At 46.2% G+C, this 57,671-nt stretch carries 53 protein-coding genes, 1 tRNA gene and 1 riboswitch (2 of these 55 only partly in view); of the genes, 19 read left to right on the top strand and 35 right to left on the bottom strand.

From position 1 onward, the window contains the following. The 4 genes from ppdK to CKW00_RS05350 form a co-directional block, all read left to right on the top strand. Positions 1-1,476 carry the 3' portion of a pyruvate, phosphate dikinase gene (ppdK, locus tag CKW00_RS05365; protein WP_095821718.1) on the top strand. It extends 1,197 nt beyond the left edge of the window, so 1,476 of the gene's 2,673 nt are visible here — the last part of the coding sequence; its start codon lies beyond the left edge, outside the window; it ends in the stop codon at positions 1,474-1,476. 165 nt (positions 1,477-1,641) lie between these two features. After that, positions 1,642-2,376: a sulfite exporter TauE/SafE family protein gene (locus tag CKW00_RS05360; RefSeq protein WP_095821717.1), complete on the top strand. Its 735-nt coding sequence runs from the start codon at positions 1,642-1,644 to the stop codon at positions 2,374-2,376. 72 nt (positions 2,377-2,448) lie between these two features. Continuing rightward, complete coding sequence (gene codA / locus CKW00_RS05355) at positions 2,449-3,702, top strand: cytosine deaminase (RefSeq protein WP_095821716.1); 1,254 nt, start codon at positions 2,449-2,451, stop codon at positions 3,700-3,702. A 358-nt stretch (positions 3,703-4,060) separates the two neighbouring features. Continuing rightward, positions 4,061-4,924, top strand: a complete 864-nt coding sequence (locus CKW00_RS05350) for a C40 family peptidase (protein WP_095821715.1) — start codon at positions 4,061-4,063, stop codon at positions 4,922-4,924. Positions 4,925-5,002: 78 nt separating this feature from the next. Here the strand turns inward: CKW00_RS05350 and CKW00_RS05345 are convergent, their stop codons facing one another. Continuing rightward, entirely contained in the window at positions 5,003-5,881 is an 879-nt protein-coding gene (locus CKW00_RS05345; RefSeq protein ID WP_095821714.1) for a LysR family transcriptional regulator, read from the bottom strand. Positions 5,882-5,997: 116 nt separating this feature from the next. On the opposite strand from CKW00_RS05345, the gene CKW00_RS05340 reads away from it, so the two are divergent. Then, on the top strand, positions 5,998-7,035 hold the full coding sequence (locus tag CKW00_RS05340) for a YeiH family protein (protein ID WP_008589966.1): 1,038 nt from the start codon (positions 5,998-6,000) through the stop codon (positions 7,033-7,035). 152 nt (positions 7,036-7,187) lie between these two features. Beyond that, positions 7,188-8,705, top strand: a complete 1,518-nt coding sequence (gene mqo, locus CKW00_RS05335; RefSeq protein ID WP_095821713.1) for a malate dehydrogenase (quinone) — start codon at positions 7,188-7,190, stop codon at positions 8,703-8,705. Between the two features lie 119 nt (positions 8,706-8,824). On the opposite strand, the gene CKW00_RS05330 is transcribed toward mqo, so the two are convergent. After that, positions 8,825-9,925 carry an NADH:flavin oxidoreductase gene (locus CKW00_RS05330; RefSeq protein ID WP_095821712.1) on the bottom strand — a complete coding sequence of 367 codons (1,101 nt, stop codon included), beginning with the start codon at positions 9,923-9,925 and terminating at the stop codon, positions 8,825-8,827. Positions 9,926-10,035: 110 nt separating this feature from the next. Beyond that, positions 10,036-11,361, bottom strand: a complete 1,326-nt coding sequence (locus tag CKW00_RS05325) for an MATE family efflux transporter (RefSeq protein WP_095821711.1) — start codon at positions 11,359-11,361, stop codon at positions 10,036-10,038. A gap of 361 nt (positions 11,362-11,722) precedes the next feature. Between CKW00_RS05325 and CKW00_RS13765 the strand changes: the two genes are divergently transcribed. After that, positions 11,723-11,869 (top strand): hypothetical protein, encoded by a 147-nt coding sequence (locus tag CKW00_RS13765; RefSeq protein WP_169819462.1) that lies wholly within the window; start codon positions 11,723-11,725, stop codon positions 11,867-11,869. A 456-nt stretch (positions 11,870-12,325) separates the two neighbouring features. Here the strand turns inward: CKW00_RS13765 and CKW00_RS05320 are convergent, their stop codons facing one another. From CKW00_RS05320 to CKW00_RS05290, 7 genes are all read right to left on the bottom strand, one after another. Next, a complete protein-coding gene (locus tag CKW00_RS05320; RefSeq protein ID WP_095821710.1) occupies positions 12,326-13,543 on the bottom strand; it encodes a hypothetical protein in 1,218 nt (405 codons plus the stop codon). A 167-nt stretch (positions 13,544-13,710) separates the two neighbouring features. Then, positions 13,711-14,376, bottom strand: coding sequence for a response regulator transcription factor (locus tag CKW00_RS05315; protein WP_095821709.1), 666 nt, complete (start codon positions 14,374-14,376; stop codon positions 13,711-13,713). Then, positions 14,369-15,751, bottom strand: a complete 1,383-nt coding sequence (locus tag CKW00_RS05310) for a HAMP domain-containing sensor histidine kinase (RefSeq protein ID WP_095821708.1) — start codon at positions 15,749-15,751, stop codon at positions 14,369-14,371. The genes CKW00_RS05315 and CKW00_RS05310 overlap by 8 nt, the downstream gene beginning before the upstream one ends. Positions 15,752-15,829: 78 nt before the next feature. Further along, the gene (locus CKW00_RS05305; protein ID WP_095821707.1) at positions 15,830-16,786 is read right to left on the bottom strand and encodes a F510_1955 family glycosylhydrolase; all 957 of its coding nucleotides are present in this window, start codon (positions 16,784-16,786) and stop codon (positions 15,830-15,832) included. A 130-nt stretch (positions 16,787-16,916) separates the two neighbouring features. Beyond that, a complete protein-coding gene (locus tag CKW00_RS05300; protein WP_233129724.1) occupies positions 16,917-18,932 on the bottom strand; it encodes a heavy metal translocating P-type ATPase in 2,016 nt (671 codons plus the stop codon). Between the two features lie 77 nt (positions 18,933-19,009). Beyond that, positions 19,010-19,252: an SHOCT domain-containing protein gene (locus CKW00_RS05295; protein WP_095821705.1), complete on the bottom strand. Its 243-nt coding sequence runs from the start codon at positions 19,250-19,252 to the stop codon at positions 19,010-19,012. Between the two features lie 158 nt (positions 19,253-19,410). Continuing rightward, a complete protein-coding gene (locus CKW00_RS05290; RefSeq protein WP_095821704.1) occupies positions 19,411-19,737 on the bottom strand; it encodes a four-helix bundle copper-binding protein in 327 nt (108 codons plus the stop codon). A gap of 199 nt (positions 19,738-19,936) precedes the next feature. On the opposite strand from CKW00_RS05290, the gene CKW00_RS05285 reads away from it, so the two are divergent. Both CKW00_RS05285 and CKW00_RS05280 read left to right on the top strand, forming a co-directional pair. After that, entirely contained in the window at positions 19,937-20,119 is a 183-nt protein-coding gene (locus tag CKW00_RS05285) for a YjzC family protein (RefSeq protein ID WP_008589990.1), read from the top strand. Positions 20,120-20,207: 88 nt separating this feature from the next. After that, a complete protein-coding gene (locus tag CKW00_RS05280; RefSeq protein WP_095821703.1) occupies positions 20,208-21,923 on the top strand; it encodes a pyruvate oxidase in 1,716 nt (571 codons plus the stop codon). Positions 21,924-22,103: 180 nt separating this feature from the next. Here CKW00_RS05280 and menA read toward each other — a convergent pair whose 3' ends face one another. From menA to CKW00_RS05245, 7 genes are all read right to left on the bottom strand, one after another. Beyond that, positions 22,104-23,036, bottom strand: a complete 933-nt coding sequence (gene menA / locus CKW00_RS05275; protein WP_095821702.1) for a 1,4-dihydroxy-2-naphthoate octaprenyltransferase — start codon at positions 23,034-23,036, stop codon at positions 22,104-22,106. Between the two features lie 177 nt (positions 23,037-23,213). Then, positions 23,214-24,221: a FecCD family ABC transporter permease gene (locus tag CKW00_RS05270; RefSeq protein ID WP_008589997.1), complete on the bottom strand. Its 1,008-nt coding sequence runs from the start codon at positions 24,219-24,221 to the stop codon at positions 23,214-23,216. Continuing rightward, positions 24,218-25,201, bottom strand: a complete 984-nt coding sequence (locus CKW00_RS05265) for a FecCD family ABC transporter permease (protein ID WP_095821701.1) — start codon at positions 25,199-25,201, stop codon at positions 24,218-24,220. The genes CKW00_RS05270 and CKW00_RS05265 overlap by 4 nt, the downstream gene beginning before the upstream one ends. 118 nt (positions 25,202-25,319) lie before the next feature. Beyond that, positions 25,320-26,264 (bottom strand): iron-hydroxamate ABC transporter substrate-binding protein, encoded by a 945-nt coding sequence (locus CKW00_RS05260; protein WP_095821700.1) that lies wholly within the window; start codon positions 26,262-26,264, stop codon positions 25,320-25,322. Further along, positions 26,215-27,060: an ABC transporter ATP-binding protein gene (locus CKW00_RS05255; protein ID WP_095821699.1), complete on the bottom strand. Its 846-nt coding sequence runs from the start codon at positions 27,058-27,060 to the stop codon at positions 26,215-26,217. The genes CKW00_RS05260 and CKW00_RS05255 overlap by 50 nt, the downstream gene beginning before the upstream one ends. Before the next feature lie 151 nt (positions 27,061-27,211). Continuing rightward, entirely contained in the window at positions 27,212-28,225 is a 1,014-nt protein-coding gene (locus CKW00_RS05250) for an ABC transporter permease (RefSeq protein WP_095821698.1), read from the bottom strand. Further along, positions 28,222-28,929, bottom strand: coding sequence for an ABC transporter ATP-binding protein (locus tag CKW00_RS05245; protein WP_095821697.1), 708 nt, complete (start codon positions 28,927-28,929; stop codon positions 28,222-28,224). The genes CKW00_RS05250 and CKW00_RS05245 overlap by 4 nt, the downstream gene beginning before the upstream one ends. Before the next feature lie 283 nt (positions 28,930-29,212). Here CKW00_RS05245 and CKW00_RS05240 point away from each other — a divergent pair, with 283 nt between their 5' ends. Continuing rightward, positions 29,213-31,267 (top strand): catalase, encoded by a 2,055-nt coding sequence (locus CKW00_RS05240; protein WP_095821696.1) that lies wholly within the window; start codon positions 29,213-29,215, stop codon positions 31,265-31,267. Positions 31,268-31,357: 90 nt separating this feature from the next. Here the strand turns inward: CKW00_RS05240 and CKW00_RS05235 are convergent, their stop codons facing one another. The 3 genes from CKW00_RS05235 to CKW00_RS05225 all read right to left on the bottom strand — a co-directional run bounded on the left by CKW00_RS05235 (position 31,358) and on the right by CKW00_RS05225 (position 35,118). After that, entirely contained in the window at positions 31,358-32,458 is a 1,101-nt protein-coding gene (locus CKW00_RS05235; RefSeq protein ID WP_095821695.1) for an N-acetylmuramoyl-L-alanine amidase, read from the bottom strand. Between the two features lie 302 nt (positions 32,459-32,760). Continuing rightward, positions 32,761-33,654, bottom strand: coding sequence for a 4-hydroxy-tetrahydrodipicolinate synthase (gene dapA, locus CKW00_RS05230; RefSeq protein WP_095821694.1), 894 nt, complete (start codon positions 33,652-33,654; stop codon positions 32,761-32,763). A 109-nt stretch (positions 33,655-33,763) separates the two neighbouring features. Further along, a riboswitch (Lysine riboswitch) is annotated at positions 33,764-33,943 on the bottom strand. Positions 33,944-34,131: 188 nt separating this feature from the next. Beyond that, positions 34,132-35,118 (bottom strand): helix-turn-helix transcriptional regulator, encoded by a 987-nt coding sequence (locus CKW00_RS05225; RefSeq protein WP_095821693.1) that lies wholly within the window; start codon positions 35,116-35,118, stop codon positions 34,132-34,134. 274 nt (positions 35,119-35,392) lie between these two features. On the opposite strand from CKW00_RS05225, the gene CKW00_RS05220 reads away from it, so the two are divergent. Beyond that, the gene (locus tag CKW00_RS05220) at positions 35,393-36,862 is read left to right on the top strand and encodes an MDR family MFS transporter (protein WP_095821692.1); all 1,470 of its coding nucleotides are present in this window, start codon (positions 35,393-35,395) and stop codon (positions 36,860-36,862) included. Between the two features lie 36 nt (positions 36,863-36,898). On the opposite strand, the gene CKW00_RS05215 is transcribed toward CKW00_RS05220, so the two are convergent. From CKW00_RS05215 to CKW00_RS05205, 3 genes are read right to left on the bottom strand one after another with little or no spacing between them, the layout of a single operon-like run. Continuing rightward, positions 36,899-37,324, bottom strand: coding sequence for a GNAT family N-acetyltransferase (locus tag CKW00_RS05215; RefSeq protein ID WP_040609351.1), 426 nt, complete (start codon positions 37,322-37,324; stop codon positions 36,899-36,901). A 5-nt stretch (positions 37,325-37,329) separates the two neighbouring features. Then, positions 37,330-37,845, bottom strand: a complete 516-nt coding sequence (locus CKW00_RS05210; RefSeq protein ID WP_008590023.1) for a YjcG family protein — start codon at positions 37,843-37,845, stop codon at positions 37,330-37,332. 16 nt (positions 37,846-37,861) lie between these two features. Beyond that, positions 37,862-38,590, bottom strand: coding sequence for an alpha/beta hydrolase (locus CKW00_RS05205; RefSeq protein ID WP_008590025.1), 729 nt, complete (start codon positions 38,588-38,590; stop codon positions 37,862-37,864). A 175-nt stretch (positions 38,591-38,765) separates the two neighbouring features. Here CKW00_RS05205 and CKW00_RS05200 point away from each other — a divergent pair. From CKW00_RS05200 to qoxD, 7 genes are all read left to right on the top strand, one after another. Then, positions 38,766-38,837 (top strand) — tRNA-Val (locus tag CKW00_RS05200). Positions 38,838-38,981: 144 nt separating this feature from the next. Continuing rightward, positions 38,982-41,831, top strand: coding sequence for a CheR family methyltransferase (locus CKW00_RS05195; RefSeq protein ID WP_008590026.1), 2,850 nt, complete (start codon positions 38,982-38,984; stop codon positions 41,829-41,831). 4 nt (positions 41,832-41,835) lie between these two features. Beyond that, a complete protein-coding gene (locus tag CKW00_RS05190; RefSeq protein WP_008590028.1) occupies positions 41,836-43,359 on the top strand; it encodes an HD domain-containing phosphohydrolase in 1,524 nt (507 codons plus the stop codon). 293 nt (positions 43,360-43,652) lie between these two features. Next, positions 43,653-44,537: a cytochrome aa3 quinol oxidase subunit II gene (gene qoxA, locus CKW00_RS05185; protein WP_095821691.1), complete on the top strand. Its 885-nt coding sequence runs from the start codon at positions 43,653-43,655 to the stop codon at positions 44,535-44,537. A gap of 18 nt (positions 44,538-44,555) precedes the next feature. After that, the gene (gene qoxB, locus CKW00_RS05180; RefSeq protein ID WP_095821690.1) at positions 44,556-46,505 is read left to right on the top strand and encodes a cytochrome aa3 quinol oxidase subunit I; all 1,950 of its coding nucleotides are present in this window, start codon (positions 44,556-44,558) and stop codon (positions 46,503-46,505) included. After that, positions 46,502-47,098: a cytochrome aa3 quinol oxidase subunit III gene (gene qoxC, locus CKW00_RS05175; protein WP_095821689.1), complete on the top strand. Its 597-nt coding sequence runs from the start codon at positions 46,502-46,504 to the stop codon at positions 47,096-47,098. Before qoxB ends, qoxC begins: the two co-directional genes overlap by 4 nt. Before the next feature lies 1 nt (position 47,099). Then, entirely contained in the window at positions 47,100-47,381 is a 282-nt protein-coding gene (gene qoxD, locus CKW00_RS05170) for a cytochrome aa3 quinol oxidase subunit IV (RefSeq protein ID WP_095821688.1), read from the top strand. Positions 47,382-47,455: 74 nt separating this feature from the next. Here qoxD and CKW00_RS05165 read toward each other — a convergent pair whose 3' ends face one another. The 9 genes from CKW00_RS05165 to mgtE all read right to left on the bottom strand — a co-directional run bounded on the left by CKW00_RS05165 (position 47,456) and on the right by mgtE (position 54,680). Further along, positions 47,456-47,959 (bottom strand): GNAT family N-acetyltransferase, encoded by a 504-nt coding sequence (locus tag CKW00_RS05165; protein ID WP_095821687.1) that lies wholly within the window; start codon positions 47,957-47,959, stop codon positions 47,456-47,458. 81 nt (positions 47,960-48,040) lie between these two features. Continuing rightward, a complete protein-coding gene (locus CKW00_RS05160) occupies positions 48,041-48,271 on the bottom strand; it encodes a hypothetical protein (protein WP_008590042.1) in 231 nt (76 codons plus the stop codon). Positions 48,272-48,397: 126 nt separating this feature from the next. Beyond that, a complete protein-coding gene (locus tag CKW00_RS05155) occupies positions 48,398-49,291 on the bottom strand; it encodes an MBL fold metallo-hydrolase (RefSeq protein WP_095821686.1) in 894 nt (297 codons plus the stop codon). A gap of 25 nt (positions 49,292-49,316) precedes the next feature. Further along, entirely contained in the window at positions 49,317-49,622 is a 306-nt protein-coding gene (locus CKW00_RS05150) for a hypothetical protein (RefSeq protein WP_008590046.1), read from the bottom strand. 94 nt (positions 49,623-49,716) lie between these two features. Then, positions 49,717-50,409, bottom strand: coding sequence for an RluA family pseudouridine synthase (locus tag CKW00_RS05145; protein ID WP_198951621.1), 693 nt, complete (start codon positions 50,407-50,409; stop codon positions 49,717-49,719). Position 50,410: 1 nt separating this feature from the next. Next, on the bottom strand, positions 50,411-51,859 hold the full coding sequence (locus CKW00_RS05140; protein ID WP_158221280.1) for a PH domain-containing protein: 1,449 nt from the start codon (positions 51,857-51,859) through the stop codon (positions 50,411-50,413). Beyond that, positions 51,852-52,331 carry a PH domain-containing protein gene (locus CKW00_RS05135; protein WP_095821683.1) on the bottom strand — a complete coding sequence of 160 codons (480 nt, stop codon included), beginning with the start codon at positions 52,329-52,331 and terminating at the stop codon, positions 51,852-51,854. Before CKW00_RS05135 ends, CKW00_RS05140 begins: the two co-directional genes overlap by 8 nt. 132 nt (positions 52,332-52,463) lie before the next feature. After that, positions 52,464-53,240: an enoyl-ACP reductase FabI gene (fabI, locus tag CKW00_RS05130; RefSeq protein WP_095821682.1), complete on the bottom strand. Its 777-nt coding sequence runs from the start codon at positions 53,238-53,240 to the stop codon at positions 52,464-52,466. Between the two features lie 75 nt (positions 53,241-53,315). Continuing rightward, positions 53,316-54,680 (bottom strand): magnesium transporter, encoded by a 1,365-nt coding sequence (mgtE, locus tag CKW00_RS05125; protein ID WP_095821681.1) that lies wholly within the window; start codon positions 54,678-54,680, stop codon positions 53,316-53,318. A 129-nt stretch (positions 54,681-54,809) separates the two neighbouring features. On the opposite strand from mgtE, the gene prpE reads away from it, so the two are divergent. Next, positions 54,810-55,550, top strand: a complete 741-nt coding sequence (gene prpE, locus CKW00_RS05120; protein ID WP_095821680.1) for a bis(5'-nucleosyl)-tetraphosphatase PrpE — start codon at positions 54,810-54,812, stop codon at positions 55,548-55,550. Here prpE and CKW00_RS05115 read toward each other — a convergent pair. The 3 genes in view from CKW00_RS05115 to CKW00_RS05105 are tightly spaced (at most 27 nt apart) and all read right to left on the bottom strand, a layout consistent with a single transcriptional unit that may run on beyond the window. Next, on the bottom strand, positions 55,520-56,365 hold the full coding sequence (locus tag CKW00_RS05115) for an RluA family pseudouridine synthase (protein ID WP_158221279.1): 846 nt from the start codon (positions 56,363-56,365) through the stop codon (positions 55,520-55,522). The two genes, prpE and CKW00_RS05115, sit on opposite strands and share 31 nt — an antisense overlap. 27 nt (positions 56,366-56,392) lie before the next feature. Further along, positions 56,393-57,205, bottom strand: coding sequence for an NAD kinase (locus CKW00_RS05110; protein WP_008590062.1), 813 nt, complete (start codon positions 57,203-57,205; stop codon positions 56,393-56,395). 16 nt (positions 57,206-57,221) lie between these two features. Further along, on the bottom strand, positions 57,222-57,671 hold the 3' portion of the coding sequence (locus CKW00_RS05105) for a GTP pyrophosphokinase (RefSeq protein WP_095821678.1). Its footprint extends 189 nt past the window's final position; the window shows 450 of its 639 coding nt (coding positions 190-639); its start codon lies beyond the right edge, outside the window; the stop codon is at positions 57,222-57,224.

Below are 57,671 nucleotides of genomic sequence, written 5' to 3'. Positions count from 1 at the left end.
GCCGCTACGGGAGAAGTCGTTTTCGATGCGGACAGAGCTGAACTTCTGAGTAACGAAGGAAGAAACGTCATCCTAGTAAGACCGGAAACGACGCCGGAAGATATCCATGGTATCGTAGCTGCCAAAGCTACCGTGACCAGCCGCGGGGGGATGACCAGTCACGCCGCTGTTGTGGCCCGCGGTATGGGTAAAGCCTGCATATGCGGCTGCGGGTCGATAAATATCGATCTTGAATCCGAGCGATTCACCGTTGCAGATACTATCGTTGAGGAAGGAGACGTCATTACGGTAGACGGGGCTTCCGGAGATATTTATTTAGGCGAAATCGCAACCATCGAGCCGGAGATGTCTGAGGTATTCCGACAGCTTCTCGATTGGGCAGATAACACTTCCACTCTCGGCGTGCGGACGAATGCCGATACGCCCGAGGACGTACGAAAAGCCGTGGAGCTTGGAGCAGAAGGAGTCGGTCTCTGTCGTACAGAACATATGTTCATGGATTCTGGAAGGCTCCCTGCCGTACAAAAAATGATTCTTGCGGAGAGTGAGGAAGAACGGAACAAAGCTCTCAATAAACTGCTCCCTATGCAGCAGCAGGATTTTGAACGTATTTTCGAGACGCTTCGCGGACGCCCGGTCACTATACGTCTGCTAGACCCGCCTCTCCATGAGTTCCTTCCTAATGTCGAGGAACTGCTTGTCGATATCACTCGACTGGAACTTACAGAACCGGAGAGCGTAGAACTTGGAAGAAAACAGAAGCTTCTCCGCTCCGTACGTCTGCTCGAAGAATCCAATCCGATGCTCGGGTTACGGGGGTGCCGCCTCGGTATGGTGCATCCCGAAATATACGAAATGCAGATTACAGCCTTATTCCAGGCTATGACTGGTGTGCTGAATAAAGGTATCGATGTAAATCCGGAAATCATGATTCCCCTTGTCAGTCACGTGGCAGAGCTCCGGGAAATGAGCGACCTTGTGCATAAAGTGGCTAAGGAAATCGGCGAGAGGAACGGAATTTCCCTCAATTATCTCACCGGCACAATGATTGAGACACCAAGAGCTGCATTAACCGCTGATGAAATCGCGTCGGAAGCTGACTTCTTCTCATTTGGAACGAACGATTTAACACAGACGACGTTCGGCTTCAGCAGGGATGATGCAGAAGGGAAATTTCTGCAATACTATATTGAAAATGGCACCCTCCCCGACAACCCGTTCATGAAGCTCGACCAGGAAGGGGTAGGTAAACTGGTGGAGTCAGGAGTGACACTCGGTAAACAGACGAATCCTCAGTTAAAAACCGGGATATGCGGAGAACATGGCGGTGACAAAGATGCGATCCGATTCTGTTTTGACCAAGGTCTCGATTATGTAAGCTGTTCCCCGTTCCGCGTCCCGGCCGCACGCCTTGCCGCTGCCCAGTCTGCTCTTGGCAGCAGACAGGAACGCAAATCGGTACTGCAGCCCGGCTGAGGAGAATAAACAGAAGAAATTTATAAATAGCATGACTACTGCCGGCAGAATATACATTCTGCCGGTTTTTTAGCTCGCAGACATATTTCCTCAGTTTGCGGGCGGAACAAGTTCCGTTGTGATACGGTAAGATCAGCGTTATTTTGTACAAAAGGAGGGAATAGAGTGCCGGTTTCTCTTATTATTCTGATCCTTACTGCACTATTTCTGGGCGCACTTATGCGTGCCACGTTCGGATTCGGCGATGCTATGGTAAGCATGCCTCTCCTGGCTCTGCTGCCCATAGATCTATCTTTGAGTATCTCTCTTGCAGGTTTATCGGGACTTACTGTAGCGGCCATGTCGTTATCCGGGAATTTTCAGAATGTCGATAAACCCGTACTTTTCCGTCTCGGAATTATGACGCTTTCCGGCATCCCTGCGGGGGTTTTCCTTATCCTGTTTCTTCCTGCACAATCGGTTAAGCTCGCTCTTGGAGTTTTGCTCGTTGTATACATACTATCCCTTAAAGTATTGCCGACCTCCCCTTCGCGGTTCGAGCATCCTTCCTGGGCGCTCCCTTTCGGTTTTTTATCAGGAATGCTCGGAAGTGCCTACAACTTCAACGGCCTCCCGGTAGCTGTATATGCCGCACTGAGAAAAATGGATCCACTCCAGTTCAGGAGTACTCTTCAGGCTCAGTTTTTGTTTTCAGGTTTCTTCATTGTAATCGGTCAGGCTCTCGGCGGGTTCTGGTCCCGCCCATTGTTTATGCTTTTCCTGCTGAGTCTTCCTGTACAGGCAGTTGCTGTGTTCACAGGAAACAGACTGTTTGAGCGGATACCGGCTCATCGTTTCAGTTTTATCGTCTATACCCTCATTTTCATACTCGGCGTATTACTGATCCTTGAAGCAGGATGAGGGTTCCGCTTACTCTTTCCCTTAGTATTTGATACCATATACTAGTAACTACAAAGGATAAGGGGGAGAAAGATGTTATTAAAAAATGCCAGACTTTATAAAGGGGATGACTTGAAAGATCTCTCTCTCCGGGACGGTATAATCCGCACCATCGCGCCTGCCGGAAACGTGACCGCCACGAGAGAAGAACAGATAATAGACCTTGAAGGGAAACTTGTGCTTCCGCCTTATGTAGAACCTCACATACATCTCGATTATGTACTGACAGCCGGAACGCCGCGCTGGAACAAATCAGGTTCTGTATTTGAAGGAATCGAAATATGGAGCGAACGCCGCAGTCTGATGAAAGAAACGAAAGAAGACATTAAGATACGCGCCAAGAAGTCGATCGAAATGCAATTACGGCACGGTATTCAGCACGTGCGCACACACGCGGACGTAAGTGACCCTGAACTGACAGGCCTGAAGGCACTGCTGGAACTTAAGGAAGAAGTTAAGAAATGGATGGATGTGCAAATCGTCGCTCTGCCTCAGGAAGGCATGTATACTAAGAACAACGGAGAAGATCTTTTACGTAAAGCACTCGATATGGGCGCAGATGTCGTCGGAGGCATCCCTCATTACGAGCTGACCCGTGAAGACGGTATCCGATCACTCGAAACTTCCATGGCTCTTGCGAAAGAATACGGAAAGCTCGTTGATATTCATTGTGATGAAATCGATGATGAACAGGCCCGTTACCTGGAAACGCTTGCTGCCCTGACGATCAGGAATGACATGCAGGGAAAAGTTACGGCCAGTCATACGGCTTCGATGGCTTCCTACAATGATGCCTATACTTATAAACTGTTTCAGACACTGAAGAAAGCAGATGTCCAATTCATTGCCCTTCCTAAAGCGAACCTTCACCTCCAGGGACGTTTCGACAATCATCCTGTGCGCAGAGGAGTAACAAGGGTGAAAGAGATGTGGAAAGAAGGGATCAACGTATGTTTCGGGTTGGATTCAATCATGGACCCATGGTATCCGCTTGGAAACGGGGATCTCATGTCTGTCGTTGATACCGGTCTTCATGCCTGCCACATGACCGATTATGATCATATTACGAAGGCCCTTGACCTGGTGACCGTGAACGGAGCGCGGACGCTCTCCCTAAGTGATTACGACCTGAAGGAAGGCAGCGACGCGAATCTGATTGTTCTCGACGCCGTCTCTGATTACGAAGCGGTCCGTACACAAGCAGGAGTCTTGTATTCCATAAGGAACGGTGAAGTCATCGTAGAGACGAAACCTGCCGTCACAACCATGAATGTTTCTCTTCATTGAAAGCAGGGGAAAACTCGGTAAAAACCGGCGAAAAAACTGGAAAATAATAAAAAGCTTTCATTTTACAAAACCTGGTTGTCATTCAGCCGGGTTTCTTTCATATTGTAATAAAACTGCCTGTGTTCTGAGCGGTTGCGGCACTAGGTCAGAGAGAGGATATGAGTATTAAAGACCACGACTTTCCATTCACGTAAAATTACAACTCCGTAACTTCCTGTCAAACAATCATAATAGAACCGTAACCTTCTCATAACCTATAAGGGTATGCAGACTGATACAATGTTAATTGGCTTGAAGAAGTTGTACATACGCTACATCTTGCTTCATCTAAAAACACTCAACTATGGAGGAATCAAACATGAACAAACCAGTACATCCGCTCAGGAAGTACGTCGTTTCTACAGCTCTTGTCACATCTTTGGCTTTGACTCCGCTCGTAGGATCCAGCGTTTCGGCTCAATCTAATGCTCCTACAGATAACGGGTCATCCGTTCAAATAGCAGAAAGTAACGTTCTTACTGCAGGGGATCGCGGCCAGGCCGTTTCTTCTCTTCAGTCGAAGCTTGCATCCTATGGCTACTACGGCTATAACGTGGACGGCAAGTACGGACCAATCACGAAAAATGCGGTCATTGCGTTCCAGAAACAGCAAGGTCTGGCAGTAGACGGTATTGCAGGTCCTAATACGCAGGCTAGCCTCGCTTCCGGTTCAGTAGCCCCGGCTCCTGACACTACTTCTGACAACGATACAAAGGCTGCACAGTCCGATTCAGACGATTCGGAAGAAAGAGCGACAGCAGTGAAAGCTGCTTCTACTTCCACTGCTTCCACGGCATCCGCTTCGACCGGATCAGCCAGCAATGCGGACATCGTTAACGCTGCTGAAAGCCTTATCGGTGTACCTTACCAGTACGGCGGGGAAACACGCGCAGCTCTCGGCAGCAGTGGTTTCATCAACCTTGTAATGGAAGAAGCGGGAACTGACGTAAACCGTACTCACGCCGGCATGTGGGCAAGTGATGGTGTTTTTGTTGACTCTCCTAGCGTCGGAGACGTTGTATTCTTCGAAAACACGTACAGCGTTGACAGAGTCGCTACTCACAGTGGTATCTATATCGGCGGAAACAAAATGATTCACGCCGGCAGCGACGGAGTAGAAGTTTCAGACATGGGCATCAATTACTGGGAAAGCAAGTATATCGGTGCAAAATCCATTCAATAGTAGACAGAACCTTCCACCCATCAATTACTGATGGATGGAAGGTTTTTTTATTTTGAACGGGTTCTTCTCACGACCACTTCATTTATCACTTCTCTTCACTTTTTCCACGAATATCTCCAAAGCTTTCGAACGGAACAGGGATCTTGAAATTAAGGAAAATTCTCTTTGTACGGGTAATCCTTCCACCTTCACAATCGCTAAGTCTCCGGCTTTCACTTCTTTTTTGAAAGTCCAGCGAGAAAGAAGAGTAATGCCGAGCCCTGCTTCCACCGCTTCTTTTATAAGTTGTGTGCTTCCGAATTCCAGACGGGAAACCGGTCGGATACCCGCGGAACTGAAAAACTTCTCTGATATTCTCCTCGTTCCCGATCCTTCCTCTCTCACGATCCATGTTTTTCCCTCCAACTCTTCCGGAGAAAAGTTTCCTTCCCTTGAAGTTAATGACTCGGGTGAAGAAACAACGTAGAGTTCATCCGTTTCAAACGGTTCCACCGTAATATTTTCATCGTTCACCTCCCCTTCCACAATTCCGATATCGAGCCGGTAATCCGAAATCAGCTTGCAGATCTCTTTCGTATTACCGATCGTTACGGACGGGGTTATCTCCAGAGCCTCTTCTTTCAGTCGTTTCAGAACTTCCGGTAATACATACTCCCCGTAAGTATAGCTCGCTCCTATGGAAATCGTGCCGCTTGCCTTATTAGTCAAATCATCAATAAGAGCATGCATACTCGTATAAAGACCGATAATTTCTTTCGCATGGTGATACACTATCTTCCCTGCCTGTGTGAGGCGGACATATTTGTTGCTTCGGTCAAAGAGCCGGGCATCCATTGACTTTTCCAGCACTTTAATATACTGACTGACCGCCGGTTGAGTCATATGCAGACGTTCTGCGGCGCGTGAAAAATTTTCCAGTTCGGCTACTGTGACGAATACCTCCAGTTGACTGTCCACTCTACTCTCCTTTCGATAAGTATTAACTTATCATTATAATTAAAAATCATTATTTTTCTTATCATAAAAGAAAAAGTAAGCTTAAGAAAGAACTTTTTTTAGAAGGGGACGTTACGATGGCTCAGGTACAACTACTTCATAATGAAACGAACCACAACAAAAATTTCAAAAAGAGCTGGCTCGCAGGTGTAGGGTTCACATTTCTGATTGCAGCTCTCGGTTATCTTCTTGCGCTCGTACCGGGATTTTCACTCGTAGGACCTTTGGCTTCCGCCATCGTCATTTCTGTTACGTACAGGCACTTTCTCGGTTACCCTGAAAGTATTCAGCCGGGGATCGAATTTTCCTCGAAACGGCTGCTCCGGGCAGCGATTATTCTTTACGGGCTTAAGCTGAATATAGGTACCGTCATTTCAGACGGACTCGGCCTTCTCCTGCTGGACATCGGAGTAGTGATTTTTGCTATTTTATTCACTGTGTGGATGGCGAAGCTTTTGAAAGCCGACAGTTCGATTTCCCTGCTTATCGGAATCGGTACCGGCGTATGCGGTGCCGCCGCTATCGCCGCGACCGCTCCGATTGTTAAAGCGAAAGAAGAAGATACGGCTATAGGAGTAGGAATCATCGCTCTGATGGGAACTTTTTTTGCAATTGTTTATACGATACTGCGTCCCGTCCTCCCTATGTCAGATATCGCTTACGGGAGCTGGGTCGGTGTAAGCATCCATGAAGTGGCCCAGGTGGCACTGGCCGCTGCTCCTGCCGGAGAGGGGCCTCTTGCGATGGCACTGCTCGCGAAACTGGGCCGTGTCTTTCTGCTTATTCCTCTCTGTCTCGTTCTTATATATGTAATGAAACGAAAATATAAAGGAGAAGATACCGGAGAAGCAAAAGTCACTTTTCCCTGGTTCCTGCTCGGTTTCATTATTATGAGTATAGTCGGAACTTACGTAATCGGACCTGTTCTCCCGGTATCCGATGGAATCCTGAACGCAACAGACGTACTCACCACCTTCCTTCTGACAGCTGCCATGGTAGGACTCGGGTTGAAAGTGGACTTGAAACAGCTGCGTAGAAAAGCCTGGAAACCTCTACTGGCTATGACTGCCACTTCCGTAGTTCTGTCGGTCATCACTTTCCTCATTTTCGTGTAAAACAGACTGCCCGCTTTTCACGGAGGAGGAGAGTGGCAGACCCATCCATGAAATAACTCTGCCGAATAAGTTAAAATAACTTTAGGGGAAGCATTTTAACAAAAAGAAGTGTACAATTGAGGAAGACTGGATTTGCAGAAAGGAGAGTTTCCATGAATAATCAACCAACAACTGCCGAAGACGTAAAGAAAAGAGAGGGAACGACTACCGACGTTATCCTCGTGGGGGCAGGGATCGTCAGCGCCACACTGGCTACGATTCTTCACAAACTCGAACCTACGTGGAGGATTACCCTTTTCGAGAAGCTGGAGTCCGCAGGAAATGAAAGTTCCAACGAATGGAACAACGCCGGAACCGGTCACGCAGCGCTCTGTGAACTGAACTATACTCCTGAAGATGAAAACGGGGAGATAAGTATAAGAAGAGCTGTAGAAATAAATGAACAGTTCCACACCTCCACCCAGCTATGGTCATACTTAGTTAAGAACGGTGATATACAAAATCCCGAAACATTTATACGATCCCTCCCCCACATCAGTTTCGTCCACGGGGAACGGAATGTGAACTTTCTGAAGAAGCGTTTCGATGCGCTGACGCAACATCCCCAGTTCACTGATTTGAAATACTCGGAGGATCCCGAACATCTGGCTGAATGGATTCCTTTAATGATGAAGGACCGCAGTGAAGAAGAGCCGGTAGCCGCTACCAAGTCGGACGAGGGGACAGACGTAAACTTCGGAGAACTGACCAGAAAAATGCTGGAAAACCTTTCTGGTAAAGATAACGTAACCGTGCATTATAATTGTGACGTGAAAGATATCAAACAGAGAGAAAATGGAACGTGGGAAGTAAAAGTCCGGAATTTCAAACAGGATACCCTCGAAGAACATGCTTCTTCCTTCGCGTTCATCGGAGCCGGAGGAGGCGCCCTGCCATTGCTTCAAAAAACGGGTATTCCGGAAAGTAAACACATCGGCGGCTTCCCTATCAGCGGAGAGTTCCTCGTCTGTGATAACCCTGAAACAGTACAAAGACACCACGCCAAAGTTTACGGAAAAGAACCGGAAGGAACTCCTCCCATGACGGTTCCTCACCTGGACAGAAGGCATATCGACGGGAAGGACACCTTACTTTACGGGCCATTCGCCGGATTTACACCGAAATTTCTGAAGGCCGGTTCTTATCTGGATCTTCCCGGTTCCGTGAAGCCGGATAACTTAATAAGCATGCTTGCTGCAGCTTCGAAGAATATGTCTATGATCAAATATCTGGGCGGACAGCTCACAATGTCCAAAGAAGAACGGGTGGAGCAGTTACGCGATTTTGTTCCTACGGCAAAAGATGAAGATTGGGAACTCCTCGTGGCCGGACAGCGGGTGCAGCTTATCGAAGATACCGAAGAAGGCGGCAGAGGTGCCCTTCAGTTCGGAACAAAACTGATCCACTCCGAAGACCGGACTCTCGCCGCTCTCCTCGGAGAATCTCCGGGCGCATCCGTATCGGCTTCTATCATGCTGGAGGCTATAGAGAAATGTTTTCCTCACTACCTGGAGCAGTGGGAACCGAAAATCAAAGAAATGATTCCTTCCTACGGCATTGATCTTGAGGATCATCCGGATCTTCTTGCTGAAATCAGTGCTGCAAGTTCCGAGGCTCTTCGTCTGAATTAAGTGCAGTTTACGTACTTACTTCTATCAGGTATATGAATTAAAAACACCACGACACCGAACGGTAAGTTCAGTGTCGTGGTGTTTTTCCATTCTTTTACAATTTCTCTTTCAGGTGGTCATTAATAAAGTTTATGCAATGCATCTTTACTGAAAGCTAACAGGTCGTCCGTTCTTCCTTCCTGTACTTTTTTCACCCATTCCGGGTCCATCAGCAGGGAGCGCCCGATAGCTACAAGGTCGAATTCTTCATTATCGATTTTATCAACCAGACCATCAAGATTCGCTTTTCCTGCACCTGAGAAATCCGTAAAGACTCCGTCGAGCCCTACGGAACCAACGGAAATGACCGGTTTTCCGGATAATTTCTTCGTCCAGCCTGCAAGATTCAGATCAGATCCTTCGAACTCTGGTTCCCAGAACCGGCGGGTCGAACAGTGGAAGATATCCACCCCTGCTTCTGTGAGTCTTTTCAGGAAACGATCGAGTTCATCCGGAGTATCAACCAGTTTTGCCTTATAATCATTCATTTTCCACTGGGAGAATCGGAATATGACAGGGAAATCTTCTCCAACTTCCTGTCTGCACGCCTCCACGATCTCCACGGCAAATTGCATCCGGTCGGTAAAGTCACCTCCATAACGATCGGTGCGTTTATTCGTCTGCTTCCAGAAAAACTGATCAATCAAATAGCCGTGCGCCCCGTGAATTTCGATAGCATCGAAGCCGAGACGTTTCGCTTCTGCTGCCGCTTCCGCGTAAGACCGGACGATTTTTTCCACTTCATCGGTAGACGGTGGTTCATTCACCTGTTCTCCGTCCAGGTTCAGACCACTCGGCCCGACAGGTTCCGCCTCTTCATTCGGCACGTCTCCTTTGCTGCGCGTCATTCCTACGTGCCAAAGCTGCGGAGCGATTTTTCCGCCGGCTTCGTGAACTTCCTTCACTACTTCAGCCCATCCACTCAACGCTTCTTCTCCGTGGAACAAAGGAATCCCCGCACCAGAAACGGAAGATGGATGATTAATGCCTGTACCTTCTGTAATAATCAGCCCTACCTCATTTTCTGCACGTCGGCGATAGTAGGCAGCGACATTTTCATCAGGTACATTACCTGGCGAGAATCCCCTGGTCATAGGTGCCATGACGGTACGGTTAGGAAGATTCAATTTATCACTATTGAATGTTTTAAACAATGGTTTTGCTGTTGACTCGTTCGTCATTTCTTTACCCCCTAAATAAGCGATGCCTATGATTATCGCAGATTAACGGGGAAGAAGAAAGAATTCTGTTTGAGAATCCCGGCCCTCTGTATTTATAAATTCCCGCAGCCTTAACGGACAACGTTCTTCCTTGCCAGAAAGAAAAGAAGAGCTGCTACCAGCATTTCTGCAAGCGGCAGGGAAAGCCATACCGCAGAAGCTCCAAATAATGCAGGGAGCGCCCACAGCAGAATCACTATAAACACAAAACTGCGCAGTAGTATAATGATCATGGCAGAGCGGATATTGCCGATCGACTGATAATAAGTCATATAGACGAAGTTGAAACCGATAAACAGATAGGCGAAAAAGAACAGGCGAATCCCTTCAATCGCCAATTCCCTCACATCATCCGACTCCAGCCCGAAGAGGGATACGAGGGCCGGAGCTGCAACCGCTCCGATGCCAAGCAGAAGTACGCCCAGAAAGACCGACGTTTTCTCCCCTATTTTCACACTCTGTCTTATTCTTTCTTTTTCACCGGCTCCGTGATAGTAACTGATCATCGGCTGCAGCGCCGTTTCAATTCCGAAGAAAGATAGGAACATAAATCCGTGCAGGTAATTCACCACGGAAAAGGCAGCCACTCCTTCCGTGCCCAGAAGCTGGACAAGCGAAAGGTTATAACCCGCTACGAATACGAGCATCCCTGCTTCTGCCGTAAAACTCGGAAACCCTATGTTGAATATTTTTTTGAAAGATGCAAAGGACCAGCCGAAAACAAATCGACTCAAATTCGAGTTTTTATTCAGAAAGTGTATAAGTAAAACGAAAAGTCCGGCGACACTTCCAAGAACCGTGGCGAGCGCCGCTCCAAACACGCCGAGGCCGAGTATAAAAATCATATAGTAATTGAGGATGATATTGGCGATTGCGGTAACCCCGAGGGATACCATCGACAAAATCGGACTCCCATCGTTACGGACGAAAATACTTAGAGCTTCATGAACCGCTACCACCCATCCGAACAGCATAAGGACTTTCAGATATTCCATCGTGTGAAAGAGAGTATCTTCATTAGCGCCCAGTAATCGTGCGGTCTCCTCGATAAAAAAGTACCCCACGCTTCCTATGAGACCGAGAATGAGAAGGAGAGAAACGACAGATAGAGAAAAAACGCTCCTCGCCTCTTTCTTCTCCTTTCTTCCCATATGTACAGAAAACAATGTACCTCCCCCGATACCTATCCAGAGCGCCATAGAAAATATGAGAGAGAAAACGGGCATCGAGAGGTTCACTCCGGCCAAAGCTTCCTCTCCTACCCCGTTCCCGACAAAAATCCCGTCCGTTAAAATATTTACAGACATGAGCATCATGCCGGCAAGAGAAGGGAAAAAATATTGAAAAAACACGTTCCGAACCGGTTTGTTCATTAGTGCAGGATGGGATTCTGCCATATGTGTACCTCCTTCTACTATTTATGTTTCATTCGATGATATAGACTTCAAGCTTTCACTTTACCATGATTTGTATGTATGTTTATGATGAAACGCTTACCCTCATGAACCCGGCAAGTCTTCGGTGCTATCATTGTACATCAACTTTACTGAAGGGCGGGTTTATAGTCCCGGAAATGTGAATCTTTATCCTCATTCTTCCATTTTATCGGGGTTTTATGTTTTAGCTGAAGGTTCATGAGGAAAACTTTAATTACGAAAGGGAGTAGTCCTGATCGGCATTATGTATCTCCCCCCTAGGATTGTCATGACGCCGACGTTCCCCCTTTCGCCTGGAACTTAATTAAAGGAGGGACAATTTGTGACACTACTGTATGTAAAAGCGCGCGAAGGTTTCGATGAGGATTTCAAAAAATCTCCGGTTCGAAACGAAGAGCAGCTAAAAACAGACGTGAAACAAAAGAAAAGCGGCAAGCTTTTCAGCAAAAAGAAAAACTCTAAAAAATAGAATACAGTAGTTACAAGTACAGGTTCTTTAAAGAATTGCGGGAACAGTCAGTGTCATGGCGAGGAGCCACGATACTGGCTTTTTCTTTTGGAAAAATCTGCAGGAATTTTTTCGATTGAAAAAGCCCCCGAAATAGTACCGGAGGCTGGAACCATGTATTACATATGCGCTTTATACAGGGGTCTTCTATAGATGATCAACCCTTCCAGGAGGACTGTCTGCAAAAATTACAGTATAGATGAGTAACCCTGTTTTCCTGAAAATGAGCAGCGGGATAAATCTTTTGGCATTTCCGGCACTTTCTTTTCTTCACACGTTTAGTGGGCATAAGCCTCCGTTCCCTTCCTTGCTGGCATAGTTAATAAATTCCCCCTGCTTAAAAAAGAAAACGTACGGCTGACAATAAAAAGAAAAATCTTTTATTGAATTCCTCACTAATGTAATAAAGTCTCCCTGTTATCCATTCTTTCTTGCTTCCTTTTTCTCCTGCATTGCTTCCTCTTTCTCTTTTGCAGCTTCTTTTTTCTCCTGTTCCGCTTCATTTATCAATTCGTAACGCTGGCGCTGCCGGTTTCCATATGTACCTGACAACACGACGTCTTCGTCCTCCATCGTTGTTCCGAGAGCACCTACGATTGTCGATATGCTTGTAGCGGTCCAGGCAATATAGAAATAACCGATAGTATTCATCTCCGCGTTCAATTGACTGTTTATAGCTCCAGTCGGCAACAGCAGGAGAACGAGCAGCTGAAAGCAGATCAATAGAAGGGTATAATAGAAACTGACCGCCGTCAGTAGAGTCATAACGGTCGTGCTATTATAAAGCCTACGGATATAGGCGCTTGAATGGTCACTTTTTCGTTCCCACAGCTTGTGTGCAGTCATGATCCAGAATACGAGGAGGACAATGGCAAAAATATTAATCATAATCATCCGCCAAAAAGAGTATTGGATACTTACCTCCCACAAAGTCGAGAATATGATGAATCCGAAAGCCCCGGTCGTAAATGCTACTGCCAGTATTTTTAAAAACTGTTCAAATAACCTCCATGGACGGTTCGCTCTCACCATTCCGGTGATAAGCCGAAGAGCTCCCCGCAGTCTCGAATCCACCGTAAACCTTACTTCCGACACTTTTTCGGATTCCGAATTCTCTCTGACAATAGGAGAAAATCTGTCGATCCCCCGTCTTTTTACGAGTTCCCTTGCATTTATTTTTTTTCTGCCTTTTCTACCGACTCTCAACTGAACTCTATCCCTGTCTTCATAGGAAGAACCGTGATGCATTTCACTCAGAAGCTGCAGAATAGACTCACGGATGCGTTTAATCAGAGGAGCCGCTCCGAGTCCGGGCAGGCTGAGAAGACCGACTCTTTTCGCAGAATTCGCTTCGGCCACTATCAGTTTCTTACCCCGAAAAAGCGGGAGGTCCGTTAAACAGACAGCCATATCCCAGCCTTGCATCTGCTTCTTCTCCAGGAGGGCTTCCAATACTTCCTCCGGTTCTTCCGTATAGCCGGTCAAAGGACTTTCCAGAGACTCCACTTCCCACGTCTCTCCTTCATCAACATACTCTCTCAGCAGTCCGGGCAGGGAATAATACAGTCCTTCCCCGATTCTTTTCGTATAGCCCGGAGCAGTAACAATCCCTATTTTCTTTTTGTCCTGGTTCATATGGCAGCCCTCCTTTCCTTCCGATCACTACCGGCAGCATTTTTCGGCCGGGAAGGTTCTGAAGTTATTTCCCGCTATGGACGTAACGGAAACACACTTTTCCTCTTTTTCCCAAAAGATATTGCCAACGCTTTGCTGTCCGGCTCATTCCTTTAAAAGACAGGCTGTTATTTTATCCATTTATATCCTACTCCCCACACAGTCTTCAGATGGTCGTCGACGGGGAAGCCGGCTTTTCTTATCTTTTCCCTTATATTACGCATGTGAGAATCCACAGTACGGCCTCCTGTATCCGAATCCACACCCCAGACAAGATCCAGAAGATCATTACGATCATAAACGTGGTTAGGCCGTTTTAGCAGAAGACCTATTATTTGAAATTCTTTAGGAGTTAGTACAATCGCTTCTTTTCCATATGATAATTCATAATTTTCTTCCTTCCAGTTCAATCCGTTCATCTCTATGGAAACCGGTGTACTTCTCCGCAGAAGCGTTTCGATACGGGCGACCAGTATATCTTCATCAAATGGTTTTGTCACGTAATCGTCTGCCCCTGTCTTCAGTCCTTTCACTACGTCTTCTTTCTGATCCTTTGCTGTAAGCATAAGTACAGGAAGATCGCTGAAAGTCCGGAGCCTCCGACACGTCTCAAAACCGTCCATCCCTTCCATCATGATATCGAGAAGAACGAGATCAAACGGACTCTCCCGCAACATCCGGAGCGCCTCCCGGCCGCTCGAAACTTTCGTAATCTCGTACCCGTGAGGCCGGAGATACAGTTCCAGCAGATTCAGCATCCGTTCCTGATCATCAACTACTAGAAGTTTAGTCATAGTTTTTTTCCTCCGGTAATTTAATAAGTATTGATAATCCGTTATCGTTGAAAGCGTGGACCGTACCTTCATGTTTCTCTATAATTTCCTTCACGATCGAAAGGCCGAGCCCGCTGCCTCCATACTTCCGGGATCTCGCTTTATCCACACGATACAGTCTTTCAAACAGATAAGGCAAAGTTTCTTCCGGAACTCCGGGCCCATTATCCGATACAAGAATATGTACCTCTCCCCGGATGACAGTGACGTTTATTTCGACTTGAGGGCTTTCGTAACCATAAAAAACAGAATTGTTCAGCAGATTGTAAAAGACCTGTTTTAAGCGCACAGCGTCTCCATAAATGAAGACTTCTTCCGGGGAGGAAATAGAGAGCCCGGCTTGCCGTTCTTCAAAAAGAGGCTGCATCTGGCTTCGGACATCTACGAGAAGCGGGGTGAGTTCTATAACGGAAGGTTCGATAACGAACGAATTTTCTTCCATTTTTGCAAGTTGGAACAATTGCTGCACGAGGGAAGTCAAGTGGTTTATCTCTTCCCTTATAATAGCAAGATACTCTACCCGTTCCTCATCGCTCGTGCCTGTTCTCGAAGCCACTTCGGCATAGCCTTTAACGTAAGTAAGAGGAGTCCTCAATTCGTGAGCTATGGAAGAAAGGAAGTTATTGCGATCTTTTTTCAGACGTTCAAGGTCTTCGGAAAGGCTGTTTATAGACACAGCAAGCGAGCCGAGTTCATCGTTGTGCCTTTCATCAAGTTTACGATCCGCTTTCCCTGCACTCAGTTTTTCGGTCACCTGCTGCATTCGGATAAGCGGGCGGGTAATGATCTGGGATAAAGCAAAGACGACTACGAGGGTAACGGCTCCTATCAGCAGCATTACCAGCAAAAACTGCTCGGAGAGGTGATTAAGTGTATTTCTGATCGTCCCTGAACGAGAGAACATAAATACTTCACCCTTGTGGACGCCATCTACAAATATAGGAGAGACGGTAGCTACATAAGGCAGTTCCGCCCATTTCTCCTCTATAATCCGATCTTCATTGACTTTTACAGGAGCGATATCCCGGACCACGCTACTCTGAAATTCTACGTCTTCATCTGAGGAACGGCCTTTGATGTTCCCATTTTCATCTGTAATGATAACGTCTGTAGAGGCTTCCGATTCCATCAGTACGACGTGCTCAAGTGTAGTGGAATCGTAGTTGTTTTCGAGTACGTCTCTGTGACCGGCCCCGCGGGCGAGGAGCCCTTCCATCACTTCCGATACCCTGTGGTTTGATATCGTAATATAAAGAATGAAGAACAAAGCTATTTCAATAACGAGCATCAGCACAAAAAACAATAAACCCAGTTTTACCGATAATTTTCCCCTCATATAAGTCCTCCACACCCCTGTATATCTTCGAAAACATCTTTATTCATATTCCTGTGGCGGTTCCACGGAACATTCCTTTTAGCGGGTGACCGTCCCTTCTTCAAGAAATTGTTTCCACGTCTCCCCTTCATCTTCCGTACTGTAGCTGCTTCCATTCATTGTATATATTATTATAACATCCTCCCCGGGAGAGAGAGCAGAGTACAGTACTGCATCTTCTCCAAATTCAGGCAAAGGTACCGTTTCCATTTCTTCGGAACCAAGCCCGTATTTTTTAAAAGCGGCACCATTCTGCAATAATCCGAAGTATAAGCTGTTTTCCGTAAAAGTAAGACCGGAAGCCTGACCTTTTTCAGAAATTCTTTTGAACGTCTCCCCCGCATCTTCACTTAAAAACACTCCGGTTTTCGCTGCGGCAGCCACCACTTTTTCCCGGATAGGATGGACTGCCAACTGAAACAGATCTTCCGGAAGATTTTCAGCTCGAAACGGTTCGAATGTCTCTCCTTTGTCAAAACTGCGATAAAACCCTGTTTCAAGTTCCTCATCCGGTCTGTCATTCAACAGATAAACCGCTTCGTTCTCATATCCGACTCCGAGCAGATGAAAGTCACTTTCTCCCCGGAAGCCAAGGTGATCAAGTCCTTCTTCCCCGGCTCTTCCTTTTTGAAGACCGACAGGATTAGGCAGATCCGACGTTTCTCCCGGGTGACCGGAGACGTACATTCCTCCTTTAACGGCATTGAATCCCATATAATCGTTTTTATGATAGGGAGTTTCCCACCATTGTCCTTCCCTGTAGATTTTCAACCCCTCGTGAGATGCAAATGTCACACCGTCTACATCCGTGTAGCCTAAACCATGAACATGTTCCACAGTACCCTCGAATTTTTCAAGTTCACCCTGCTCGGATCGGTCCTTTTCACTTTTATTGTTTTCCGTTTCCGATGTCCCTTTTTTCGTTTCTTCTCCTCCGCAGGCCGAAAGAATGAATGCAGCTCCTAAAGCAACCAGGAATGCAGTGATTTTTTTCATAAACTTCCCCTTCTTCCCATCTTTGATTATAGTTCGAAAACCTACATTATCTTCATACACTACACAGGGAGCCGGGGGATCTCTCCCCAGGCTCCCTTGAATACCTTTTCATACTATATACTGCCTGACTCTATTGTGGTGCTTTCATCATTTTGGCGTTCACAGCTACGACTACCGTACTCAGACTCATAAGGACCGCCCCGATCGCCGGACTGAGCAAAATACCTATAGGGGCAAGCACTCCGGCAGCCAACGGAATAGCAAAAATATTATATCCGGCAGCCCACCACAAGTTCTGCACCATTTTCCGATACGTATTCTTCGAGAGCGAAACTATCGAAACAATATCTTTTGGATCACTCTTCACAAGAACGATATCGGCCGTTTCTACCGCCACATCGGTACCACTTCCGATAGCGATACCCACGTCAGCTGTGGCGAGAGCGGGCGCATCATTAATACCGTCACCGGTCATTGCTACTCTCAATCCTTTTTCCTGGATCTCCTTCACCTTTTCCGCTTTATGATCCGGCATTACTTCTGCATGGACTTCATCTATTCCGATTTGTCCGGCCACCCAGTCGGCCACTTTACGGTTATCCCCGGTAAGCATAACCGAACGTATCCCCTGTTCTTTGAGATCCGCCACAGCATCTTTCGCTGATTCGCGTACCATATCGGCGAGAGCGATCATTCCTTTGTATTCTTCATCTACGAGCACGAATACTACAGTCTTTCCTTCTTCCGACATACGTCCAAAAGCTTCCGTCTCGTATTCAATTCCATGCTCCCTCATGTAGCCCGGGCTCATAACCTGGACTTTCTTTCCTTTCACCTGACCACTGAGACCGCGTCCGGTCACCGATTCGAAATCCTCTGCGTTCTCAAGGGTGATGTCGCGCTTCCCGGCTTCACCAACTATCCCCTGGGCGAGGGGATGCTCGGATTTTTGTTCAATACTTGCCGCCCAGTACAGGACCTCTTCTTCTTCCATACCGTTCGCTATAACTTCCGTAACACCGAATTCCCCTTTTGTCAGCGTACCCGTCTTATCGAAAATAACAGCATCAACGTTTCTGGCATTTTCAAATTGAGTACGGTTTCTTATAAGAAGACCGTGCTTGGCAGAAATGGAAGTGGATACAGCGACTACCAGAGGCGCTGCCAGGCCAAGAGCGTGTGGACAGGTAATAACCATTACAGTAACCATACGTTCTATCGCCATATCTATCGGATTTCCAAGTGCCAGCCAGACTGCAAACGTTGCAATCCCCGCACCGAGCGCCAGATAGAACAGCCACTTGGCCGCACGGTTCGCAAAATCCTGAGCCCGTGATTTTGAATTCTGCGCTTCTTCCACAAGTGTAATTACTTGTGACAGGTAGGAATCTTCTCCCAGTTTTTTCACTTCAATCGTCAGGCTGCCCTCTTTGTTGATGGAACCTCCGATTACTTCTTCCTCCGTTCCTTTTTCGACAGGGACGGATTCGCCGGTGAGCATCGATTCATCTATGGCTGATTTCCCTTCGATTATCGTACCGTCCACCGGCACTTTTTCCCCGGGTTTTACCAGGACATGATCTCCATGTTTAAGCTGGGCCACTTTTATATCTTCCGTCGAACCATCTTCATTTACTTTATGGGCCTTGTCGGGCATCAGTTTCACAAGTTCCTCAAGAGCATTCGAAGCTCCCATCACTGATTTCATCTCGATCCAGTGACCGAGAAGCATGATGTCAATCAGGGTAGCCAGCTCCCAGAAGAAGTTCCGCCCTTCAAAACCGAAAACAACCATGGAACTGTACACGTATGCTACAACGATAGCAAGCCCGATCAGCATCATCATACCAGGACTTTTATTCTTTCCCTCGTCGATAGCTCCTGTTATGAACGGCCATCCCCCGTAGAAGAAAATAAGGGTGGCAAGTCCGAACAGTACGTACTTATCAAAAGGAAACGAAATACTGAAGCCAAGAAAATCCTGAATCATCGGTGATAACAGTAAAATAGGCAGCGTGATAATAAGTGAGATGTAAAACCGTTTTTTGAAGTCTTCCACCATGGCTCCGTGGTCATGGCCGGAGTGATCGTGACCATGCTCTTCCCCACCGTCGTCATGGTCATGATGCTTATGCTCTTCATTCATGGAATCGTGGTTATGTGCAGTCAATCCTCTCTCCCCTTTCCGTGCGAATTTTTGGTAACTATTGTTCTCATGAGGCACTATTCGTCCAGTTTCTTTTTCAACCTGTCATACTCTTCTTCGGAGATTTCACCCCGGGCCAGCCGGGATTTTAATATGTCCTCATGATTGCGTCCGGATGTCTGGTCACCGCCGCTTCTCTTCCCGGAAGGCCTTACCATCCAGACCACAATGAGAATCACAGCTATAATCAAAAGCAGAAAAATCAGGCCGAGTCCAAAAAAACCTCCTCCCATCCCGTACCCGTTCATCATTCCACCCATACTTCACACTCCTTTTCTGTCTTAAAGAGATTTTTCTATGAATTTTATAACTTTACCCATTGATACTTTACCTGCCTTTTGTGCAGAATTTATGAATATTTCCACTTAATCTAAAAAAGATCTGCCCGGGACCGATCTTTTTCTGGTATATATTTTGTTCAGGCAATTTTGCGGCATTCTTCCGCGCACTTACGACAAGCCTCAGCGCATTTCTGACAATGATCGTGATCGTGTTTTGCACATTCTTCTGCACAATCATCACATATTTTCGCACATACGGAAGCAAGTTCGGAAATATAAGGTGAATTTCTTGAGATAGCTGCTTCGAGATATCCACACATGTCTGCACATTCGCGATCCAGACGGATGCACCCCACCATCATCTTCACGTCGTCTTCCTTCAGACAGGAATCGAAACAGTAGTTGCAGGCTTCCATACACTCATGAAGAGCTTTCATTGCGTTTTCGTACTGCTTTTCAGCCATTCGTTATTCCTCCTTAAAATTTAATTCAGAGCACTTATGGAGAGGCTCTATGAATTTTTATAACCTTACTTTGTGCAGAAATTTTGAAGATTGAATATTTTTCATTTCATTTCCATTACATTTTACCTGTTGAAGTTTTAACTTCTCCGGGTAAGGAAACTTAAAAACAAAGGAAACTTTAAGGAGGTAATGGAAAGATATGAGTAAGGAAACACGGTACAAAACCGGAGAAAAGGCACCACTGCCCGGTACTTATAAAATCGACGGGCTGGTAAACGGTTATGTTTGTGAAGACAATGCCATGGTCGAAATGGCCCTCGGGGACACATTTCCCCCGGCGCCTTCCGAACAGGAAGCCGCCTATTGGGTGAAAGCCTCATAAAGGAAAGAGCCCCCAGCGCAGGGGGCTCTTCGTTTATAAACCTTTCTTCAGGGAATGAACAGTTACAGAAGACGAAAGGAGAGATTACATGAGTAAAAGAACAGGAGAAATAATGACCCGCCAGCTTCTGGACTGGGGAGTGAAACATATTTACGGACTTCCTGGGGACTCCATCAATGAGTTGATTGATGATATACGAAAGGAAGAAGAGCTTGGGTTTATACAGGTGAGACATGAAGAAACCGGATCACTCGCCGCTTCAGCAGAAGCGAAACTGACCGGTAATCTGGGCGTCTGCCTTTCTATTACTGGTCCTGGAGCCATTCATTTGCTGAACGGACTTTATGATGCAAGGGGGGACCACGCTCCGGTTCTTGCTATTGTGGGACAGGTGACCAGCACCTCTGTAGGGACAGATGCTTTCCAGGAAATCAATTTGGAACGTATGTTTGAAGACGTAGCCGTATTCAATAAACGTGCCGAGTCCGCCGAACAAATCCCCGACCTGCTGAACCGGGCTATCCGCACTCCTTATACAGAGAAGGGGGTCTCCGTTTTAATTGTTCCCGACGATCTGTTTGCCGAAAAACAGAAAGAAGAAGGACATCTTACCGCTCCAGGTTATTTCCGGCCCAACATGGCCCCGGCTCAGGAAGATATGAATGAGGCGAGGAAACTTATAGAACAGTCAGAAAAGCCCGTTATTCTCGCTGGTAAAGGAGCAAGGGGCGCTCAGGAAGAGCTTCTTTCCTTTGCTGAAAAAGTTTCTTCCCCTATTATACTGAGTTTACACGGCAAAGGGCTTATCCCTGATAATCATCCCTACTGTTTAGGACACCATGGACAAATAGGTACGAAACCCGCCTACCACGCCATGAAAGAAACGGACCTTCTCATTCTCATCGGTACCCAATTCCCTTACCCGGAATTTCTTCCAGAAGGCGTGCCCGGTATTCAGATAGACAATAAACCTGAAAATATCGGAAAGTATTATCCGGTTACCGCAGGACTGGCCGGTGATGCTAAAGACACGCTTCACAACCTGACCTCTTCCCTGAGCGAAACGAAAGATACCGCTTATCTGAAGAAACAACAGGAGAGGATGAATGAGTGGCGTATCGCCCTGCAAAAAGAGAAACGTGAAGAGAAAACTCCTATTCAGGCTCCTCAGGTAATGTACCAGATAGAAAAGAATATGAAACCGGGAGCGGTAGTTTCGACGGATGTAGGTAACGTCACCGTATGGACCTCCCGTTTTCTACCGTTTATCGATCAAAAATTCCTGGTATCCGGTCAGTTGGCAACTATGGGCGCAGGTCTCCCGGGAGCTATTGCTTCACAGATCACACACCCCGATAAGCAGGTACTCGCTATTTGTGGAGACGGAGGTTTCTCCATGGCTATGCAGGATTTCGTTACAGCTGTGAAATATCGGCTGCCAATAAAAGTTATTGTGTTGAACAATGAGAAAATCGGTATGATCAAATACGAGCAGCAGCAAATGGGACACCTTAACGCAGAAACGGACCTCGGTTCCATGAACTTTGCTAAATTTGCAGAAAGCTGCGGGGGAGAAGGATACCGTATTGAAACCTTCGAAGAGATGGAGACGAAAATGCAGCAGGCGTTCATTTCCGACAAGCCTGCAGTCATAGACGTTTGTGTCGAGGATATGGCACCGCTCCCGGGTCATATCGATTACGCTTCGGCCGTGAATTACTCTCAATATATCATCAAGAACTTCTTCGAGACAGGAACGATGGACCTCCCCGATATGAAAAAGGCTGTCAAAAGAATGTTTTAACCCGTGAAAAAACCGGCCGGAATCGTTGTTTAATTTAAAAACGGATCCACTGGAAAAACGAATCTTTTTTGCTCTCTTTTCTTTGAGCTTATTCATTAATTAAAAAATAGACACAAATACCGGATTTCAAATTCCTCGGTGTTTGTGTCTATTTATATTTCCCCTTCGTCTCTTCTCCGCTTAATGTACGACTATCCCTACGAGTAATCCGGTTATAAACAAAAATCCGAAACTCCAGTGGTGAAGGGCCGCCTGCTTCATCACTGCTATTTCTTTCTCCCTCGTTCCGCCGTGCCCGAAGGCCCGGGGCAGCTTAAAAGCCAGAAAAAAGGCCGGGAGAGCGAGCAGAATAAATGGAGTCGCAGCATTCGAAATTGCCATCCACAACAATACAATGTAAGGAAGAACAGCGAGAATCGAAAGCGTTCTCGTCACTCTTTTCTTCCCTAATCTGACTGCAATCGTCCTCCTGTGCTGTTCGTCCTTTTTGATGTCACGCACATTGTTAGTCAGAATCATCATACTGATCAGCAGACCGAAAATTACGGCTGTAGCTGCAGCAGCATAGTTTATGCTTCCTGTCTGAACAGCGTATCCCAGGAGAGTCGTAGCTACTCCGAGGAAAAGAAAAGCGGTGCATTCTCCAAATCCGAGAGACGCAAGAGACCTGCTGCCGGCTGAATAAAAAATCGCTGCAGTGATACCGGCTGTACCTACGATTATCACCCACCAGCCTACGGAAAAGGCGAGCGATAAACCGATCGCTACGGATACCGTCAGCAGTATACTGACCACTATCGGTATCCGGGAGTGTGCAGGACCTTCTTTCCCCTTACCTGTTGCTTCCCTCCAGCGTTCCCTGTCCTGCCCTCCTTTGAAATCAAAATAATCATTCAGCATATTGGCACTTATTTGAATAAGAAGAGTGGCTGTAAGAAGCGCAAGCATAATATCCACTCGAAATGCTCCGTCCCCGGCTGCCAAAATGCTCCCTGCCAGCACCGGCGCTATTGTGCCACTCCACGTCAAGGGTCTGCCCAACTGCAGCCACGTACCTTTGTATATGTAATTGTCCTTTCCCGACAGTGACGCCTGATGCTCGTAGTTACTCATAGTTGCCGCCTCCTTTCTCTTTCATTACCCTAATTGGCATGAAGAGAAAACGGAAAGTTCCAGTTGAGTAAATTTATTACATCATCAGAATGCAAAAACCCGACCGACTTTTCCGACATCGATCGGGTTTTCCTGATTTTTACTTGAGATTTCCCTGTGCTTATTCAAACATCCTTCCTATTTTTTTGTAAGAAGGTATATAAAGTACGGAGCTCCGATCAGAGCCGTCATGACTCCGGCCGGAAGACCGTCCGGTTCAAGAACGTTCCGCCCGATTGTGTCTGCCGCGAGCAGGAGCCAGCCTCCGAGCAGAAGAGTCAGAGGCATATACAGCTGTGTTCTCGGACCAATGAGAGTTTTTGCCAGGTGAGGAGCCATCAGGCCTATAAAAGATATACCTCCGGTAACAGAAACTGCAGAAGCGGCCAGAGCTACTGCTGCCATAAGCATCGAGAATCTTTCTCTCCCGAGCGGAAGGCCCAGTTCGATACTCACAGGTTCCGAGAGGTTCAGTATATTCATTCTGTTCGCTTTATAAAAAGTGAATGGTATTAGAAGCAGGAGCCATGGGAGCAGTGCCAATATAAAGGGCCAGTCCGCCCCCCATATATCTCCGGCAAGCCATTGCGAGATGAAATTGACTTTTTCTCTTTCCGCGGATGATATCAGGATGATCATCAGCCCCGAGAGTGCCATGGAGAAGCCGACACCGACCAGAATCAGGCGGATCGGCTGGAAACCTGCCCGTCTGTCGAACGAAAACAGATAAATGGCTACCGCTGTCGCAAGCGCCCCCAGAAACGCCACTACCGGTAACAGGTAAATGAAGCTGCCCGGTTCGAGCGGAGCAAACAGAAAGAACACGGCCACTGCCGCTCCGGCTCCTGCATTAATACCGATAATACCGGGATCCGCCAGATCATTTCTGGACAGGGACTGTAAAATGGCGCCGGACAGAGCAAGCGCCATACCAGCAAGAACCGTAATGATTATTCGTGGCAGCCGTACTTGAAAGAAAACGAAGTTCTCTTTGAACGTACCTTCGCCGGCTATTACGGAAGGAAGCCTCGCAAACGGTACCGAGGAATAGCCGAGAGCCATCCCGAGCAATGCTGTAATGATGATCAGCGCACTGAAAACTGTAAGGTAAATTTTGAATTTGCGCAGTACGGATGGATGTATCATGTGAAACTCTGCCCCTTTCTTTGTACGATAAATAAGAAAAAGGGCAGGCCTATGAAGGAAACGATTGCCGCGACCGGCGTTTCATAGGGAGCATTCACCGTACGCGCGAGCGTATCGGCGATAAGCATAAAACCGGCTCCGATTATCGCGGAGGCCGGAAGCACGTTCCGGTAATCGTGCCCGATGAGCGGGCGGACGATGTGAGGAATCATAAGACCAAGAAATGCCATATTCCCTACAAGAGCTACTGCTGCTCCTGCAAGAAGTACTATAATGACAAACAATGCCCATTTGACTCTTGTTACTCTTTGACCGAGGCCGATCGCAAGTTCCTCATTCAGACTCATAATCGTTAAATGCTTGGCGAAAAACATAGCGACGAAAATTCCCAGCAGTACAATGGGAGCAAGGATCTGCACCTGTCCCCAGCTCGTTCCGGATAGTCCTCCGGCCGTCCACATGGAGACATCTTTGGATATCTTGAATATCAGGCTTACCCCTTCGGCTATTCCGAACAGAAATGCAGAAATTGCCGCTCCGGCCAGAACAATTCTGAAGGGGGAAAACCCGCCTTTATTCATCGTTCCTACCCCGAAGACGAGAGCCATCCCGACACCTGCCCCAATAAAAGAACCGAAAGTGATTCCTAAATAGTTTGCATCCGGGAAGAAAGCATAGGTAAAAGCAAGAGCCGCGTTCGCTCCTGCAGTTAAACCGAGCAGTCCCGGGTCGGCAAGAGGGTTCCTCGTCAGCCCCTGCATGATAGCCCCCGACACGGAGAGTGCTGCACCGACAAGCATAGCGGCCACTTCCCGGGGCAGACGGATTTCTCTGAGAATCAGCGCCGTACCATCTAAAGAAGACCCTGTTATTGAAAGCCACGCTTCTTTTAAACCGGAGTCAGCAGCGCCAAAGGTCATCGCTATAAAAAAAGATATGAGCATCAAGACGACGCTTGAAATCCACGTCACAATTCGCATATTTGTCCCAACTTTTCTGTATTAGTTCTACCTGTTACCCGGTAATTCAAAGAATAAAGAACAGATGACCCGCCCCGATCACCTGTCCCAAAGTCCGATCTATTGCACAGGAACTCCTTTATTTCTCTCCAAGAAATTTCTCTTTGAAGAAATCAAGTTGATATTCCAGAGATAAAGCGTCATTAAAGTAGAATTTTTTCGCATCCGCCTCATAAACGTTACCGTTCTCAACAGCCGGTATCGACTGATAAGTTTCAGTCTGCTCAAAAGAGGTTTCAGTATCGGAGTTTTTACTGAAAATAATATAGTCACCAGCATATTCAGGCAGCACTTCGGGGGAAATAGCGTAAAATCCCGGCTCCATTGCCATTTCTTTTACTTTTTCAGGCATGTTAAGCCCCATTTCCTGATAGAGAATTTCTGTACCGCGGGCCCAATTATCACCGAATACGTACAATTCTTTTTCAAAATTCTCGATGACGGTCACCGTAGCGTCTTTTCCTATTTTTTCTTTGATATTTTCACCGGTCTCCTTGGCCTCAGCCTTGAATTCATCTACCCATTTTTGAGCTTCCTCTTCTTTACCCAAAAGTTTTCCGATTTCCACGTGCTGCTCCAGATAACCGAGTTTGCCATACGTATATGTAACGGTTGGAGCTATTTCTTTTAGCTGACCTACATTTTCAGTACTTGCAAGACCTATAATCAGATCCGGATCAAGCTCGATGATTTTTTCCAGATTATCGGGGGACACTTCTTCCACGCCTTCAAGCCGGCTTTCAAAGTTCGGATTCATCTTCGACCATGAATCGACTCCGACTACGTTTCCATCAAGTTTCAGCACATTTCCTGCATAAGTGGAAAGTACGACGATACGTTCAGGATTCTCAGGAACTTTCACTTCCTCTCCACTTTCGTTTTCATACGTACGCATGGAGGAATTTTCGGAAGACGATTCCCCTCCCTGCTCTTTCTCTCCGGAACTTTCCTCATTTTCTCCTGAGCTACAGGCACTAAGCGCGACGAGCGCTCCCAACAGAATCATCAGTATTATTTTTTTCAATGGTATTCTCTCCTCTGGATAAATTGTAAGTAAAGCAAATCGGTTTTCCTGTTCTGGGTTCCGGCACGACATCCGCTTCTATGTTAAAAACTTCCCGGAGCGTTTCAGCCTGGATGACAAAATGGGCGTTCCCCGACTTAACGACTTTTCCGTCTTTCAGTGCGATGATATTATCCGCAAAGCGGGCGGCCTGATTTATATCATGCAGGACCATTACGATTGTCCGCCCTTCCTCCCTGTTAAGCCGTTCCAGAAGCTCGAGTACTTCGAGCTGGTGCGCCATATCGAGATACGTCGTCGGTTCATCCAGCAGAATCGTCTCCGTTTCCTGAGCCAGAGCCATCGCTATCCACACTCGCTGACGCTGACCTCCCGACAAATTATCTATGCCGTCATATTTGTAAGCAAGCACACCTGTCATCTCAAGAGCCCAGTCAATAACTTCATGGTCTTTCTTAGAAAGCTTTCCGAATCCCTTCTGATGGGGAAATCTTCCGTAAGAGACCAGTTCTCCTACTGTAAGCCCCGGAGCCCCTTCGGGAGACTGCGGCAAAATGGCCATTCGTTTTGCCAGTTCCCGGGTCGGATACTTACTGATCGTTTTACCATCAAGGGTTATCGCTCCCCCTTTAATTGGAAGAATGCGGGCGATGGTCTTTAGCAGAGTCGATTTCCCGCAGCCGTTTCCTCCTATAATTGTAGTGATCTGCCCACTCGGAATATCTACATTCATATCTTCGATTATATTAGCGTCGCTATAACCTGCGTCCAGGTTATTAATGTGCATATGGCCCACAGCCAGGCACTCCTTTCGATAATGCAATGAGAATGATTATCACCGATAATGGTAATACTTCAGGTCGATAAAGTCAATGCACATGAATTGAATTTTACTTGTTTTATTGCATTTTCGATTTGTATCTCTCCGAAAAAAAGAAAAGACGCCACTAAAGATTCCGGTGGCGCCTTAAGGCTTTGACATTCAGGAGTGTAAAAATAGCGAAGAACATAAGGAGCATAAAGACCTGCCATTGAAGATCACCGAGATTTTCATTTCTGAGCATAATCCCACGCAGAGCTTCCGCACCATAGGTAAGAGGCATCAGCTTGCCGAGCACCTGCACCCAGCTGCTTAATCCTTCTATCGGGAAAAGTCCGGAGAAGAAGAGCTGGGGTACGATAACAAGGGGGATGAACTGGATCATCTGAAATTCATTTTTCGCATATGTGGACAACAGAGTACCGACACTGAGAGCAGTAAGAGCAAGAAGCATCGTAATAAACAATACCCTCCACATCTCACCGACCATGTACATATCCAGCACATATACTGAATAGAGAACAATGAGAACAGATTGCAGAAGCGTAAATAATCCAAAGCCGAGCAAATATCCTCCAACCAGCTCGTACCTTTGTATTGGCGTGGCCAGGACCCTTTCGAGAGTACCCTGGGTCCGTTCCCTGAGAAAAGAAACTCCCCCTACGAGAAATACAAAGAAGAATATAAAGAATCCGATAAGTACAGGACCGGTATAATCAAAGAAATTCATGTCCTCTGAACCATGCCAATACTGAATACTGACTGCTTCTTTTCTGTCTAATCCCATCGCCTCCTGAATAGAGGTGCGAATCATTTGATGGTCTGTCGGGTCCGAACCTTCAAGAATTAACAGAGGTCTATTTTCATCCCACTTAAGTAAAGCATCGATATCCGCATCATTCAGCTGCTTTTGTGCTGTCTTTTCGTCGAGGATCGATACTTCCATTTTTCCGGAAGCCAGCTGTTCGTAGATTTGTTCCGGTGCTTCTACCACAGCCACTTCAGCCGTCCGGCTGTCATTATCGAGTACAAGCCATAAGAGAGATAATATAAGTCCAGGAGCCACTACCATAAGGGCTACACTTCGTTTATCCCGGAAGAACTGACGCAGAATCCTTTTGGCTACGATAAGAATGTTCAAGCTTCCTCACCTCCGAAATGAAGGAATACATCCTCGAGAGTCTGAGTATGATATTCTCTCTTCCATGCATCCGGGCTTCCGGCAGCTATTACTTTGCCGGCACGAAGCATCGCCAGCCGGTCGCATTTATCGGCTTCTTCCATAGAGTGAGTGGTGATAAGAATAGTCGTCCCCTGTTCTTTCAATCGGTGAAATTCCTTCCAGATGCTGCGGCGTACTACGGGGTCAAGTCCCGTGGTCGGCTCATCCAGTATCAGAATTTCCGGATCGTGAACCATAGCTATCGCCAGGGATAATCTTCGTCGCATCCCTCCGGAAAAAGAGCCGACGGAACGGTTTCTGTATTCCAGCAGTCCGGTGATACGAAGGACGTATTTCATTCTTTCTTTTTTTTGTTTTCTGAGATAGAAGGAAGAAAAGAAATCGAGGTTTTCCCAGGCGGTCAGTTCGTAATAAAGAGCATTTTCCTGAGCCATATAACCGAACCGTTTCATAAGGGAACGTTTCGGCATCCGCTGGTTCCTCAGCTTCACTTCCCCCTCCCGAGGGATGAGCAATCCCGTCATGATGCGCACCAGTGTCGTCTTTCCGGATCCTGAGGGGCCCAGTAATCCGAATATTTCCCCGCGATCGATGAATATGTCGACACCCTCCAGCACTTTTTCTTTTCCGAATTTATGTGTTATTCCATTCAGTTCAATCATTTCGATACCCCCCTTCCTTTATTTTAACTTCTTTCCCCGGATAAAACCCTATTTATACAAAACTATTTAATTTTTTCTTCTTTCTCGTTTGAAAGTGGACCTTGGTATTTGTTTAAACCTGAATTTTTTGTAAGAGGCACGTTTTTTAAAAAATTTTGGAAAAAGAAAGTGCAGTAAAATATTTGTAGTTTCAGATAACTTTTTATAATTTCTTTAATCTCACAATTAATGTAAAAAGCGTTTCACCTGAATGGAGCGTGGGTACATTCCTTAAGAAGACATAATGATAAGGAGGATTCATGTGAGCGATAAAAAAAGCAGAAAACAGGAACAACTGGAACGTTTTACATCTGATGATCGCGATAAAGAGATGACCACGAATCATGGGACGAAACTCTCTGAAGACGAATTTTCTCTTAAAGCGGGAGAACGGGGCCCTACGTTAATGGAGGATTTCCATTTCAGAGAAAAGATGACACACTTTGACCATGAACGTATTCCTGAAAGAGCCGTACACGCCAGAGGCTATTCTGCCCACGGCGAATTTGAGCTCTATGAATCTCTGGAACAATACACAACTGCCGACTTTTTGACGGATACAAGCAAAAAGACTCCTACTTTCACCCGCTTCTCCACGGTCGCAGGTTCTAAAGGGTCTGCAGAACTGGCACGTGACGTACGTGGGTTTGCAACGAAGTTTTATACGGAAGAAGGCAACTTTGACCTTGTAGGCAACAACATGCCTGTATTCTTCATTCAGGATGCCATTAAATTTCCGGATCTCGTCCACGCACTGAAACCGGAGCCGCATAACGGCATCCCTCAGGCAGCAAGCGCACACGATACTTTCTGGGATTTCATTGCGAACAACCAGGAATCGGCACACATGATTTTGTGGGCGATGAGCCCCCGGTCCATCCCTAGAAGTTTCCGGATGATGGAAGGTTTCGGTGTAAACACTTTCCGTCTCGTAAATAAGGAGGGGAAAGGTCATCTGGTGAAGTTCCACTGGAAGCCGAAACTCGGAGTCCACTCCCTTGTATGGGACGAGGCACAAAAAGTGAACGGGAAAAACCCGGATTTCCATCGCGCCGATCTTTACGAAGCGATAGAAAATGGAGACTTCGTCGAATTCGAACTGGGACTCCAGATAATCGATGAAGGAGATGAACATTCGTTCGATTTTGATGTTCTGGATCCTACAAAAGTGTGGCCCGAGGAAGAAGTTCCGGTCAAACGGGTAGGTAAACTGACGCTGAACCGAAACGTGGACAACGTTTTTGCCGAAAACGAGCAGGTGGCTTTCCACCCGGGTCACGTAGTACCTGGAATCGACTTTTCCAACGACCCGCTGTTACAGGGACGTCTGTTTTCCTATACAGATACACAACTGTTGCGCCTCGGGGGACCCAACTTTCACGAGATTCCGATCAACCAGCCCGTCTGCCCGTTCCATAACAACCAGCGCGACGGTATGCACCGGATGACTATTAACCGTGGTCAGTCGAGTTATCACAACAACTCCGTAGCGGACAACCACCCGCGCACTGTTCCTCCGGAAGAAGGCGGGTTCGAACATTATCAGGAGAAAGTGGAAGGAGAGAAAGTACGAGCACGAAGCGAAAGTTTCAAAGACCATTTCTCTCAGGCTATCATGTTCTGGAACAGCATGAGTGAACACGAAAAAGGTCATATTAAAGATGCGATCAGCTTCGAGCTTGGTAAATGTCAGCAGACAGCCGTCCGTGAACAGGTGGTGGACATGCTTTCCAATATAAGCGGAGATCTTGCTTCGTACGTAGCAGATAATCTCGGACTGGCAGCGCCACAAAACCAGGCGGAAAATATAACAAAAACTTCCCCGTCCCTAAGTATGGCGAATACGGTACAGTCACCTGAAACCCGTAAAATTGCCGTACTGCTTGCAGATGGCTTCAACGGGGAAGAGGTTCAGGGAGTCCTTGACGGCATCGATAAAGCCGGTGCGGATGCTGAAATATTCAGTACCAAACTCGGTAAAATCAAAGCTGATAACGGTGACACGATAGAGGCGGATCATACATTCCTTACCGGAGATTCCGTACTCTTCGATGCTGTGTACGTTGTAGGGGGCCCCGAACTCAGTGAATCTTACAAAATGAAGGCGAAGTACTTTACGAAAGAAGCTTATATGCACTTCAAGCCTGTCGGAGCGACTCACGACGGTAAAGACTGGCTCGAAGAAGCAGGCATGAGCGGACAGCCGGGAATCATCACTTCGGATGATCTCGAGTCCTTTGGAGAAGACTTCATTAAAGCCGTAGCCGCACACCGTTTCTTTGATCGCGAATTAGTATAAATCAAAAAACCCCGGATTCAGAGAATCCGGGGTTACGTCTGTCTTCAAAATCTGTTATCCCTTGTCTTGTCTGTTATGTAAGTCCTGATGTTATTTTGATAAATAATTGCGCAATCCTTCTGTTACTGCCTGAGCTACCTGGTTCTGGTGGTCCCTCGTCTTTGCAAGATCCAGTTCATAACCGTTGGAAATATAGCCGAGTTCCAGCAATGCAGCAGGAGCCTTATTACCACGAAGCACCTGGAAATTTCCGTGAAGTGTTCCATCATCCTGATAACTTGTGCGTGCTGTGAGACGGTTCTGTATGGATGCTGCAAGAGATGGTGAGCCGTAGTAATAAGAGCTTATCCCTCGTGCACTCTCGTATTTGTGAGAATTGTAGTGAAGACTTACGAAAGCGTCAGCATTGTGACGGGCGGAAGATCCGGTGCGTTCAAAAAGCGAAACGTATCGGTCGGAGGTTCTTGTCATAATGACCTCCGCTCCGGCATACCTGAGTGCCCCTGCCACTGTCTGTGCGGTCTGAAGGGTTAAATTTTTCTCAAGCGTTCCATCTCTGCCTATCGCCCCGGGTTCGTACCCACCGTGGCCGGCATCTATAACGATCGTGGAATTCTTTAAAGAAGAAACATCTTCAGAGGTGGAAGCGGAATGGGAAGCTTTATCAGCAGTTGCCCTTCCGGAACTTGTCAAAAATTCTGCAATCCACGCCTCAGAGCCATTACCGAGCTGAACTTTCACCCATCCATTTCGTTCTTCTAATTTCTGATACGTGTCCCCCTGTCCGGTGAACCCGACAATGGGTGTTCCTGTGCCTGGCCCTTGTCGAAGGTGAACGGTATCACCCTGTACGGTTACGTCTCCTGAAGCTGTCTGTCCGGAGGAAGCGGTATTTCCTGCTGATACAAGATAATGACCTGCTACCCAGCCATTTTGTCCATTATAATCAACATTCGCCCAGCCGTACTTCTCTTCCTGGACGGTCACTTCTGTACCTCGAGAGAGCGTTCCCAGCACTTCGAACCCGCTTCCCGGTGCTTCCCTCAAGTAAAGAGAGGAAGCGTCTACCTGCTTCGTGGAGTGTCCGTCTGCCGATACTGCAAAAGTTCCTGTGAAAATAAATAAAAAAGTAAGTAATAGAGCGGTGACCTGTTTAATAATGACTATCCCTCCTTTTGTTTGCCAGAGCAAGGCCGGCAGTTATCATTATAACACTTTTCCATAAAACGAACACCCAGCGAATGGACCAATTAAGAATCTGGTCTTAAATACAGGTATATAAAGAGTTAATGACAAAAACTATCCCCCCAGGAAGTCGGACGATACTGTCCGGAACCGGGAGGGGTTACGACATATAAATAAAAAAGAACAACACATCGCTTCCCGCGGACACGGCCCGCAGAAGTCTCCGTGTTGTTCTCCAGAAAACCATTACAATGAATTGACCGGTTCCTGCCTTCCCATTATCTGTGCTGTCCCGGTCTCTATACAGCTTAAATGCTTGCTACTTTCTTCTGCTGATAAATATCTACCATATTATGAAGTGCTGAACATTCGGCATCGTCCAGAGGAATCATCGGAAGGCGTACGTTCCCGACAGATACACCCATATAATTCAGAGCTTCCTTCACAGGAGAAGGGCTCGGCTGGGCAAAAATAAGTTTCATCATAGGCAGAATGTACCCGTGCAGAGTGGCCGCCGTCTTCACATCCCCACGCTTGTAACTGTCTATCATGTCTTTCATTTCGTCACCGATAACATGGGAAGAAACGGAAATGACCCCGGCGCCTCCTACGGATAACATCGGCAACGTCAGACTGTCTTCTCCGGTGTAAACGGAAAAGTCCTGTGGTGTCTGGCTGATGATACGCGTGGCGGCATCCAGATCACCGCTCGCTTCTTTTACGGAAACGATATTCTTGATTTCAGCAAGCCTGATAATCGTATCCGGTTCAATGTTTACGACACTACGTCCGGGAATATTGTATAACATGACCGGGAGTGAAGTTGCTGCAGCCACTTGAGAAAAGTGACGATACAGGCCTTCCTGAGAAGGTTTGCTATAGTAAGGAGCTACGAGCATAATACCGTCCACTCCCACTGCTTCTATCCGTTTCGTCAGTTCTACAGAGGCTTTCGTATTGTTGGAACCGGTACCTGCGATGACCGGTACTCTTCCGTCTGCGACTTCCACTACAAAGCGGCAAAGCTCCACTTTCTCCTCAGCCGTCAAAGTCGGGGACTCTCCGGTCGTTCCGGCTACGACAAGTCCCTCCGAGCCGTGGAGGATCAAATGCTCCACGAGGTTTCTCGTCCGGTTATAATCGATGTCCTCCTGGTCGTCAAAAGGCGTCACCATGGCCGTTAATAATTGTCCAAAATTCATTGTTACACACCCTTTTTGAGATTTTTAGATTTAGGTGCGGAGGACCATAATAAAAAGCAACAACGGAGATCAGGGCCGCTGTTGCCGTAGAAACATGTATATCGTTTCTCCGTAAGATAGCCCTCCATATAGTCTCCTATATGACAGTTCTGCATCTTTTAAATACCAGAACCAGCGGTCAGAATCATGAGGTTTCTGCCACTTCGGCAATGTCCCCTTTCGATGCGATTCACCGAAGCCTCCGCTTCTCCCTGCATCTACTAATGGTTATTGCACCTCTACCCTTACTTCAAACATTATTTGAAATAAGATGTGGTATTGAATTACTTCCAACATACCAGAGCAGGGCCCTTTTTACAATCGATTCGTTTCAAAAAAATCTTTTATTTTCGTATTTCTTCAATGCCCATTGTCAGCTTTGTTTCGTTACACTGCAAGGTACTTGACCAGCTATTGAAAAGAGTAGGGTCCAGAACTTCATTCTTCATAAAGACGTCTCATTTTCTCAATCTCCTTCTCCACTTCCTGTTTAAGGGTGCGTGGAGATATAACCCGGGCCTTGTGCCCCCACTGAAGCACCCAGGTGACTAGTCCCGTACTCATCTTTCCTTCTGTGGATAGGAGAAAATACTCTTCGTCCACCTGTTTCACCGATACTTCGAGACCAAATCTGTCGAGCACTACATTCAAAAGGGACTGATGAAATTTTATTTCGACTTTCATATTTTCTCCGGAGAACATATGAAAACTTTGATTAACGTACTCCTGAACATCGAAGTCTCCTTTTTCAAACGTCTCATCGGCGATACGGATGTTTCTTATACGATCCAGACGGTAGTGACGCATCTCTTCTGTTTTACGGAACCAGCCGATCAAATAGTAGAAGTCGTTCTGCCAGATAAGGGCATACGGCTTCACTTCGTATTCGTCTCCATTCCTATGATATTCGAACGTTTTATTCATGTTGTATTTACCATATTTGAAGCAGACGACCCGCTGCTCGGAAATAGCCCGGTGCACATGATCTATATTGATTTTCACCTGATCGTAATCGTTCGCTGTCATCTGTGAAAATATAAGAGGGTCCGGGAGGGTCGCAGCAATATGTCTACTCGTTAATTTGCCCAGCTTTTTAATAAGTTTCTTTTTTTCTTCCTCATTAATGAAACGGGCAGACAAAATGGCATCATTCAACAATCGAAGCTGATACGTTTCGAACAATCTGTCCTGGAAACTGTAATAGACCTTTCCGAATTTACCCCTGTTTTTTATAATTTCATAACCGATCTCTTCCAGTACGTTCATATCACTTTTTAAAGTCCTCGCATCGAACTCTCTATCCACTTCAAAAAAACTCTGTAATTTTCTGCTCAGTTCTGTAATGCTCAGTTCATTATTTTCGTCCGTCTCTTCAAAAAGGATACGTAACAACGTTAACAGCCTGGTATTGTTGTTCAGTTCCAAATACTCACCCCTCGACGACTTCAAAATAGATACGCTTCATATATCTTAAATTCATAGTAAAATTTATTCACACTGTTGTCTATGCTCAATCGTTAAAAATGCCTACTATTCCCGCAGGTGAACATTTTTTTGTATTTCTGGTAATCTTTTATAAAACAGCTGTCTGGCCCCTGTTTTCATTTATTTACTGAGAACGGGTTTGAAATTGTTGTCACCTCCGGAGCGTGAGAGTATAATATTCCATTAGTCTATGCAAACTAAAGGAGGGTTATCAATGGTGGAACAGAACTACAATAGAGTTCTGGTTGCAGCATTGCTCATATCAGGATCTTTCATTACGATCCTTAACCAGACACTTATGATTACGGCCATTCCTCCGATTATGGAAGAAATGAGTGTATCAGCCAACTCCGCCCAGTGGCTGACCACCGTCTTTATGCTCGTGAACGGAATAATGATTCCGATTACCGCATTTTTAATAGAAAAATTCACAACAAGACAGCTGTTCATGACGGCTATGACAATTTTCTTGGTTGGAACATTTCTTGGAGGTATCGCTTTTAACTTCCAGAGCTTAATCGCGGCACGCGTAATTCAATCAGCCGGGGCCGGTATCATGCTTCCGCTGATGCAGACGGTCTTCCTGCTTATATTCCCGGTGGAAAAACGCGGAACGGCCATGGGGTACATAGGACTCGTTATTTCCTTCGCCCCTGCCATCGGCCCTACCCTTTCCGGGTGGGTGACTGAAGAATTTACATGGAGATACCTGTTCTGGTTCATCTTCCCGCTTGTCATTATTATGATTTTGGTAGCTTTCTTCGTACTGAGGAACGTGACGGAACTAAAAAATCCGAAACTCGATATTCCTTCCGTACTTCTTTCCACGTTCGGCTTCGGAGGACTACTTTACGGATTTACAAGTGCCGGAAACAATGGATGGGGAAGCCCTATCACTCTCCTCGGCCTTGCAGCCGGGTCCGTCATTCTCTTCGCTTTTATCAGAAGACAGTTGAGTATGACTCATCCGATGCTTGAGTTCCGGGTATTCAAACTGAAAACATTCAGACTGACCACCATTATCGCCGGCATTACGTTCATGGGGCTTATAGGTTCTGAAACACTGATCCCGCTTTTCATGCAGAACATGCGTGGTTTCACTGCGTTCGAATCCGGTCTCGTACTTCTGCCGGGGGCTCTCATTTCCGGGTTGATGTCTCCTATTACCGGAAGGATTTTTGACCGGATCGGAGGACGTGTGCTCGGAGTGATAGGTCTCTCGATCATGACGACCGGAACAATTCTTTTGGGAGTACTTGATACGGAAACGACTCTCACTTACCTGATGGTCGTCTACGCTATCCGCATGTTCGGTTTCTCGATGGTGATGATGCCCGTCACCACTTCAGGTTTGAACGAACTGCCCAACAAACTAATTCCTCACGGAGCCGCAGTGAGCAACACAATGAGACAAATCGCCGCTTCCGTGGGTACTGCCGTTCTGGTCACTCTGATGACAACATCCAAAGACGTGGCAGCATCTCTCACATCCATGGATAGGCCCGATATTTTTGGAGTTAATTTCGCTTTCTTCCTCATTGCCGCTCTCTCGGCGGTATCAACGGTTCTTGCTTTATTCATTAAGCGCACCTCTCCGCCTAGTGACGAGCAGTGGGACGAGTGGGAAAGACAGGCTCAGGAACAAAAAAACGAAAAACAAAAAGAGAAAGCAGCAGGCGGATAAATCGCCTGTTGCTTTCTCTTTTGCTATATTGTCTTATTAACGGAAGCTTTTTTCCATCGTTACGTGCGGAATATTGGCATCCATAAACTCATCAGAAGTCGTACGATAGCCGAGACTTTCATAAAAAGTTTCCGCCCGGGTCTGAGCATTCAACTTCGCCTTATCCCTTCCTTCTTTCTGGACGCGCTCTTCCATCGTACCTATCATCTGTTTCCCGAATGACAAGCCACGATGTTCCTTGAGCACACAAATACGTTCAAGTTTTCCGTAGTCATCCATTATGCGGAGACGTGCGGCTGCGACGGGCTGATCGTCTTCATAACCAACGAAATGCACAGACACTTCATCAAGACCATCATGCTCTTCTTCTTCTGTAACATTCTGCTCTTCAATAAACACTTTTCTCCGTACGGAGTAGGCATCTTTTCTTTCCTCTTCTGTAGATACTGTCTTTATTTCCATAATTTCTATTCCCCTTTCAGGCGGAACGTTTCATACACACTCCACGATTCGTTATCGAGCTGGTAGAGCAGTTGAAAACGGTCTAACCGGTCGGTAAGATCGAACTTGGACATCCGCAGACTTTCATATATGTCGGAGAATTCATCGTCCGACAGACTCTGTGCAATAGTGATATGCGGTACGAAAGTATGTTCTCTTTCTCCTTCAAGAGCACCTTCATGCATTTCTTCACTCAGTCTGTGGAGATCTTCGTTAGGCTCTATCTTTAAATACAGCACGTTTGCTGCCGGCTTAAAGGAACCTACCTTCTTCACTTCTATATCGATCGGCCTCGTTTTTTTTGCAATCTCATCCAGCGCAGGGATAATGGTTCTCTCGATTTCTTCATCGTCCGATTCAAAAGGATATTTCAAAGTGATGTGAGGCGGTACGAGAGCATAATGAGAGTCGTACCTTTTTCTGTAAGAGTTTGCCTCATCCTGGACTTTTTTAGACGGAAAAATAGCTATACCATATTTCATCTTGCGTCCCTCCTGTTCATTTTCCGATTATAGTAACAAGTCCCCTTTTGAAGTCTTTCTGCCAGGACCCCCATGTGTGGTCCCCTCCTTCAATTTCGTGGAACGTGTAATCGAACGGTTTTCTTTCAAGGTATTTATTCAGTTCGCGGTTCGGATTGAGAAAATCCTTTACTTCGCCTTCTGTGGTAGTTACTTCTGTCTCTTTAGTACCAATCGTATGATAAATCGACAGCGGTGTGAAGTCGCTTGCTTTCTTAGCTTCTTCCAGTACCGTCTCATTCACGAACGGGCTCTGCATTATAATGTTGGAAAAAGTATAAGGATAACGGCATCCGATCATGAAAGCCAGAGAACCTGCGAGGGAATCACCGATCAGTGTACGACAGCTGGCCATACAATGACTCGGATACGTCTGATCCAGGAAAAGAACAACTTCGTTTACAATAAAATCTATATAATTCTGCTGTCTTTTCCCTTCCGGATGGTATTTATCCTGCCTGTCGAATTTATCTTCATAATGGATCCCCACAAAGATAGTCGGAGAAATCTGTTTGGACTCATGAAGTTCATCGCTCAGGGTAGCTGCCCTTCCCATCTGAAAATAATCGTCCCCATCCTGCATGATACAGAACTGATATTTGTACAGTTCGGAAAAATTCTCCGGTAAATATACTTTCAGTTTCATTTCTTCTTTTAAATACTCACTGTTTATCGTATGTTCTTCGAATGTGCCTTTCCTTTTCACATGAACACCCCTGCATCGTTTAATCATCCATAGATTTTACCCTTACGTTGAAGTTTCAAACATTTACTTTTATTTTATCATAGTTAAGCTTTCGAATCTTTATTTAAAAAACGTTTGACATATATAGAGTACACATAGTATATTATTACATGTCTTACTTACATATTCAAAACACGGGCCGTTAGTTCAGCGGGAGAACGCTTGGTCGACAACCAAGAGGTCGCTGGTTCGATCCCAGCACGGCCCACTACTGAAAGTCTTTTTCTTCCTTAGGGAGAGAAAGACTTTTTTTGTTGAGGAAAACCATTACGGAAGTATTTTTTATTATCATATAAAGATTTCTCATGTACAATTATTATTATCTGCATAAGAAATCGATAGAGGTGAAATTATGTCACATACTGAAGAAAAATATTACATCGGCATCGGTGCTTCCGCAGGAGGCCTCGAATCTCTCGAACGCTTTTTCAAAACCATGCCCAACGATACAGGTCTCACTTTCATTATCATCCAGCATCTTTCCCCCGACTTCGAAAGCCACATGGATGACCTTTTGCGCCGCTATACGAGTATGAATATCCATGTAGCCGAAGACATGATGGCGACGGAGCCGAACTCCGTCTACCTTATCCCGCCCCGTAAAAATCTCTCCATTTATCATGGCACTCTCCATTTAAGTGAACAAACCGAACGAAAACACCTGAATCTTCCGATAGACCTGTTTTTTAAATCACTGGCTGAAGACCAGGGTAGAAACAGCATCGGGGTCATACTCTCCGGTACCGGAAGCGATGGTACTCTCGGGGTTCGTGCCCTGAAAGATGCCGACGGAATGGTGATAGCGGAGGACGAGACTACTGCCAAATTTGACGGGATGCCACGAAGTGCGATTTCCACCGGTCTCATCGACTACATTCTCCCTCCGGATGACATGGCTGAAGAGATAATCAATTACGTTACTCATCCGGCAGACCCCGTTAACAGGTCTTTACAAACCTCCGACGGAAAAAGTATGTTGTCGCGGATAAACAGAATTATGAGAAGTCACTCAAAAATAGATTTCGATAACTATAAAGAGACGACGATGATCCGCAGGATTAACAGAAGAGTGAAGCTGAACCGGCTTCAAACACTTGAAGAATACGCGGAACATCTCTCTAATTCGGAAAAGGAAAGAAATATACTCCAACAGGAATTGTTTATAGGCGTCACCGGTTTCTTCCGGGATAAAGAGGCTTTTGACAGTCTTACCGAAAATGTCCTCCCCAAACTCGATTATAACAAGGAGGCTCTCCGGATCTGGTCCGCCGGGTGTTCCACCGGCGAAGAAGTTTATTCGCTTGCTATACTTCTATGTGAATACATGGAAAAAAACAATCTGCAGACCGGTCTGAAAATTTTCGCAACAGACATAGATGACAAAGCACTTGAAACCGCCGGTAACGGTGTCTACCCGGAGAGCCTGATGTCGGATGTCCCTCCTGAACTTGTAGCCAAATATTTTATAAAGGAAGAAGAAGGATACCGCATAGCTAATTCCATAAGAAAAATGGTCGTTTTTGCGAAACATAACCTTGTGAATGATCCTCCTTTTTCCCGGCTTGATCTTCTCGTATGCAGGAATTTGTTCATTTATCTTAAAAGCGAAACACAGCAGTATATTTTGAATAAATTTTATTACTCGTTATTAAAAAATGGATACTTATTCCTCGGTACCAGTGAGACTCTCGGAGATTTAACGAAGGCTTACCGGTCCATAGATAACAAATGGAAATTTTACAAACCTCGGGAGGATTACCGGCCCGACCATCCTTCGGGAATATCTCTGTACAGTGACAAAGGCCCGGAAATTGAGAAAAACACCCAGCCTGCAAAGTCTGTGGCCCAGAATGTAAATCTTGAAAATGTATTACAAAAAGCTGTATCCAGTATCTCTCCCCCTTCCATAATTATCGACGGTAACGATCAGATTATTCACGTTATTAATGATATGTCGGATTATTTGCGACCGCAGCCGGGCAAGTTTTCAAATAATTTCAATACCAACATGTCCCGGGAACTCTCGTTATTTGTAAACAATATCCTTCGCAGACTGAAAGCAGAGCGTACTCACGTCCGGTTGAATAATATCATGAACGGAGCAGGAGAGGAGACTTCTCTCTCCCTGAGCGGCCACATCATCGAAATGAAGTATCAATTTTTCTACTTCATCAGTTTTATTGAAGCTACTGAGGTGAAAGTAAAAAATAGTGAGGAAGTGGATGTGTCGGATCAAATGAAAGAGCGGGTCCGATATCTGGAATCCGAACTCCAGCTTGCCAGAGAGGGTCTGCAGGCAACAGTGGAAGAACTGGAGACATCCAACGAAGAATTACAGACATCCAACGAAGAACTGACCGCTTCCAATGAAGAATTGCAAAGCACGAACGAAGAACTCCAATCCGTGAATGAAGAAATCTATACAGTCAATAACGAGTACCAGGAAAAAATCGAGGAACTGAAAAAAGCCAATAACGACCTGAACAACCTATTGAATAATACAGAGATAGGAGCGCTCTATCTCGATGAAATGCTCTGTATAAGAAGAATCACCCCACTTATGAAGGAGGTTTCAAACGTACGTGATGAGGATATAGGCAGACCAATATCCCATATTTCGGTCATGTCCGAGTACCCCGAAGTTGTGGATGACGTGTACGAAGTACTGGATTCTCTTATAAAGAAAGAAAAAGAGATAGAGGATAATAAAGGCAGGCACTGGTTCGTCCGCATCCGTCCTTACCGGACAGAGTATAACTCCGTTAACGGAATTATCGTCACACTCGTAGAAATCACGAATTTGAAAAAGGAACGGTCAAAAGTGATGGAAACGAAGGAGAAATTTGAGCAGGTCCTTGAAATCAGCAATATGGGATGGTGGGAATTCAATGGCCGTGCCGATCATTTCGACGTCTCCCCTTCCTTTTTACAGAACTGCGGTTATGGAAAGGAAGATTTTCCTACGACGCTCAACGAAGTCAGCCGATATTTTAAGACAAATGATATAAAAGTAGCTTTTGAAAAAATGCTTTCGGGGAAGAAGAAGAGTATCAACCTGTTCGCTTCTTATCAGTGTGAAGATGGAAGTTTCATCCCTGTCCATTTTTTGGGGAGAGTCCTCGAGAAAGATCACGATGAAGACCCGCTCCGTATCGGCGGTACTATCATAGATATTTCCAACTACATGAAGCAAGGAGACTAAACTTATGGAACGTATGGAAGAAATAATCGAACAAATTCTTCAGGGGAACAATATTGAAGACTACAAAAACGAAACAAAAGAGGAAATTCTTTCTACACTGTCGGTCTACCATGAAGAACTCCGTTTTCAGAACGAAGAGTTGAAACGGACAAATCATGAGTTGGTACTGGTAAAAGAAAATTATGAATCTTTGTTTTATGAAGCCCCTATTTCTTACCTGACTGTAGATGGTTCCTTTTCCATTACGGACTGCAACAGGAAAGCTTCCTCTCTCTTTGAAAACGAGGATCTGACAGGTTCAAAACTGTTTGAGTGGATCAGCGAAGATAGCCAGGATGCTTTTTATTTCCATACGAAACAACTCGAACATCAGAAGGATATACAGCCGATAGATATTACTCTGGACATAAACGGAAAAGAAAAACATGTGCATATGGAAAGTAACGTGATTAATAAAGGTGAGTATAGAATCGCCTGTATCGATCAGACAGAAAACGTCAATTACCAGAAACACATTGAACACCTTTCCATCCATGATGAAATGACAGGACTGTACAATCGTCGTTACTTCGAGAAAAAAGTTCAGGAAATGGATACATCCCAAAATTTCCCACTTGGATTTATACTGGGAGATATCAACGGTTTGAAACTTATCAATGATGCCTTCGGTCACCCCGAAGGGGACAACGTTGTAAAAAAAGTTTCCGAAGCGCTTTCGGAAAACACCAGAACGAATGATGAAGTATTCCGCATCGGAGGGGATGAATTCGCTATTATTCTCCCGAACACGTCCGAAAAAGAAGTGAAGGAAATACGTGCCCAGTTAGTGAAATCCTGTGTAATTGAAGGCGATAATAAATTATACATCACTACTTCTTTCGGTTCCTCTGTCAAAAAAATGGCCTTCCAGTCCACCGAGGAAGTTCTTCAATATGCAGAGAACCGGATGTATAGAAATAAACTGTTCCAGCGAAACAGCCATCGGACCAGCTATATCAACAGTATGATGGCCAGTCTTTTCGAAAAAGTCCCGCGTGAAGAAGCCCACTCCCAGCGTGTGAGCAGCCTGGCCGAAAAATTGGGTCAGGCTCTGGATCTTGATGAAACGAGACTATTGAACCTGAAGACGGCAGGAATGCTCCATGATATAGGGAAAATCACCATTGATCACTCTATTCTCAACAAGGATACTCCGCTAACTGCGGAAGAGAATGAACTCGTGCAGCGACATCCGGAAATTGGGCACCGGATATTGAATGCTTCCGAAGAGTTCGCGGATTTATCAATGATCGTACTCACCCACCATGAACATTATGACGGCCGTGGATATCCTCTTAACCTGGAAGGGGAAGACATTAAGTTAGAGGCCCGCATTATCCATATCTGCGAGGCGTATGATGCGATGGTCAGTGACCACCCTTATCACCCTGCTATTTCTAAAGAGGAAGCATTACAGGAGCTTAAAAAGTATTCTGGCAAGGAGTTCGACCCCAAACTTGTGGAACTGTTTATTGAAATCATGTCCTGAAGCTGAAACTTCAGGACATTTTTTCTGAAGAGGAGATCCATCGCTCCGTGTTTTTATGACGATAAAACCGTACATAACAATCCGGTGATGTCAGTGCTGACAAACATTGATTCTGTGTCTTTTCTTCCACCTTTTTGTCACATTATTCACAGGACCGACATTTTTTCGTGACAATTCATTCAACATACATGAACAATTTGTGAACTGTTGTCATATTCGTTGCGAAAGTCTGTATAAAGCCCCTATGATGGAAACACGCATTAACAGCAGTTAATTCAGAAAGGAGTCTGAACATGAAGAAACAGTGGCTATTTTCCGGTTTGCTTTTGTCTTTTTTACTTTTCCTGAGCGGATGCGAACCGTTAACTGTCTTTGATCCCATGGGACCACAGGCAGCACTATTAAAAGATGTCATATGGATATCTATATGGACTATGCTATTCGTTGTTGTCGTGGTCTTCATTATCTTAATATATATCCTGGTTAAATATCGCTCGACAAAAACACCATCGGACTACAGACCACCGATAGTGAAAGGGAACATCTGGGTGGAGATAACCACAATTGGTATTCCGGTATTGATCATCGTATTCCTTTCCTTCGTCTCTGTACAAAGCACATATGAAGCAGAAAGCGTACCGAAACAATTCAAAGATGAGGAGCCTATGGTAATTTATGCTGCTTCCTCCAACTGGAAATGGCATTTCAGTTATCCGGAAGAAGATATTGAGACTGTAAACTATCTTTTCCTTCCTACTGACCGCCCTGTAGAGTTCCGCTTATATTCTTTCGATGCCATTTCGAGTTTCTGGATTCCTCAATTGGCCGGTCAAAAATACGCTATGACAGGAATGATTACAACTCTGAATCTTACCGCTACGGAAGAAGGAGAAATGCAGGGACGTAATGCCAACTTCTCCGGTGAAGGGTTCGCTGAACAGACCTTCAACGTGAGTGCTGTCTCCCAGAAAGAGTTCGATGAATGGGTGAAAGAAGTAAAAAATACTGCGGAACCTTTGGATGAAAAAACATTCAATAAACTGCTCAAACCCGGACATCTGGGCCAGAAAACCTTCAGCAGTACTCATCTTGATTTCAGCCCTCCTCCTGAGGAGCACGGGGAGATGAGCGAGGAAGAAATGAAGAAAGAAATGGAGCAAGAGCAGTCGGACCATTAAAAGAGAGGAGTCTTATGGATGGAGTTTTTTAAACAATTTGCCGTACCTAACCCAACTCCCACCATTTATTTATCTATGGTCGCAATCGGTCTTACACTGATTGCGGTCCTTGCCGGTATCACCTATTTCAAAAAGTGGGGATACTTGTGGAGTGAGTGGTTGACGACGGTTGATCATAAAAGAATAGGAATCATGTATTTGATTTCTGCACTGCTTATGCTTTTCAGGGGCGGAGTCGACGCGCTGATGATGCGTGCCCAAACTTCCATGCCCGGTAACGAACTATTAAGCGCAGCCGAATATAATGAAATATTCACCACCCACGGCGTTGTCATGATTTTCTTCATGGCCATGGCTTTTATTACAGCTTTAATGAACTTCGTCGTTCCTTTGCAAATCGGAGCGCGCGACGTTGCTTTCCCGAGACTGAACGCCCTCAGTTTCTGGTTGTATTTCATGGGAGCGATGCTTTTCAACCTGTCGTTCGTCATCGGGGGATCACCGAGCTCCGGTTGGACATCGTACTTCCCGCTCGCCGGTAACGAACTGTCCCCACACATCGGGACCAACTATTACATGATCGCGTTACAGATTGCCGGACTGGGTACGTTGATTACCGGTATTAACTTCATCGTTACGATTTTCAAAATGCGTGCCCCGGGCATGAAACTGATGAAAATGCCGCTTTTCACCTGGTCGGCGCTTATTACCAACCTGTTAATAACGTTTGCTTTCCCGGTACTGACAGTAGCTTTGGCTATGGGTACCATGGACCGTCTGTTCGGAACCCATTTCTTCACAATGGATAACGGAGGAATGGCGATGCTGTGGGCCAACTTCTTCTGGGTATGGGGTCACCCCGAAGTTTACATTCTGGTGCTCCCGGCTTTCGGTATATACAGTGAAGTTATTTCTACGTTCTCCAAACGGAACCTGTACGGCTATACATCCATGGTCGTCTCTATTGTCGTTATTTCGACCCTTGCTTTCCTCGTTTGGGTACACCACTTCTTTACGATGGGGCAGGGTGCTCTCGTAAACAGTATTTTCTCCATCACTACAATGGCCATCGCTATACCTACGGGTATTAAAATATTCAACTGGCTGTTCACGATGTGGAAAGGGAAAATTCAATTTACGGTGCCTATGTTGTATTCTCTCGGATTTATTCCGATATTTACAATCGGAGGTGTTACCGGGGTCATGCTCGGTATCGCCAGTGCCGACTATCAGTATCACAATACGATGTTCCTTGTAGCACACTTCCACCTCGTTATCATTCCTGGTGTTGTATTTGCCATGCTTGCCGGAATGACATACTGGTGGCCGAAGATGTTCGGTTTCATGCTGAACGAAAGAATCGGAAAATGGGCTTTCTGGAATATTGCAATCGGTACGTGTCTCGCGTTCTTCCCTATGTTCATTTCGGGACTCGATGGTCAGGCCCGCCGTATGTACACGTATTCCGAAGTAGCCGGGTTCGGAATTTGGAACCTTCTGTCGTTCTTCGGTGCTCTTGGACTTGCAATGGGCTTCATCCTGATTGTCTTTAACGTATATTACAGTGCCCGCTATGCCAGCCGTGATATCGGAGACGACCCTTGGGATGCCCGTACCCTTGAGTGGGCTACCCGCACGCCGGTTCCGGAATACAACTTTGCAGTTACTCCGCAAGTCGATTCACGCGAACCTTTATGGGACTCGAAATACGAAGGAAAAACGCTATTCAAAGAAGAGATCAAAGACATCCATATGCCTAACAATAGTGGACAGCCGTTCATTATGACAATTTTCTTCTTTGTCGCAGGGTTTGGCCTCGTATTCAGTATGTGGCCGGTCGTATATGTTGCCGCTGCCGGCATCGCGGTCCTGTTGTTCATACGATCTTTTGAACGGGACGATGGCCGTCACATTCACGCAGAAGAAGTAAGGGAGACGGAAAATAATAAGAGAGGTGATACGCGATGACTACAGAGCACTCTACACCAATGGAATACAGCACGGAAACAAATGCTTTGAACATTATCGGTTTCTGGGTCTTTATAGGTGCTGAGATCGCGTTGTTCGCTACTCTCTTCGCCGCCTACTTCATTATGGAAGGTCGCATCGCAGATGGGCCTTCCGGCGGCCATCTTTTCGTCATCTCTACCTTAATGATTCAGACATTTGTCCTTTTGACCAGCAGTTTTACCATCGGCCTTGGGGTCAACGCTATGCGTCTCGGCAGAAAAGGTGCCGCTCTGACCTTTTTCATAATTACTCTCGTCCTGGGTGCAGGATTCGTCGGAGTAGAGATTTACGAGTTCTACGAGTACGTGCACGAAGGGCTGAACCTTCAGACAAGTGCTTTCTCCGCCGCGCTGTTCACCCTTCTCGGTACCCACGGTGCTCACGTCTCCTTCGGTCTCTTCTGGGGTATCGGGATTATTATACAAATTGTTAAATACGGTTTCACCCCACGTACAGCCAACAAAACATTCATCTTTTCCCTGTACTGGCACTTTCTGGACGTCGTATGGATCTTCATTTTCAGCTTCGTCTATCTGAAAGGAATGATGTAATATGAGAGAATTATTTCCAGCCAATCAGGTTATAGGTTTTGTCGCTTCTCTCGCTTTAACAGTAATTGCTCTGCTCGTCTATTTTCTGGATATGAGCTTTACAGTCGGAATGGTAGTTCTTCTGCTTACTGCTTTTACCCAGGCAGGGCTTCAGCTGGTAGTGTTCATGCATGCCGGAGAGTCACCGGATTCCGACTCCATCTATCTGAACACTTACTACGGTATATTCATCGCCCTCGCCATCGTATTCGGTTCATTACTGGCTATGGTTTGGGGATATTAATTAAAACTTCAAATAGACGAGTGGAAAATCTCGCAGAATAAAGAAACAGGCAGAGGACAGTCTCTGCCTGTTTTTCATTTAAGCAATTTATACATGTAATACTCATTTCTGTATTCTCCATCTATTTTCAGGGAATCCACTTTTTCTCCTTCTATTTTGAAGCCCATCTGCCGGTATAAATGGATAGCAGCAGCGTTATGAGTAAGTACGGTCAGCTCAAGCCGGGTCACTCCCCGCTCTCTGGCCCAGCGAAAACCTCTTCGCAGGAGCTGCTTACCCGTTCCTTTGCTTCTTTGACTTTCCTTTACTCCAAGAGCTATGTATGCACAATGACGGGACCTTTCCAGTGCATTACCCCGAAGCATAATAAAGCCCGTGATCTCTTCATCCTCTTCACTTATAAACAAATCTGTCGAACGGTCTTCATTAACATTCCGGATCCTTTCTTCCTGTTCCTTCACACTTATCTCTCTTTCCCCGGGTGCATACAGCATATACCCCGATTCATCGAGTTCTTTACTTAATTCAAGAAATTCCCGGGCGTCCTCTGTCTCCAGTAATCTGCATTCCGTATCCATAGTTCTGCTCCCCCATTTATCTGTTCCAATCCCACAACAAAGCCCTAATTCTCATGAAATTAGGGCTTTCTTCTTTTCATTTTATTGATTGAATCGCCTGTTTTCTTTTTTGTAACGGACCGTCAATTCTTCGGATAGTGACAGGAACAACCCCATCATAAAAATGAAGACTGAACCCATTACGAGACCAACTCCGATCATTGTCAATGTGCGGTCTCCAAGTCCCATTATACTTAACAGAAATGTCACAGTACCCATAATGAGAAGGGTTGCTCCGACGTATTGGACAGTGTTTAAAGTTTTAGAATTCATTTCCATCACCTCTTACTAACATTATTACCCTTGTTCACAAATTTGTCAAACATTTTGTTAGCGTTTTCATATATATTTCCCGGGTAATATCGGATTAATATGGTCATGGAATTCGTCTCTTGCCTTTTATTTCAAAGAAAAAAACAGCCGGGACTCTTTTAAAAAGGAAGTAACTTCCCTGTTTCTCATAAGTCCGTTTGCAAAAGCCGTAACCGCCGTCCGGTATAACAGCCAGGCTGAAACATGCTGCGTTTCTACTCCGTAAGCCCGGCACATACCGGCTACCAGTTCTTCATGCGACACTTCTCCGTGCTTCCGTATCCATTCCTTCATATACTCAGTTAATTTTTCGTAATAATCCAGGTTGGTCCGCACTGTCTTTTTAAAATCCTGTTCAAATACGCCATGGCCCGGTACGGCTCCAAGCACTTTAAGATCCAATAATTTGTGAAGAGAGGCTTCGTGGAACGAGCTGTCAGTAATGTAAGGTATTTTATGTTTATGAATGTACTCAGGACCGAAATAGCTGTCAGCGGCGAATAATATGTTATCTATTACCAGCCCGCCCTGGTTGTAACTGTGGCCGGGAAATGTAATCATTCGTGCTTCCACTTCCCCGATTTGCACTGTTCCTTCTTCAACTACCCGGTCAATTTTCACCGGAGGTCCTTCCAGAAATTTATTCCGCGTCTCAGGGAGAGGGTCATTACCGGAGGATAGATATAAAGGTTCAATTGTCGGATTCTCCATAATTGCTGCTTCAAATTTCGGAGCGATAGTGATCACCCCGTACTTCTTCCGTAAAAATGCCGCTCCCCCGTAATGGTCCGCGTGTGCATGAGTAAGAAAAAGGTGGGTAAGCGGGAACTCATTCTCTCTCAGGTATCGAACTGCTTTTTTTACAGTCGAGTCATCGATTCCCGCATCAATCAAAAGACCCGTATCGCCGCTTTGTACGTAGCCGATATTTACAACACCATCAAAATAATTGACATGTTCCGTCAGTTTCCTGAATTCCATATATCTTCTCCCCTTTCCAGCTATACTATACGGATTCGCTGAAAAAGGAACCTTTTCCTGTTACCCGTGAGTAAATTTTTTCCTGAGTATGAAGAGGTAAAGATGAGTTTCTGCTATGAGTTTTATGAACCGTCGAAGGCGCGTATAGCAACCCGCTGATCTGTTGGTATTCCAGCCTGTCCTCTTCTCTCGTCTGCCTGCGTTCCTTCACTTTCTGATCAAGGACAATTTTCCAGGCTTTTTCTATTCCCCGCGGAGCTTGCTGCCGTTCCGTGATGCGCTGATGGTAATCCTGATACTGATAATGGTTAACAGGTAAAATATATCCCATCATTCTCCCTCCTCTTTCTTATCTCTATACCCCCTTTTCCCTTATAATACGCAAAAAACGAACCGGTACTGCGTACAGTAGCGATTCGTTTATGTTACATATCCCGATTCGTATATTCCGGCCAGACATTCCAGGGGTACTGATCCGGTGGCATAGACTCGAATGTCATATCCTCTTTTTTCACAGGGTGAGAAAGTACGAGCTTGTGTGACCAGAGAGCAATCTGCTGACCCGGGTGATTGACTTTTCCTCCGTACTTCTGATCTCCATAGATCGGTGCTCCCTGGTGGGCGAGCTGAACTCTTATCTGATGGGGACGACCGGTATAAAGATCTATTTCCAGAAGACTCATCCCCGATTCTTCCTGCTTCACTTCATATTCAAGTTCCGCTTCTTTCCCGCGCCTGTGATCTTTCCCCACGACATAGACCTCATTCTTCTTCCGGTCCTTGACGAGGTAGTCTTTCAGCCGGGCCTTCGGAGAATCCATACTTCCTCTGATAACCGCCAAATAATATTTCTCCATGGCATTTCTTCTGATCTGATCCGAGAGACGGGAGGCAGCTTTGGAAGTTTTTGCAAAGACCATCACTCCGCCTACCGGACGATCCAGGCGATGTACGAGCCCCAGATAAACGTTCCCGGTTTTATTGTACCGTTCTTTGATATCATTTTTCAGAATGCTCAACAGATCTTCATCCCCGCTCGCATCTTCCTGCACCGGCACATTCACCGGTTTCTCCACGACAAGCAAGTGATTGTCTTCATACAGAATAGGAATGTTGATACTATCCTCCCCTTTCTTCACTCAATTTTTTATGGATGCCGGGAACTTTCGAAAAAGTTTCCGAAGCTTTCGCAACGTCCTCCTCCCATAAGGCCGGCACCACGAAGTGTCTGCCCTGGGCGTTATTCAGAATAGCTGCATCGATCGTCGCCAGTCCCTGTTTTCTGTAAAGCCACGTATCTTTTTTTCCGAACGCCTGGAGACGTGCACGTCTTAACGTCACAGTTTCTCTGCTGACTTTCCGATACTGAAGGTTTAAATAAGTTTCATCAAATGAGATACCTGAAGTTCGCCAGCGGAACACTCCCCACCCCGGGAATATTACAGTGGCCGCGACGGGGATAAGGACCCATGCAGGTACTGTCAATGAGACGACGATAACTGCCGTTACCGACACGAGTAAACTTCCCCATATATAATAGGGGAGACTCCTTAGCGGTGGTCTTTTCATCCCCGGGTTGTCCCGGCAGTACTCCGGGAGATATTCATTAAGGAAACCGGGCACGTCGTTCTTCTTTAATAAAGGAAGCAGGTAAACCGTACTTCCCTCCATTTTCCCCCCATTCACACCTCCGGCTACCTCTACATACACATAGCAAAGACCGAGCAGTTGTCTGATGAGATTCTCCTTTACGATAACTGCCTGAATCCTGTTCACAGGGATCGTGCGCTGCCGCTTCTCGATAAGTCCATATCTCATGTACAGTTCCGTTTCATATCTTGTAATCGTGAAATTCGCATACTTGACCATCGTCCAGATAATGCCGGCTCCCCATACGACGAGAACCGATAAGAGAACGAGGGAAATGAGAAACTGTACAGCTAAAGAAAACAGCCACCTGGTGGCATCTTCATACATCTGGTCCGGTATAATCTGATTGGCCTGGGAGAACAGCAGCCAAAGCAGACCAAAAATTATTATCGCATTATCGGAAGTTGCTCCGGTAAGTGCCAGTCTGGAGTAGCTCATCACCTCTTCCGGGTATGCTTTTTCATGATCTTCTTCTGTTCTTTCCCCTTTATGTTTCAGGTTTTCCGAAACCCGCTCCCCTTCTTCAAACGTGACAGCGGCAAGGGAAGCATCCACGTTCTCGTCACTTCCGGCGGTTTCGATCTGTACTTTCATCAAACCGAAAATCCGGTGCAGAAGGGTCTGAGTCAGATCTATCGACTGTATTCTATGTTTGGAAATACGGCGTTCCCTGCGTACAAAAATTCCCTGCTTGATCTGTAATTCTTCTTCTGTAACTACATAAGAGAACCTGAACCATTTCACAATGGAAAAGATGAAGAGAATAATGAGCAATAATCCGAGCCCTGAAAATTCATACCATGAAGCACCGTTGTTGAAAATGACAAAGAGGACAGGAAGAAAACCGAAGGCTGCATCTTTCAGGGAACGGACGAACTGAAAAACGATGGAAGCCGGATGAAGGCGTTTTTCATACATCATTTTCTTCCACCCTCGCAAGTTCCGAAATTCTGTCCCGCAACCCGGAAGCTTCTTCCTCGGTCAACGCAGGTATTTCATGAGTCGTCGCCGCCGTCGATATCGTCACCGTAGCAAGAGAAAATTTCTTCAGAATCGGCCCCTGTTTCGTATCTACGTGCTGAACGCGAAGCATAGGAACAAGCGTCCTTCTTCTGATAATGATGCCGTGCTGAATATAAACCTCCTGCTCAAAAACTTCATATCTCCAGCGCCGCCATCTTAACTTCGGAATAAGAAATACAGAAAAAATTATGTCAATTAACAGCAGGGAGACTGCGATAGCGATGACCCACCAGGGCCATGATATGTATACAAAAGCTGCTATCGAACCGGCGAGAAGAACAACGGGAATGATAAGATACAACACAGCCGTTAACCTCCAGGCACTGATAGCCGTTTCTTCAATGAGATTTGCGGGAGTCTGACGCATGCCCTCCCTCCTTTCCCCTTTATTATAACGAAACCATTGCTCAATTGCGAAGCCTTCCTTACAGCTTCCCTCTATCCGGAAACTAAAAAAGATGCCCCTCCGATTTTGAGAGAGGCATCGCTATCTGTACACTTAAAAACCGATAATATTGAACCCTGAATCAACGTGGATAATTTCTCCCGTTACGCCGCGGGAAAGGTCACTAAGAAGATAATAAGCAGTATCTCCTACCTCTTCCTGCGTAACCGGACGACGAAGCGGTGCTCTTTCTTCTATTTCGGCGAGAATCGAGTTGAAGTCTCCCACACCTTTTGCACTGAGAGTACGGAGCGGTCCGGCTGAAATAGCATTTACACGGATATTGTCTTTACCAAGGTTGCTGGCAAGGTACCGCATATTAGCATCCAGACTCGCTTTTGCTACCCCCATCACGTTATAGTTCTGAACGACTTTCTCTCCACCGAGATAAGTCATAGTCAAAATGCTGCCGCCGTCTTTCATAAGTGGCTTGGCTGCACGGGCAACTGCCGTCAGTGAATAGGAACTTATATTCTGAGCTGTAAGGAAACCGTCCCGGCTCGTGTTCAGGAATTCTCCCTTAAGTTCTTCACGGTTCGCAAAAGCGATGCAGTGCGCCAGACCGTGTATGGTTCCCACGTCGTTCTGAATCGATTCGAAAGTCTGAATGATCGATTCGTCATCCGTCACGTCACACTCATAGAATAAAGGCTCCTGTCCTTCAAGTGTCTCGGCGAGTTCACGGACCGACTTGCCGAAACGTTCTCCCACGTAGGTAAAAATAAGTCTTGCTCCCGCTTCGTGCAGAGAACGGGCGATGCCCCACGCGATACTTCTCTTATTGGCCACACCCATTACAACATATGTACGACCTTCCAATGAAAAATTCATCAAAACCCCTCCTTGAGGTTAGTATTTGTTGTTAGTACCTGCTCCTATTTTATTATACCTTTATCAAAAATACAATTATACCAGCAAATTCATGAATGCAGAAGCCATACCGAAATAAATCAGTATAGAAATCAAATCGTTTATCGTCGTTATGAAAGGACCGGAAGCTACTGCCGGATCAACATTAAGTCGATCCATAATCAGCGGCACGAATGCCCCTGCAATGGTCGCTACGATCAAAGCGGACATGATCGATATACCTACGAGCAGACCGAGGAAAAAGTTTCCCTGCCATACATATACTACTAAAGTAATGATAACACCACAGACGACTCCTGTTATGAGACCGGTGGAAGCTTCTCTTAACATCATCCGCATTTTCCCCTGCTTCCTGATCTCTCCCGTCGCTATTCCGCGTATGGCGACCGCCAGCGCCTGAGTGCCCGTGTTCCCGGCCATACCGGCAATAAGAGGTATGAAAATAGCCAGAATAGCCACCTGATTCAGCTGAGCTTCGAACTGACTGATCAGACTTGCCGTCAGACTGCCGAGAAACAGCAGAATAATAAGCCACGGCAGTCTCTTTTTCGCAGAAGTGAACGCGTTATCGTTAGGTCCATCCACATCGGATATACCGGCCAGCTTGGAGTAATCATCACTTGCTTCTTCATCCATTACGTCCATAATGTCATCGACCGTGATGATTCCGAGCAGATGATCCTGGAAATCGACGACCGGGAGAGCAAGGAAATCATAGTCTCTCATCATCTGAGCAATCTCTTCCTGATCTTTAGCCACCGAGACACTTACGACCCGGTCGCTCATTGCCTCTTCGATGGTCCAGTCCGGTTCAGAAATGATCAGATCCCGGAGAGAAATCACGCCGGCCAGTTTTTTGCCGTCGTCCACCACGTACGTATAGTAAATCGTCTCGGCGTCCGGTGCTTCCGTACGTAAATGTTCCATTGCCTCTCTCACTTTCATGGAGGCTTTCAGGGAGACATACTCTGTCGTCATAATAGAACCGGCTGTCTTCTCTTCGTAATGAAGCAGATCCTTGATTTCCTGTGCGTCTTCTTTGTTCATTATCGTCAGAAAACTGGCGACCTTGTCTTTTTCCAGCTGATTCAAAATGTCCACGGCGTCGTCCGAGGACATCTCGGCAAAAACTTCGGAGGCGAACCTTGGATCCATTTCAGAAAAGTATGGTTCCGACTCCTCGTGTTCTACGTGCTCCATTACATCCGCCATTTCTTTCGGTGAAACGTATGTATAAATAACCTGACGGAGCTCTTCTTCCAGTTCTTCGAAAACTTTCGCCTGATCATAAGGGTGCAGTTCCAGAAATTCGGCCCGAAACTGGTCGATTTTCCCTTCGCTCAGTGAATCTTCCACCTCGTTCCAGGCATATTGGCGTTCCTCTTCATCCAAATGTTCCATTTTATCCCGCCTCCTTTGTTATAATATAGTAAGTGTAAGCGACAGCTGCCATTCAGAAGGCTTACTGGAACGCTCACAATTTTTTACATAAAAGGCATGTTCGATTTTCAATGACAAGGAGTATGTTCTATGGCTTACGATATCATCGGGGACGTACACGGCTGCCTCGAAGAATTAAAACAATTGTTCACAGAGCTCGGGTACAGTTATGAAAACGGGGTGCCCGTCCATCCCGAAGGAAGAATCCCCTTATTTATCGGAGATATTACAGACCGGGGTCCACACTCCCTTAAAACGATAGCATTCGTATGGGATATTGTGATCGAAGCCCGAAAAGGACTGTATATCCCCGGCAATCACTGTGATAAACTGTATCGTTTCTTTCTGGGAAACGATGTTCAGGTAAAACACGGTCTCGAAACAACCGTGGAAGAATACCGGTATTTGTCGAATCGGCAGCAGAAAACGGTCCGGGCTCAATTTATGCAGCTGTTCGAAGAAGCGCCGGTTTATTTGGAGCTGCCGGAAATAAATACTGTAGCAGCTCATGCCGGCATCCGGGCTCAGGATATCGGTGATTTAAATAAACGGATACGCGCTTTCGTTCTTTACGGTCCCGTCACCGGTAATAAACTCCGGGACGGGAGGCCGGAACGAGTGGACTGGGCGCTGAATTACAGCGGTTCGAGACGCGTCGTTTATGGACACACGCCTGTCCTGGAACCCCGTTTCATCAACAATACCGTCAATATAGACACCGGATGTGTCTTCGGTAATAGACTGACTGCTTTGCGCCTCCCGGAAGAAGAAATTGTCCAGGTCCCTTCTATGCTCACTTTTCAGCCCGATAACTTCCGTGCTTTCGGGTAAAAAGAAGGCACAGATCGGAAACTCATCTTTTCTTTTGTCCAGGGGTGGGTGAATTGTAAAAAACTTGCGTGCAAAGCCTGCCCTTCGGACCATGCCGACGGGCCTGTCCCGTAGAGCGTATCACCGGTCAAAGGGTGACCGATACTTGCCATGTGCACCCTTATCTGATGCGTTCTTCCGGTTTCAAGACCCAAGCTAACCAGGGTTTTGCCTTCCATTTCTTCCAGCACTTCGTAACGGGTGACAGCTGATTTACCTTCAGCGGAAATTTCTCTTTTTATAATCGAATCCTGCGCCCGGGCGATCGGCGAGGTGATCCTGCCGTGTTTCCTTTCCATCGTTCCTTCAACAAGAGCGATGTACCCTTTTCTCAGCCCCGCCTCTTCTTTATAAAATAGAGAGTGACTGTAGGGATGCTTCGCAATCAGCAGCAGTCCTCCTGTATCTCTGTCGAGCCTCGTAACCGGGTGGACGGTCTGTCTCCAGTTCTGCAAGGCGTAATGATGAAGCACAGCCTGGACGACCGTACCGTGAGGATGCTGGCAGGAAGGCGTGGTCACCATACCTACCGGCTTGTCGATAAGCAGTATATCCTCATCCTCGTAAACTACAGTCAGCGGAGCGGCTTCCGGTTCGGCGGGTAAAGTATCCACCGCAGGAAATTCCACCGTCAGCACATCCCCGGGTGAGAGTGTATCGTAATGACTGACTACAGCTCCATTCCGGAAGAACCCTCCGCTTTTCTTAAGACCTTTGACCATTCGGCGTGACATCCCCGCTTCGTCACGAAGGAAATCCTGCACTTTCTTTTCCACAGCAACTGAGAAAGCCTTTTTCATCCGTTACTCCCCATCATTGTACTGATCGGAAATGAAGGAGTCGTGCACTCTGCGCCAGAAAGGGAAAGGACGGAATCTTGCAAATCTCACTTTCTCTTTAGCCACTCTGCACTGAATAGACTCGACGTTACTGTACGTTCTTGTTAAATGATCGATAGTAAAAAGAAAACTTTTTTCATTCAGAGGACGGAAGACACAAGTGTGGTGAGCAGGCAACACAAGTGGGGATCCTACCGTACGGAACACCCTGTTGTTGATCGATGCCATTTCGGTCACCTGGATCGCTTCCAGAGACGGATGCAGAATCGCGCCCCCGAGTGCTTTGTTGTAGGCGGTACTGCCTGACGGTGTAGAAATGCACAACCCGTCTCCCCGGAACGTTTCGAAATGATCCCCTTTAATATCAATATCAACCACGACAGAACCCTCAGACGTTTTAATCGCACATTCGTTGAGAGCAAGATGACGTTCTTCTTCCTCGTGCTCCTTCTGTTTAATCATCACTTCCAGCAGCGGATACTCGACTACCTGGAAAGGAGTGCGGGCGATTTCAATAATCAGTTTCTCGACTTCTTCAGGCATCCAGTCGGCGTAAAAGCCGAGGTGGCCGGTGTGAATACCGATGAAGGCCGTATCATCCAGCCTGTGTAAATACGTATGGAACGCCTCAAGCAGCGTTCCGTCCCCGCCTACCGAAATAACAAGTTCCGGGGTGTCCTCATCGTATTCCAGCTTGAATTCGGCAAGATAATTTTTAATCTTCGTCCGGAGCTCATTCGATTTGCGGTCCCCTTTGGATAAAATAGCGAATTTCATCACATTCCCACCTTTCTTATTCCCGGGAGTTTTTCTTTTTGTACTCCTCCTTCTTACGAAATTCTTTCCGCGCCTCATACACTTCGTCTTTGATCTTGGACATCTCTTCGTCGAGACGGAAAGCAGCTTCCCCGGCACTTCTTAAACGTGCCTTTATTTCCGGAGGGATCTGCCCCGAATATTTATAATTCAGCGTATGTTCATTCGTTGCCCAAAAGTTCATAGCAAGCGTACGGATCTGAATTTCTGCAAGTACCTTCTTCTGGCCATGTATCGTCTCTACCGGGTATAAAATAACGACATGATAGGAGCGATAGCCACTGTCTTTCTGACTGGTGACGTAGTCTTTTTCTTCCACAATAGTAAGATCGCTGCGCTGACGCAGCATCTCGGCTATGACATAAATGTCACTTACAAACTGACAGACTACGCGGACACCGGCTATGTCCTGCATTTCCTCTTCTAT

It is taken from the genome of Salimicrobium humidisoli (genome assembly GCF_002295105.1).
GTDB classification, from domain to species: Bacteria; Bacillota; Bacilli; order Bacillales; family Halobacillaceae; genus Salimicrobium; species Salimicrobium humidisoli.
The sequence above is the reverse complement of the archived record's forward strand: the minus strand, read 5'-3'. Positions and strand labels throughout refer to the sequence as shown.

Excerpts from the sequence above, each read along its gene's own strand:
- qoxC (WP_095821689.1), top strand. The coding sequence starts at position 46,502 with ATGACTACAGAGCACTCTACACCAATGGAATACAGCACGGAAACAAAT.
- CKW00_RS05340 (WP_008589966.1), top strand. The coding sequence starts at position 5,998 with ATGGCTCAGGTACAACTACTTCATAATGAAACGAACCACAACAAAAAT.
- CKW00_RS05160 (WP_008590042.1), bottom strand. The coding sequence starts at position 48,271 with ATGAATTCTAAAACTTTAAACACTGTCCAATACGTCGGAGCAACCCTT.
- mqo (WP_095821713.1), top strand. The coding sequence starts at position 7,188 with ATGAATAATCAACCAACAACTGCCGAAGACGTAAAGAAAAGAGAGGGA.
- CKW00_RS05195 (WP_008590026.1), top strand. The coding sequence starts at position 38,982 with ATGTCACATACTGAAGAAAAATATTACATCGGCATCGGTGCTTCCGCA.
- CKW00_RS05300 (WP_233129724.1), bottom strand. The coding sequence starts at position 18,932 with ATGAATGAAGAGCATAAGCATCATGACCATGACGACGGTGGGGAAGAG.
- CKW00_RS05280 (WP_095821703.1), top strand. The coding sequence starts at position 20,208 with ATGAGTAAAAGAACAGGAGAAATAATGACCCGCCAGCTTCTGGACTGG.
- CKW00_RS05155 (WP_095821686.1), bottom strand. The coding sequence starts at position 49,291 with ATGGAATTCAGGAAACTGACGGAACATGTCAATTATTTTGATGGTGTT.
- CKW00_RS05270 (WP_008589997.1), bottom strand. The coding sequence starts at position 24,221 with ATGATACATCCATCCGTACTGCGCAAATTCAAAATTTACCTTACAGTT.
- CKW00_RS05295 (WP_095821705.1), bottom strand. The coding sequence starts at position 19,252 with ATGGGTGGAATGATGAACGGGTACGGGATGGGAGGAGGTTTTTTTGGA.
- CKW00_RS05325 (WP_095821711.1), bottom strand. The coding sequence starts at position 11,361 with ATGGCAGAATCCCATCCTGCACTAATGAACAAACCGGTTCGGAACGTG.
- CKW00_RS05220 (WP_095821692.1), top strand. The coding sequence starts at position 35,393 with ATGGTGGAACAGAACTACAATAGAGTTCTGGTTGCAGCATTGCTCATA.
- CKW00_RS05165 (WP_095821687.1), bottom strand. The coding sequence starts at position 47,959 with ATGGATACGGAATGCAGATTACTGGAGACAGAGGACGCCCGGGAATTT.
- qoxB (WP_095821690.1), top strand. The coding sequence starts at position 44,556 with ATGGAGTTTTTTAAACAATTTGCCGTACCTAACCCAACTCCCACCATT.
- qoxA (WP_095821691.1), top strand. The coding sequence starts at position 43,653 with ATGAAGAAACAGTGGCTATTTTCCGGTTTGCTTTTGTCTTTTTTACTT.
- mgtE (WP_095821681.1), bottom strand. The coding sequence starts at position 54,680 with ATGGAACATTTGGATGAAGAGGAACGCCAATATGCCTGGAACGAGGTG.
- CKW00_RS05110 (WP_008590062.1), bottom strand. The coding sequence starts at position 57,205 with ATGAAATTCGCTATTTTATCCAAAGGGGACCGCAAATCGAATGAGCTC.
- CKW00_RS05305 (WP_095821707.1), bottom strand. The coding sequence starts at position 16,786 with ATGAAAAAAATCACTGCATTCCTGGTTGCTTTAGGAGCTGCATTCATT.
- codA (WP_095821716.1), top strand. The coding sequence starts at position 2,449 with ATGTTATTAAAAAATGCCAGACTTTATAAAGGGGATGACTTGAAAGAT.
- CKW00_RS05285 (WP_008589990.1), top strand. The coding sequence starts at position 19,937 with ATGAGTAAGGAAACACGGTACAAAACCGGAGAAAAGGCACCACTGCCC.
- CKW00_RS05135 (WP_095821683.1), bottom strand. The coding sequence starts at position 52,331 with ATGCGTCAGACTCCCGCAAATCTCATTGAAGAAACGGCTATCAGTGCC.
- CKW00_RS05265 (WP_095821701.1), bottom strand. The coding sequence starts at position 25,201 with ATGCGAATTGTGACGTGGATTTCAAGCGTCGTCTTGATGCTCATATCT.
- CKW00_RS05140 (WP_158221280.1), bottom strand. The coding sequence starts at position 51,859 with ATGTATGAAAAACGCCTTCATCCGGCTTCCATCGTTTTTCAGTTCGTC.
- CKW00_RS05245 (WP_095821697.1), bottom strand. The coding sequence starts at position 28,929 with ATGATTGAACTGAATGGAATAACACATAAATTCGGAAAAGAAAAAGTG.
- CKW00_RS05210 (WP_008590023.1), bottom strand. The coding sequence starts at position 37,845 with ATGAAATATGGTATAGCTATTTTTCCGTCTAAAAAAGTCCAGGATGAG.
- CKW00_RS05350 (WP_095821715.1), top strand. The coding sequence starts at position 4,061 with ATGAACAAACCAGTACATCCGCTCAGGAAGTACGTCGTTTCTACAGCT.
- fabI (WP_095821682.1), bottom strand. The coding sequence starts at position 53,240 with ATGAATTTTTCATTGGAAGGTCGTACATATGTTGTAATGGGTGTGGCC.
- CKW00_RS05190 (WP_008590028.1), top strand. The coding sequence starts at position 41,836 with ATGGAACGTATGGAAGAAATAATCGAACAAATTCTTCAGGGGAACAAT.
- dapA (WP_095821694.1), bottom strand. The coding sequence starts at position 33,654 with ATGAATTTTGGACAATTATTAACGGCCATGGTGACGCCTTTTGACGAC.
- menA (WP_095821702.1), bottom strand. The coding sequence starts at position 23,036 with ATGAGTAACTACGAGCATCAGGCGTCACTGTCGGGAAAGGACAATTAC.
- CKW00_RS05150 (WP_008590046.1), bottom strand. The coding sequence starts at position 49,622 with ATGGGATATATTTTACCTGTTAACCATTATCAGTATCAGGATTACCAT.
- CKW00_RS05215 (WP_040609351.1), bottom strand. The coding sequence starts at position 37,324 with ATGGAAATAAAGACAGTATCTACAGAAGAGGAAAGAAAAGATGCCTAC.
- CKW00_RS05290 (WP_095821704.1), bottom strand. The coding sequence starts at position 19,737 with ATGGCTGAAAAGCAGTACGAAAACGCAATGAAAGCTCTTCATGAGTGT.
- CKW00_RS05320 (WP_095821710.1), bottom strand. The coding sequence starts at position 13,543 with ATGAACCAGGACAAAAAGAAAATAGGGATTGTTACTGCTCCGGGCTAT.
- CKW00_RS05240 (WP_095821696.1), top strand. The coding sequence starts at position 29,213 with ATGATAAGGAGGATTCATGTGAGCGATAAAAAAAGCAGAAAACAGGAA.
- CKW00_RS05310 (WP_095821708.1), bottom strand. The coding sequence starts at position 15,751 with ATGAGGGGAAAATTATCGGTAAAACTGGGTTTATTGTTTTTTGTGCTG.
- CKW00_RS05315 (WP_095821709.1), bottom strand. The coding sequence starts at position 14,376 with ATGACTAAACTTCTAGTAGTTGATGATCAGGAACGGATGCTGAATCTG.
- prpE (WP_095821680.1), top strand. The coding sequence starts at position 54,810 with ATGGCTTACGATATCATCGGGGACGTACACGGCTGCCTCGAAGAATTA.
- CKW00_RS05330 (WP_095821712.1), bottom strand. The coding sequence starts at position 9,925 with ATGACGAACGAGTCAACAGCAAAACCATTGTTTAAAACATTCAATAGT.
- qoxD (WP_095821688.1), top strand. The coding sequence starts at position 47,100 with ATGAGAGAATTATTTCCAGCCAATCAGGTTATAGGTTTTGTCGCTTCT.